Source organism: Micromonospora sp. NPDC023888, from assembly GCF_040639415.1.
Taxonomy (GTDB): Bacteria; Actinomycetota; Actinomycetes; order Mycobacteriales; family Micromonosporaceae; genus Micromonospora.
Genome location: NZ_JBEZZW010000009.1, coordinates 167,694 through 225,364, shown reverse-complemented (window position 1 = coordinate 225,364; position 57,671 = coordinate 167,694). Strand labels below are relative to the sequence as shown.

Annotated in this window: 49 protein-coding genes (2 of these 49 cut by a window edge); 30 read left to right on the top strand and 19 right to left on the bottom strand. The window is 72.3% G+C overall.

Annotated features, from left to right (window positions below; genetic code table 11):
• From AB0F61_RS11390 to AB0F61_RS11380, 3 genes are all read left to right on the top strand, one after another.
• Positions 1–917: the 3' portion of a DUF4118 domain-containing protein gene (locus tag AB0F61_RS11390; RefSeq protein WP_357807116.1), read on the top strand. 1,636 nt of this gene lie to the left of the window's left edge; 917 of the gene's 2,553 nt are visible here — the last part of the coding sequence; its start codon lies beyond the left edge, outside the window; the stop codon is at positions 915–917.
• On the top strand, positions 914–1,594 hold the full coding sequence (locus AB0F61_RS11385) for a response regulator (protein ID WP_357807113.1): 681 nt from the start codon (positions 914–916) through the stop codon (positions 1,592–1,594). Before AB0F61_RS11390 ends, AB0F61_RS11385 begins: the two co-directional genes overlap by 4 nt.
• A 101-nt stretch (positions 1,595–1,695) precedes the next feature.
• Positions 1,696–3,705, top strand: a complete 2,010-nt coding sequence (locus tag AB0F61_RS11380; protein ID WP_357807110.1) for an FAD-dependent oxidoreductase — start codon at positions 1,696–1,698, stop codon at positions 3,703–3,705.
• 23 nt (positions 3,706–3,728) lie between these two features.
• Here the strand turns inward: AB0F61_RS11380 and AB0F61_RS11375 are convergent, their stop codons facing one another.
• Entirely contained in the window at positions 3,729–4,691 is a 963-nt protein-coding gene (locus AB0F61_RS11375) for an SDR family oxidoreductase (protein ID WP_357807108.1), read from the bottom strand.
• 145 nt (positions 4,692–4,836) lie between these two features.
• On the opposite strand from AB0F61_RS11375, the gene AB0F61_RS11370 reads away from it, so the two are divergent.
• Complete coding sequence (locus tag AB0F61_RS11370; RefSeq protein ID WP_357807105.1) at positions 4,837–5,592, top strand: dienelactone hydrolase family protein; 756 nt, start codon at positions 4,837–4,839, stop codon at positions 5,590–5,592.
• Between the two features lie 19 nt (positions 5,593–5,611).
• Here AB0F61_RS11370 and AB0F61_RS11365 read toward each other — a convergent pair whose 3' ends face one another.
• From AB0F61_RS11365 to AB0F61_RS11330, 8 genes are all read right to left on the bottom strand, one after another.
• The gene (locus AB0F61_RS11365; RefSeq protein ID WP_357807102.1) at positions 5,612–6,724 is read right to left on the bottom strand and encodes an L-dopachrome tautomerase-related protein; all 1,113 of its coding nucleotides are present in this window, start codon (positions 6,722–6,724) and stop codon (positions 5,612–5,614) included.
• An 85-nt stretch (positions 6,725–6,809) separates the two neighbouring features.
• Positions 6,810–7,691, bottom strand: a complete 882-nt coding sequence (locus tag AB0F61_RS11360; RefSeq protein ID WP_357807097.1) for an SMP-30/gluconolactonase/LRE family protein — start codon at positions 7,689–7,691, stop codon at positions 6,810–6,812.
• Positions 7,692–7,711: 20 nt separating this feature from the next.
• Complete coding sequence (locus AB0F61_RS11355) at positions 7,712–8,653, bottom strand: sugar kinase (protein WP_357807095.1); 942 nt, start codon at positions 8,651–8,653, stop codon at positions 7,712–7,714.
• Positions 8,650–9,270 carry a bifunctional 4-hydroxy-2-oxoglutarate aldolase/2-dehydro-3-deoxy-phosphogluconate aldolase gene (locus tag AB0F61_RS11350; RefSeq protein ID WP_357807093.1) on the bottom strand — a complete coding sequence of 207 codons (621 nt, stop codon included), beginning with the start codon at positions 9,268–9,270 and terminating at the stop codon, positions 8,650–8,652. Before AB0F61_RS11350 ends, AB0F61_RS11355 begins: the two co-directional genes overlap by 4 nt.
• A gap of 11 nt (positions 9,271–9,281) precedes the next feature.
• Complete coding sequence (locus AB0F61_RS11345) at positions 9,282–10,121, bottom strand: hypothetical protein (RefSeq protein ID WP_357807091.1); 840 nt, start codon at positions 10,119–10,121, stop codon at positions 9,282–9,284.
• Positions 10,115–11,260: a galactonate dehydratase gene (dgoD, locus tag AB0F61_RS11340; protein ID WP_357807088.1), complete on the bottom strand. Its 1,146-nt coding sequence runs from the start codon at positions 11,258–11,260 to the stop codon at positions 10,115–10,117. The genes AB0F61_RS11345 and dgoD overlap by 7 nt, the downstream gene beginning before the upstream one ends.
• Positions 11,257–11,967, bottom strand: coding sequence for an FCD domain-containing protein (locus AB0F61_RS11335; RefSeq protein WP_355027210.1), 711 nt, complete (start codon positions 11,965–11,967; stop codon positions 11,257–11,259). Before AB0F61_RS11335 ends, dgoD begins: the two co-directional genes overlap by 4 nt.
• 34 nt (positions 11,968–12,001) lie before the next feature.
• Positions 12,002–12,748 carry an SDR family oxidoreductase gene (locus AB0F61_RS11330; RefSeq protein WP_357807085.1) on the bottom strand — a complete coding sequence of 249 codons (747 nt, stop codon included), beginning with the start codon at positions 12,746–12,748 and terminating at the stop codon, positions 12,002–12,004.
• Between the two features lie 159 nt (positions 12,749–12,907).
• On the opposite strand from AB0F61_RS11330, the gene AB0F61_RS11325 reads away from it, so the two are divergent.
• Genes AB0F61_RS11325 through AB0F61_RS11305 form a run of 5 tightly spaced genes read left to right on the top strand, consistent with a single transcriptional unit; the run spans position 12,908 to position 20,287 of the window.
• Positions 12,908–14,203: an extracellular solute-binding protein gene (locus AB0F61_RS11325; RefSeq protein WP_357807082.1), complete on the top strand. Its 1,296-nt coding sequence runs from the start codon at positions 12,908–12,910 to the stop codon at positions 14,201–14,203.
• Position 14,204: 1 nt separating this feature from the next.
• Complete coding sequence (locus tag AB0F61_RS11320) at positions 14,205–15,122, top strand: sugar ABC transporter permease (protein WP_357807079.1); 918 nt, start codon at positions 14,205–14,207, stop codon at positions 15,120–15,122.
• Positions 15,122–15,943, top strand: coding sequence for a carbohydrate ABC transporter permease (locus tag AB0F61_RS11315; RefSeq protein WP_357807077.1), 822 nt, complete (start codon positions 15,122–15,124; stop codon positions 15,941–15,943). The genes AB0F61_RS11320 and AB0F61_RS11315 overlap by 1 nt, the downstream gene beginning before the upstream one ends.
• Positions 15,940–18,027 carry an alpha-galactosidase gene (locus AB0F61_RS11310; protein WP_357807074.1) on the top strand — a complete coding sequence of 696 codons (2,088 nt, stop codon included), beginning with the start codon at positions 15,940–15,942 and terminating at the stop codon, positions 18,025–18,027. Before AB0F61_RS11315 ends, AB0F61_RS11310 begins: the two co-directional genes overlap by 4 nt.
• 46 nt (positions 18,028–18,073) lie before the next feature.
• A complete protein-coding gene (locus AB0F61_RS11305) occupies positions 18,074–20,287 on the top strand; it encodes a glycoside hydrolase family 27 protein (RefSeq protein ID WP_357807072.1) in 2,214 nt (737 codons plus the stop codon).
• A 109-nt stretch (positions 20,288–20,396) separates the two neighbouring features.
• Here AB0F61_RS11305 and AB0F61_RS11300 read toward each other — a convergent pair whose 3' ends face one another.
• Both AB0F61_RS11300 and AB0F61_RS11295 read right to left on the bottom strand, forming a co-directional pair.
• Complete coding sequence (locus AB0F61_RS11300; RefSeq protein WP_357807069.1) at positions 20,397–22,826, bottom strand: AAA family ATPase; 2,430 nt, start codon at positions 22,824–22,826, stop codon at positions 20,397–20,399.
• A gap of 98 nt (positions 22,827–22,924) precedes the next feature.
• A complete protein-coding gene (locus tag AB0F61_RS11295; protein WP_357807066.1) occupies positions 22,925–25,939 on the bottom strand; it encodes a S8 family serine peptidase in 3,015 nt (1,004 codons plus the stop codon).
• 234 nt (positions 25,940–26,173) lie between these two features.
• On the opposite strand from AB0F61_RS11295, the gene AB0F61_RS11290 reads away from it, so the two are divergent.
• Positions 26,174–26,965, top strand: a complete 792-nt coding sequence (locus AB0F61_RS11290; RefSeq protein ID WP_357807151.1) for a serine/threonine protein kinase — start codon at positions 26,174–26,176, stop codon at positions 26,963–26,965.
• Positions 26,966–27,262: 297 nt separating this feature from the next.
• Here AB0F61_RS11290 and AB0F61_RS11285 read toward each other — a convergent pair whose 3' ends face one another.
• Both AB0F61_RS11285 and AB0F61_RS11280 read right to left on the bottom strand, forming a co-directional pair.
• The gene (locus AB0F61_RS11285; protein WP_357807062.1) at positions 27,263–28,513 is read right to left on the bottom strand and encodes a DUF222 domain-containing protein; all 1,251 of its coding nucleotides are present in this window, start codon (positions 28,511–28,513) and stop codon (positions 27,263–27,265) included.
• A gap of 491 nt (positions 28,514–29,004) precedes the next feature.
• Positions 29,005–29,484 carry a helix-turn-helix domain-containing protein gene (locus AB0F61_RS11280; RefSeq protein WP_357807059.1) on the bottom strand — a complete coding sequence of 160 codons (480 nt, stop codon included), beginning with the start codon at positions 29,482–29,484 and terminating at the stop codon, positions 29,005–29,007.
• A gap of 105 nt (positions 29,485–29,589) precedes the next feature.
• On the opposite strand from AB0F61_RS11280, the gene AB0F61_RS11275 reads away from it, so the two are divergent.
• Positions 29,590–31,137 (top strand): MFS transporter, encoded by a 1,548-nt coding sequence (locus AB0F61_RS11275; protein ID WP_357807056.1) that lies wholly within the window; start codon positions 29,590–29,592, stop codon positions 31,135–31,137.
• 37 nt (positions 31,138–31,174) lie between these two features.
• Here the strand turns inward: AB0F61_RS11275 and AB0F61_RS11270 are convergent, their stop codons facing one another.
• Positions 31,175–32,041 carry an oxidoreductase gene (locus AB0F61_RS11270; protein WP_357807054.1) on the bottom strand — a complete coding sequence of 289 codons (867 nt, stop codon included), beginning with the start codon at positions 32,039–32,041 and terminating at the stop codon, positions 31,175–31,177.
• A 132-nt stretch (positions 32,042–32,173) separates the two neighbouring features.
• Between AB0F61_RS11270 and AB0F61_RS11265 the strand changes: the two genes are divergently transcribed.
• From AB0F61_RS11265 to AB0F61_RS11255, 3 genes are all read left to right on the top strand, one after another.
• A complete protein-coding gene (locus AB0F61_RS11265; RefSeq protein ID WP_357807051.1) occupies positions 32,174–33,055 on the top strand; it encodes a helix-turn-helix transcriptional regulator in 882 nt (293 codons plus the stop codon).
• Positions 33,056–33,103: 48 nt separating this feature from the next.
• Positions 33,104–33,646: a TetR family transcriptional regulator gene (locus tag AB0F61_RS11260; protein ID WP_357807048.1), complete on the top strand. Its 543-nt coding sequence runs from the start codon at positions 33,104–33,106 to the stop codon at positions 33,644–33,646.
• Between the two features lie 94 nt (positions 33,647–33,740).
• A complete protein-coding gene (locus AB0F61_RS11255; protein ID WP_357807046.1) occupies positions 33,741–34,772 on the top strand; it encodes a zinc-binding dehydrogenase in 1,032 nt (343 codons plus the stop codon).
• Between the two features lie 7 nt (positions 34,773–34,779).
• Here the strand turns inward: AB0F61_RS11255 and AB0F61_RS11250 are convergent, their stop codons facing one another.
• Positions 34,780–35,961, bottom strand: a complete 1,182-nt coding sequence (locus AB0F61_RS11250; RefSeq protein ID WP_357807043.1) for a low temperature requirement protein A — start codon at positions 35,959–35,961, stop codon at positions 34,780–34,782.
• A 439-nt stretch (positions 35,962–36,400) separates the two neighbouring features.
• On the opposite strand from AB0F61_RS11250, the gene AB0F61_RS11245 reads away from it, so the two are divergent.
• The 5 genes from AB0F61_RS11245 (at position 36,401) to AB0F61_RS11225 (ending at position 41,364) form a co-directional block, all read left to right on the top strand.
• Positions 36,401–36,574, top strand: a complete 174-nt coding sequence (locus AB0F61_RS11245) for a hypothetical protein (RefSeq protein WP_172862148.1) — start codon at positions 36,401–36,403, stop codon at positions 36,572–36,574.
• On the top strand, positions 36,571–37,575 hold the full coding sequence (locus AB0F61_RS11240) for a glycosyltransferase family 4 protein (RefSeq protein ID WP_357807039.1): 1,005 nt from the start codon (positions 36,571–36,573) through the stop codon (positions 37,573–37,575). Before AB0F61_RS11245 ends, AB0F61_RS11240 begins: the two co-directional genes overlap by 4 nt.
• Before the next feature lie 116 nt (positions 37,576–37,691).
• On the top strand, positions 37,692–38,828 hold the full coding sequence (locus AB0F61_RS11235) for a glycosyltransferase (RefSeq protein ID WP_357807037.1): 1,137 nt from the start codon (positions 37,692–37,694) through the stop codon (positions 38,826–38,828).
• Positions 38,825–39,877, top strand: a complete 1,053-nt coding sequence (locus tag AB0F61_RS11230; protein WP_357807034.1) for a glycosyltransferase — start codon at positions 38,825–38,827, stop codon at positions 39,875–39,877. The genes AB0F61_RS11235 and AB0F61_RS11230 overlap by 4 nt, the downstream gene beginning before the upstream one ends.
• Positions 39,874–41,364 (top strand): glycoside hydrolase family 130 protein, encoded by a 1,491-nt coding sequence (locus tag AB0F61_RS11225; RefSeq protein ID WP_357807031.1) that lies wholly within the window; start codon positions 39,874–39,876, stop codon positions 41,362–41,364. Before AB0F61_RS11230 ends, AB0F61_RS11225 begins: the two co-directional genes overlap by 4 nt.
• 56 nt (positions 41,365–41,420) lie before the next feature.
• Here AB0F61_RS11225 and AB0F61_RS11220 read toward each other — a convergent pair whose 3' ends face one another.
• On the bottom strand, positions 41,421–42,488 hold the full coding sequence (locus tag AB0F61_RS11220; protein WP_357807028.1) for an ice-binding family protein: 1,068 nt from the start codon (positions 42,486–42,488) through the stop codon (positions 41,421–41,423).
• A 267-nt stretch (positions 42,489–42,755) separates the two neighbouring features.
• Between AB0F61_RS11220 and AB0F61_RS11215 the strand changes: the two genes are divergently transcribed.
• Entirely contained in the window at positions 42,756–43,970 is a 1,215-nt protein-coding gene (locus tag AB0F61_RS11215; protein ID WP_357807026.1) for a PP2C family protein-serine/threonine phosphatase, read from the top strand.
• A gap of 69 nt (positions 43,971–44,039) precedes the next feature.
• The gene (locus AB0F61_RS11210) at positions 44,040–45,101 is read left to right on the top strand and encodes a DUF2855 family protein (protein WP_357807022.1); all 1,062 of its coding nucleotides are present in this window, start codon (positions 44,040–44,042) and stop codon (positions 45,099–45,101) included.
• Between the two features lie 39 nt (positions 45,102–45,140).
• On the opposite strand, the gene AB0F61_RS11205 is transcribed toward AB0F61_RS11210, so the two are convergent.
• Together AB0F61_RS11205 and AB0F61_RS11200 are read right to left on the bottom strand one after the other, a co-directional pair.
• Positions 45,141–45,953, bottom strand: coding sequence for an RNA polymerase sigma factor SigF (locus AB0F61_RS11205; protein ID WP_357807019.1), 813 nt, complete (start codon positions 45,951–45,953; stop codon positions 45,141–45,143).
• A gap of 207 nt (positions 45,954–46,160) precedes the next feature.
• Complete coding sequence (locus tag AB0F61_RS11200; protein WP_357807016.1) at positions 46,161–46,346, bottom strand: hypothetical protein; 186 nt, start codon at positions 46,344–46,346, stop codon at positions 46,161–46,163.
• A 318-nt stretch (positions 46,347–46,664) separates the two neighbouring features.
• On the opposite strand from AB0F61_RS11200, the gene AB0F61_RS11195 reads away from it, so the two are divergent.
• Both AB0F61_RS11195 and AB0F61_RS11190 read left to right on the top strand, forming a co-directional pair.
• The gene (locus AB0F61_RS11195; protein WP_357807013.1) at positions 46,665–48,530 is read left to right on the top strand and encodes a sigma-70 family RNA polymerase sigma factor; all 1,866 of its coding nucleotides are present in this window, start codon (positions 46,665–46,667) and stop codon (positions 48,528–48,530) included.
• Positions 48,531–48,544: 14 nt separating this feature from the next.
• The gene (locus AB0F61_RS11190) at positions 48,545–49,174 is read left to right on the top strand and encodes a DUF305 domain-containing protein (protein ID WP_357807011.1); all 630 of its coding nucleotides are present in this window, start codon (positions 48,545–48,547) and stop codon (positions 49,172–49,174) included.
• Here the strand turns inward: AB0F61_RS11190 and AB0F61_RS11185 are convergent.
• Positions 49,156–49,716, bottom strand: coding sequence for a GNAT family N-acetyltransferase (locus tag AB0F61_RS11185; RefSeq protein ID WP_357807008.1), 561 nt, complete (start codon positions 49,714–49,716; stop codon positions 49,156–49,158). The two genes, AB0F61_RS11190 and AB0F61_RS11185, sit on opposite strands and share 19 nt — an antisense overlap.
• An 81-nt stretch (positions 49,717–49,797) precedes the next feature.
• On the opposite strand from AB0F61_RS11185, the gene AB0F61_RS11180 reads away from it, so the two are divergent.
• The 7 genes from AB0F61_RS11180 to AB0F61_RS11150 form a co-directional block, all read left to right on the top strand.
• A complete protein-coding gene (locus AB0F61_RS11180) occupies positions 49,798–50,508 on the top strand; it encodes a siderophore-interacting protein (RefSeq protein WP_357807005.1) in 711 nt (236 codons plus the stop codon).
• Complete coding sequence (locus AB0F61_RS11175) at positions 50,505–51,764, top strand: MFS transporter (protein WP_357807003.1); 1,260 nt, start codon at positions 50,505–50,507, stop codon at positions 51,762–51,764. The genes AB0F61_RS11180 and AB0F61_RS11175 overlap by 4 nt, the downstream gene beginning before the upstream one ends.
• Positions 51,765–51,789: 25 nt before the next feature.
• Complete coding sequence (locus AB0F61_RS11170) at positions 51,790–52,962, top strand: siderophore biosynthesis protein (protein WP_357807000.1); 1,173 nt, start codon at positions 51,790–51,792, stop codon at positions 52,960–52,962.
• Positions 52,959–54,584 (top strand): IucA/IucC family siderophore biosynthesis protein, encoded by a 1,626-nt coding sequence (locus AB0F61_RS11165; RefSeq protein ID WP_357806998.1) that lies wholly within the window; start codon positions 52,959–52,961, stop codon positions 54,582–54,584. The genes AB0F61_RS11170 and AB0F61_RS11165 overlap by 4 nt, the downstream gene beginning before the upstream one ends.
• Positions 54,581–56,179 (top strand): IucA/IucC family protein, encoded by a 1,599-nt coding sequence (locus AB0F61_RS11160; RefSeq protein WP_357806995.1) that lies wholly within the window; start codon positions 54,581–54,583, stop codon positions 56,177–56,179. The genes AB0F61_RS11165 and AB0F61_RS11160 overlap by 4 nt, the downstream gene beginning before the upstream one ends.
• Entirely contained in the window at positions 56,176–57,327 is a 1,152-nt protein-coding gene (locus AB0F61_RS11155) for an alanine racemase (protein WP_357806991.1), read from the top strand. Before AB0F61_RS11160 ends, AB0F61_RS11155 begins: the two co-directional genes overlap by 4 nt.
• A gap of 121 nt (positions 57,328–57,448) precedes the next feature.
• A protein-coding gene (locus AB0F61_RS11150; protein ID WP_357806988.1) for an STAS domain-containing protein crosses the window boundary here: on the top strand, positions 57,449–57,671 show its 5' portion. It continues 191 nt past the right edge of the window; 223 of the gene's 414 nt are visible here — the first part of the coding sequence; its start codon is at positions 57,449–57,451; its stop codon lies off the right edge, out of view.

Here is a 57,671-nt window from a genome sequence, read left to right as displayed (position 1 = left end):
GTGTGGTGGCCAGCGTCGGTGAGCAGCCGGCCTGCACTCCCGACGGCGGTGAGACGGCGGTGCCGGTCGACGAGCGGATCACCGTCGTGCTCAGCGGCCGGCGGCTGGAGGCCGCCGACCGGCGGATCGTCGAGGCGTTCGCCGCGCAGGCCGCCGTCGCGCTGCGCCAGGAACGACTCGCCGAGGAGGCCGCCACCGCCCGGCCCCTCGCGGCCGCGGACCGGATGCGCACCGCGCTGCTCGCCGCGGTCAGCCACGACCTGCGTACGCCACTGGCGTCGGCGAAGGCCGCCGTGACGAGCCTGCGCAGCCACGACATCGAATTCGACGAGTCCGACCGCGAGGAGTTGCTGGAGACCGCCGAGGAGTCGCTCGACCGGCTCGCCCGGCTGGTCGGCAACCTGCTGGACATGAGCCGACTCCAGGCCGGCGTCCTCGGCATCACGGCCACCGCGATCGGCCTGGAGGACGCCGTACCCCTGGCGTTGGACGAACTTGGCCCGGCGGCCGCGACCGTCGGCACGGACATCCCGGCCGACCTGCCGGCCGCCACCGCCGACCCGGGCCTGCTGGAACGGGTGCTCGTCAACATCGTCGCCAACGCGCTGCGCTACAGCCCGCCCGACCAGCCGCCCACCATCACCGCCAGCGCGCACGCCGGCCAGGTGGAGCTGCGGGTGATCGACCGGGGGCCGGGCATCCCGGAGGACCAGTGGGAGCACGTCTTCCTGCCGTTCCAACGCCTCGGTGACCGGGACAACCAGACCGGTGTCGGTCTCGGGCTCGCCCTGTCCCGGGGGTTGGCCGAGGCGATGGGTGGCAGCATCACCCCGGAGACCACCCCCGGCGGTGGGCTCACCATGGTGTTGCGGCTGCCGGCCGCCGCGCAGACCAGCTCGGAGGGGCCGCAGGAATGACCCGCATCCTGGTCGTCGACGACGAACCGCAGATCCTGCGCGCCCTACGGATCAACCTGCGTGCCCGCCGGTACGACGTGGACGTCGCCGACACCGGGGCCGCCGCGCTGAAGGCCGCCGCCAGCCACCCGCCCGACCTGGTGGTGCTTGACCTGGGCCTGCCCGACATCGACGGGGTGGAGGTGATCCGCGGCCTGCGCGGCTGGACCAGCGTGCCGATCATCGTGCTCTCCGGCCGGGCCGGCAGTGAGGACAAGGTCGCCGCGCTCGACGCCGGTGCCGACGACTACGTCACCAAACCGTTCGGGGTGGAGGAGCTGCTGGCCCGCATCCGCGCGGTGACCCGCCGCCTCGGCGGCCCCAGCGAGGCGGTGCCGGCGCTGCGGATCGGCCAGCACACCGTCGACCTGGCCGACCACAGCGTCCGGCGCGACGACGGCACCGAGGTCAAGCTGACCCCCATCCAGTGGAGCGTGCTGGAGAAACTGCTGCGCCACCCCGGCAAGCTGGTCAGCCAGCGTCAGCTCCTCCAGGACGTGTGGGGGCCGGAATACCAGAACGAGACCAACTACCTGCGGCAGTACCTGGCCCAGTTGCGGCGCAAGCTGGAGGACGACCCGGCCCGCCCCCGCCACCTCATCACCGAGCCGGGAATGGGCTACCGCTACCGCCCCTGACCCGTTGACACCCGCCGGCAGAGATTGAAGAATTTCTGTCTGCAGTGGCAGCGGCGTGCTTCTGTAACCGTCCCTTTCCGGTTACCCCTCGGGAGCCCGCCGTGTCCCTGCCCCTGTCCCGTCGTCGGCTGCTGACCGCCGGCGGCGCCGGCCTCGTCCTGGCCGGCCTCAACGACCCGTTCCGGGCCGGCCCCGCCCGCGCCGCCGTCACCACCGCCGACCTGGTCGTCTACGGCGCCACCTCCGGTGGGTTGGCCGCCGCGATCACCATGCGCCGGCTCGGCCGCACCGCGGTGGTGGTGGAGCCCACCGGCCACGTCGGCGGGCTGAGCACCGCCGGGCTGGGCGCCACCGACACCGGCGTCCAGGCGTCCATCGGCGGGCTCGCCGCCGAGTTCTACCGCCGGGTGTACGTGAAGTACCACGGCGGAACCCTCACGCCGACCTCGCCGCTACGGATGACCTTCGAACCGCACGTCGCCGCCGACGTCTTCGCCGACCTGCTGGCCGAGGCGGGCGTGCCGGTGATCATCGACGCCCGGCTGAGCGGCGTCGGCCGCAGCGGCAATCGGATCACCGAGTTGCGCACCGAGGACGGGTCGATCTACCGGGGTGGGGTGTTCGTCGACGCCACCTACGAGGGTGACCTGCTGGCCATGGCCGGGGTGGGGTTCACCGTCGGGCGGGAGTCCAACGACACGTACGGCGAGACGATCAACGGGGTGCAGTCCGGCAACACCCACCAGTTCGCCTACCCGGTCGACCCGTACGTGACGGCCGGCTCGCCCGCCAGCGGCCTGTTGCCGGGCATCTCCGCCACGCCGCTGGCCCCACGCGGCAGCGCCGACGACCGGATCCAGGCGTACTGCTTCCGGATGTGCCTGACCCAGGCGGCCAACCGGATCCCGTTCGGCAAGCCCTCCGGTTACGACCCGATCCGGTACGAGCTGCTGCTGCGCCACATCCAGGCCGGTTACACCGGGCCGTACTTCACCACCCACTCGGTCGGCGGCGGCAAGACCGACTCCAACAACAACGGCGCGGTCTCCACCGACCACATCGGCTTCAACCACGCGTACCCGACGGCGAGCTGGGCGGCGCGGGAGAGCATCATCGCCGAGCACCGCACCTACCAGCAGGGGCTGATGTGGTTCCTGTCCAACGACCCCCGGCTGCCGGCGTCGGTCCGCGACTCGACCGCCAGGTGGGGGCTGCCGGTCGACGAGTTCACCGGCACCGGCGGCTGGCCGCCGCTGCTCTACATCCGGGAGGCCCGCCGGATGGTCTCCGCTTACGTGGTGACCGAGGCCGACTGCCGGGGCCGGGTACGCGCCACCGACTCGGTGGGCCTGGCCAGCTACACGATGGACTCGCACAACTGCCAGCGGGTGGTGGTCGACGGTCGGGTGCGCAACGAGGGGGACGTGCAGATCGGTGTGCCGGCCCCCTACCCGGTGAGCTACCGGGCGATCGTGCCGCACCAGGCGCAGTGCGCCAACCTGCTGGTGCCGGTCTGCCTCTCGTCGAGCCACATCGCGTACGGCTCGATCCGGATGGAACCGGTGTTCATGATCCTCGGGCAGGCGGCGGCCACCGCGGCGTCGCTGGCCCTCGCCGGGAACCTCCCCGTGCAGGAGGTGCCCGTGCCCACCCTCCAGACCCGGTTGCGGCAGGACGGCGCAGTCCTGGAGTGGGGCTCGACCGACGAGGTGATCCTGGACAACGCGGCGGCCAACGGGATCACCCGGGCCGGGACGTGGCTGCGCAGCACAAGTGTCGGCGGTTTCTACGGCCCGGACTACGAGCACGACGGCAACACCGCCAAGGGCGTCAACCGGCTGCGGTTCCGCCCGACGCTGCCGGCCTCCGGGTCCTGGACTGTGCAGTTGCGCTGGACCGCCAACCCGAACCGGGCGACGAACGTGCCGGTGGACATCGAACACTCCGGTGGGCTGGTCACCCGCACTGTGGACCAGCGGCAGGCCGGCGGCCAGTGGGTGCCGTTGGGGACCTACCCGTTCACGGCGGGCAGCGGCGGGAGCGTGCTGATCCGCACCGAGGACACCGACGGCCACGTGGTCGCCGACGCGGTGCGCTTCGTCCGGGCCTGACCGCCGGCGCGAGCGTACGCCGGTCAGTTGCCCGGGTACTCGACGCCCACCAGCCGCTCGGAGACGGTCCACAGCCGGGCGGCGTCCTCGGTGCTGCGCGCCGAGCGGTAGACGGCCAGCTCTGTCGGTTTGCCGGTGAACTGCCCCAGCCCGTCCGGGCCGTAGAACCGGCCGCCCCGCGCCTGCGGGCTCGTGGCCGCGTAGAGGGCGGGGAGCAGCCCGGCGTCCACCGAGTGCACCAGGATGCCCCAGCGGGCCAGTCGGCTCAGCACCGCGTGGTGCGCCGAGGGTCGGTTGCGGCCCAGGTTGGGGCCGGACGCGTAGAGATTGGTCATGGTGGTGCCCGGATGGGCGACGTTGCTGACGATGCCCCAGCCGCCGGCCCGACTGCGCCTGTCGAGTTCCAGCCCGAAGTGCAGGGTGGCCAGCTTGGAGGTGTTGTACGCCCGGATCGCCGCGTACCGGCGGGTGCTCTGCAGGTCGTCCCAGTCGAGCCGGCCGGAACGGGCGGCGCTGCTCGACATGGTGGTGACCCGGGCGCGGCCGGCCCGCAGCAGCGGCAGCAGCCGCCCGTTCAGCGCGAAGTGGCCGAGGTGGTTGGTACCGAGTTGCAGCTCGAAGCCCTCGGCGGTGGCGTGCCGGGTGGGAGGTGTCATCACGCCCGCATTGTTGATCATGATGTGGATCGGTCGGCCCTCGCCGAGCAGCGTGTCGGCAAGCGCGGCCACCGAGTCCAACGAGGCGAGGTCCAGCTCCCGGGTCGAGACGACGGCACCCGGCGCGGCGGCCCGGACGGTCTCCAGCGCGGCGGCCCCCTTGGCCGGGTTGCGGACCGGCAGCACCACCTCAGCGCCGGCACGCGCCAGCCGGGTGGCCAGGCCGAGGCCCAGTCCGTCGCTGCCGCCGGTCACGACAGCGAGCTTTCCAGTCAGGTCCGGAACGGTCAGATCGAGCACAACAACTCCCAGGTCGGTGGTGTCCGTCATCGGTCACGGCCAAGCGTGGACCGGTCGCCGACCGCCACCCAGGGTCGTCTTGTCCAGGGATCGACAGTCCCCGGGTGTCGGACCGGGCCGGCCGCCTGGCGAGTAGCGTTCCTGACGATCAAGGAATTTCGGACGAGGAGGCACAGTGCGGACGACGACGGTGGACATCCCGACCGACGACGGAGTCGCGGACGCGTCGATGACCCGGCCGGACGGCAACGGCCCCTTCCCGGCGGTGCTGCTCTTCATGGACGCCTTCGGGCCGCGCCCGCGCCTGGTCGAGATGGCGGAACGGATCGCCGCCCGGGGCTACCTGGTGCTGACGCCCCACCTGTTCTACCGGGCCGGGCGGGCACCGCTGTTCGACCTGTCCCGACTCGCTGAGGCAGATCAGCGCGCCGCGCTCTTCGAGAAGATCATGCCGTTGGTCGGAGTGTTGACCCCCGACGTGATCAACCGGGACACCGCCGCGTACCTCGACTTCCTGGCCGCCCGCGACGACGTCCGGCCAGGCCCGGTCGCGATCACCGGCTACTGCATGGGCGGCACGAACGGGCTGCGGGCCATCGAGGCGCACCCGGACCGCATCGCCGCGCTGGCGAGCTTCCACGGCGGTCGGATCGTCACCGACGCGCCGGACAGCCCGCACCTGGGCGTCGGCTCGATCACCGGCGAGCTGTACTTCGGGCACGCCGACGCCGACCAGTCGATGACCCCCGAGCAGATCGCCACGCTGGAGAAGACGCTCGACGCCGCCGGCGTGCGCTACCGCTCCGAGGTCTACGAGGGCGCCCACCACGGCTTCACCATGGCCGACACCCCCGCCTACGACGAGCAGGCCACCGAACGGCACTGGGCGGCCCTGTTCGACCTCCTGGACCGCGCCCTGCCGACGAGCTGACCGCGGACGTCCCGCCTGCTCAGCGGCGCAGCAGCACCGGGCCGGCGTCGATGCGGGTGCGGAACAGCGCGTACGGCTTGCGCCGCAGGTCCTTGCCCCGCTGGTACTGCGCCTGCCGGTGCAGCTGGTTGGCGGTGACGTAGAGGTACCCGTCGGCGGCCACCGACATGGTGTCCGGCCAGAGCAGCCGCGGGTCGTGGACCACTGTCTCGTACTCGCCGTTCGGCAGCCGGCGCAGCACCGCGTTGTGCTCGTACGCGGTGAGGTAGAGCCGCCCCGCGTCGTCGCTCTCCAACCCGTCCGAGGCGCTGCCCCGGTCGCCCTCGTCGACGACTGTCGCGGCGACCGCCTCCTGGGTGACGCCCGGGTCGGCAAGCGCCTCGGTGGAGACGCTGTACAGGCGTCGCGACGCCAGCGGGCAGTAGTACAGTCGGTCGCCGTCGGCCGAGATGGCGATGCTGTCGGAGCCCATGCTCACCGGCTTCGGCGGCCCGTCCGGCGGACGTTGGAGGAACGGCCGGCCCTCGACCACCGGCCGGAACGTCGCCAGTGGCTCCGCCTTGGTGGACGGGTGGTCGTGCAGCCGCCGCCAGGAGGCGCCGCTTGCCAGGTCCACCACGATGATGCCGTTCGGCCCGGAGTCCGCCGAGTCGGTGATGTAAGCGACTCCCGCCTCGCCCCGCCGCAGGTCGAAGCGGACGTCGTTGAGATACGTCGTCGGCAGCGCCACGTCGGTCGGGAAGGTGATCACCTGGGCGACCGTGTCGGTGTCCAGGTCGATCCGGACCAGCTTCGGCCCACCCGGCTTCGTGGGCTGGAACATCGGGCTGCCGGTGTCCAACACCCAGAGCCGGTCGGCCGGGTCCACCACGATGCTCTGCACCGACACGAACGCGCCAGCGTCGTCGTCGCCGGACGGGTCGTTCCACGCCTGGTCGGGGTACGGCACCTCCCGGCCGTCGCGCAGCTCCACGACGGTGGCCGGCACCTCGTCACCCCATTTCGGGAAGTTGACGAAGATCCGGCCCCGGTGCGAGACGCTCACCCCGGTCGGCATCGGGCCGGTGAAGGTGTGCACCAGCTCCAGTTCGCCAACCGGTTCGTCGCCGACCGGCCCGTTCACGACATCCACCCCGTGCTGCTCACCGTTCGCCTCCTGCCGGTCGGTAACGCGCTCCGGTGCGGTTGTTCCCTCCCTGGCGTCCGATATGCCTCCGTCAGCTCAACGGTGCGGCGGCGTACGCGGCGGGCAGGCCGGGGACCTCGACGTCCACCGCGAGCAGCGCGCCGTCCTGCGGACCCGCGGTGTCCAACCCGACCCGTGCCGTGCCGATGAACAGTCGGCGCAGGCCAGGGCCGCCCAGGCAGATGCCGGCGGGCTGCTTCGCCGGCAGCCGGATCTCCCGGTCGAGGGTGCCGTCGGGCCGGTAGCGGCGGACCGCCGAGCCGCCCCAGAACGCGACCCAGAGGTGGCCGGCCGCGTCGACGGTCATGCCGTCGGGACCTCCGTCGTCGGGGGAGAGCCGCAGGAACGGCTCCCGCCCGTGCAGGTCACCGGTGCCCGGGTCGACGGTGAACCTGTCGATCGCGCCAAGCGGTGTGTCGGCCAGGTACATGGTGGTGCCGGTGGCGTCGAACGCCGGCCCGTTCGGGATGGTCAGCCCGGTCACCGCGGGCACCGGTGCCGCGCCCGGGGTGAGCCGGTACAGCGTGCCCCCGCCGGGGACCGCCGCGTACGTCATGCTGCCGGCCCAGAAGTTTCCGTGCGGGTCGGCGACCGCGTCGTTCATCCGGGTCGGCTCGGGCGCGTCACCGACCAGGTCGGCGACCGGTCGGGGGTCGCCACCGGCGGGCAGCACCGTGAGGCCGGTCCCGGCGGCGGCGAGCCAGTCGCCGGGTCGGTCGGCCACCGGGGCGACCGCGCCGAGGGGTACGTCGAGGTGGCGCACCTCCCGCAGCGGACCCGGCGCGTCGCCGCCGGTCTCCAGCAGCCGGCCGGCCAGCAGGTCGACGAGGACCAGACGATCGTCGACCCAGCGCAGGCCCTCGCCCAGCTCCAGCCGGTCGGTGCTCCAGACGGTCGGTTCGGTCAGCTCCATGGTGCTCCTCCAAAGGATCGTCAGCGGACCGTACCGCCCGGGCCGTGGTCGAGCAGCGTCAGCTCGGCCCGGTCGGGCAGGCCCTCCCAGTCGCCCCGGGTGGCCACCGCGAACGCGCCGGTGATGACCGCCCGGTCCAGCCGGGTTGGCGCGTCGGCACCGTCGAGCCAACCGGAGAGCAGCCCGGCCACGAACGCGTCGCCCGCGCCGACGGTGTCCACCACCGGCACGGTACGGGCGGGACGGTGCACCGTGCCGGTCGCGCGGTGGCTGGTCGCCCCGTCGGCGCCGTGCTTGACCACGACCTCGGTCACGCCGGCCGAAAGCAGCGCCGCGACCGGGTCGGACGCGTCGGTCAGCACGGCCAACTCGTCGTCGGAGGCGACCACCAGGTCGATCGAGGGCAGCAGCGGTCGCAGCGCGTCGGCGGCCTCGGCGACCGACCAGAGCCGTTGCCGGTGGTTGACGTCCAGGCAGACGGTGGTGCCGGCGGCCCGGGCGCGCCGCACGGCCGCCACCACCGCCTGGTACGGCTCGACGCCGAGCGCGCAGGTGATGCCTGTGACGTGCAGCAGCCGGGGTGGCGATCCGGGAGCGTCGAAGGCACCTGTCACGTCGGCGGGGCGCAGCCGGGAGCCCGCGGAGCCCGCGCGGTGGTAGGTGACCCGGTTGATGTCGGCGACCCGGTTCTCGAAGAGGATCAGCCCGGTGGGCGCGCTCGGGTCGACCCGGGACCAGGTCAGGTCGACACCCTCGGCGCGCAGCGTACGGCGGACCAGTTCGCCTGGCTCGTCGGCACCGGTGACCCCGACCCAGGCGGCCCGGTGGCCGAGCCGGGCCAGCCCGATGGCCACAGTCGACTCGGCCCCGGCGACGGAGATCCCGGCGGTGCCGCCCAGCCGCAGTGGGCCGCTGCTGCGGAAGGCCGCCATCGTCTCGCCGAGGGTGAGCAGGTCGATCACCGCTGGACCGCCGTGCGGAAGGTGGCCGCGCGCTCCCGTAGCGCCGACAGGTCGCCGCCCCGGACGGCGTCACCGAGCAGCGGCGAGCCGACGCCCACCGCGACCGCGCCCCGGTCGAGGTAACGCCGCGCGCCCTCCGCGTCGACCCCGCCGACCGGCACGAACGCGGTGCCGGGGAACGGGTCCCGCAGCGCGCCGAGGTAGTCGGGCCCACCGAGGGAGGCCGGGAAGAGCTTGACGGCGGTGGCCCCGGCACTGCCGGCCTGCACCACCTCGGTGGGGGTGAGCGCTCCGGCGAGCACCGGCAGCCCGAGCCGGCCACCCTCGGCGAGGCTCGGCGCGAGCGCCGGGGTGACCAGGAAGCCGGCACCCGCGTCGGCGGCGGCCCGGGCGTCGTCGGCGGTGAGCACGGTGCCCGCGCCCAGGGCGTAGTCCGCCCCGAGGGCGGCCCGAGCCCGGCGGATGATGCCGAGCGCGTCGGCACTTGTCAGCGAGACCTCGACCAGGGCGACGCCGCTCTCGGCCAGGGTGAGTACGGCGGTCAGCGCGGCGGCCGGGTCCGGGCCGCGCACGATGGCCAGCAGCCGGTGGGTACGCAGCTCGTGGAGCAGGTTCATCGCGGGTGTCCTCAGTGGATGCGGTGGGCGGAGATGGTGAGTCGCCAGGTGACCTCACCGGTGGGCGGTACGACCGCCGCGTCGGCGGGGCCGGCGTCGGTCAGGTCGAAGGCCGCGCCGAGCATCGGTTCGACGCCGACGCTGCGGTAGGGGCCGTCGGCCGGCCAGCCGCCCAGGTTGCGCCAGAGGGCGGTGCTGCGGGGCTGGCCCGCGCACTCCAGCTCCAGGGTCAGCCGGTCGACGCCGTCGGTCACCTGGACCCGTGGGCAGTCGAGCAGCACCGCGCCGAGCGCGGTCCCGTCGTCCGGGCCGAGAGTGTCGAACGTCAGCCCGGCGGGGGCCGGCCACTCCCCGGTGAGCCACGGGGCGTCGGTGGGCCAGGTGCCCGACGGCAGGAGCGCGGCGGCCTCCGGGTGCAGCCGGGTGGGCGTGCCGGCGGGCGCGTCGAGACGGGCCGCGGGGGAGAGGTCGAGCAGGGCGTGCGCGGCCCAGACGAACCGGTGACCGGGGTCGGCGGACAGTCGGTAGTCGGCCACCACCACGCCGCCGTCGTCGGTGATCCGGCGGGTCAGCACGAACGTCGGGCGCTCGATGACAACGGTGCCGGGGCCGGCGTCGCGCCACGGGCGGGACCACACCTCGCCGTGGTCGGGCCGACCGCGCACGGTAGGTAGGCACTCCTCCAGCCCGCCGGCGTCGACGAACGCGTCGTCGGGGCGTACCTCGTGGCGGCCGGGTTCCGGGCCGCGCCAGAGCCATTCCCGCCCGCCGCCGTGCAGGCTGGTCCACCGGCCGCCGTGCGCGGCGTCGTACGCCACGCGCAGCGGCACCGGAGTCGCGCCGGTCACCATTCGGCGAACGACCCGTCGGCGTGCTGCCAGACCGGGTTGCGCCAGGTGTGCGGTGTCTGCGCGGCCTTGCGGACGGCCGCCTCGTCCACGGTGATGCCCAGGCCGGGTCGGTCGAGGCGGGCGATGTGCCCGTCCACGAACCGGAACGGCTCCGGGTCGACCAGGTAGTCGAGCAACTCGGAGCCGACGTTGTAGTGGATGCCGATGCTCTGCTCCTGGATCAGGAAGTTCGGCGTCGCGAAGGCCACCTGGAGGCTGGCCGCCAGGGAGATCGGGCCGAGTGGGCAGTGCGGGGCGAGCAGCGCGCCGTACGTCTCGGCCAGCGCGGCGATCCGGCGGACCTCGGAGATCCCGCCGGCGTGCGACAGGTCGGGCTGGACCACTGTCACCCCGGCCTGCAACGGGCCGAGGAACTCGGAGCGGCCGTAGAGCCGTTCGCCGGTGGCCACCGGGATCGGTGTGCTGGCGACGATGTCGCGCAGGTGGTGGGCCTGGTCGGGGAGGACCGGCTCCTCCACGAAGAACGGGCGCAGGGGGGCCAGCTCGGGCAGGATCCGGCGTACCGCGGCCAGCCCGGCCCGACCGTGGAAGTCGAGCGCGATGTCCCGGTCGGGGCCGAGTACCTCGCGGGCGGCGGCGACCCGGCCGATCACCTCGTCCACCTCGGCGGAGGTGGGGATGGGGGAGAGTCGCCCGCACGCGTTCATCTTGACGCCGGTGAGACCGGCGGCGATCTGCGCGGCGGCGGCGTCGGCAACCTCGGCGGGCTCGTCCCCGCCGATCCAGGAGTAGATCCGCACCTTCTCGCGCACCGGGCCACCGAGGAGCGCGTGCACCGGCGCGCCGTACGCCTGCCCGGCGATGTCCCAGAGTGCCTGGTCGAGGCCGGCGACCGCGCTGGAGAGGATCGGGCCGCCCCGATAGAAGCCGCCCTTGGTGAGCACCTGCCAGTGCTGCTCGATCCGCAGGGGATCGGCGCCGATCAGGTATTCGGCGAGCACCTCGACGGCGCTGCGCACCACCTCGGCGCGCCCCTCCACCACCGGTTCACCCCAGCCGACCAGCCCGTCGTCGGTCTCCACCCGGCAGAACAACCACCGTGGCGCGACCAGGAAGGTCTCGATGCGCTCGATCTTCACTGACTGCCCCTTCGTCCCCGTGCCTTCTCGACGTCGCGGACGGCCTTGTCCAGCAACTCACGCATGGCGGTCTCGGCCGCCGTCTCGTTCCGCTCGCGCAGCGCGTCGACGACGGCACGGTGGCTGGGCACCGGGTCGTCGTGCGCGGCGCCGCCGTGGACCAGGCGGTCCCGTTCGGCGAGCCCGGTCTCCATCACCACCTCCATCCGTTCCAGCAGCTCGTTGTGCGTGGCGGTGAGCAGCGCGCGGTGGAAGGCGAGGTCGGCGGCGACGGCGGCGGCGGGATCACCGTCGGCCTCGGCCATCTCGGCAAGTGCCTGGTCGAGGGCGGCCAGGTCGTCCTCGGTCGCCCGGGTAGCGGCCAGCCTCGCCGCGGCCGGCTCGATGATCGCCCGCACCTCGTGCAGCTTTTCGAGCAGGCGCTCGTCGGGGCCCTCGGCGAACTGCCAGCGGATCACGTCGCCGTCGAGCAGGTTCCAGTCGGCGCGGGGCCGGACGAACGTGCCGCGTTTCTGCCGGGCGTCGACGATGCCCTTGGCCGAGAGGACCTTCAGCGCCTCGCGGAGCGCGGTCAGGCTGACGTCGAACTCCTCCTGGAGGGCGACGATGTTCAGGGTCGCGCCGGCAGGGATCTCACCGGTGAGGATGCGACGGGCGATCGCTTCGACGGTCTGCCCGTGGACGCCGCGGCGTGCGTACTGTGCCAATGCTCCTGGCCTCTTCGCTTGTCGGGTCGATCTCTCAGGCCGAGGCTTTCACCGCTGTCCATCCACCGTCCACCACGAGGCTCGCGCCGGTGATGTAGGCGGCGTCCGGTGAGACGAGGAAGGCGACGGTCGAGGCCACCTCGTCCGGGGTGCCGAAGCGTTTCGCCACTGTCTCGTTGACGCTGCGTTCGCGGTCCTCTTCGGACACCTCGTCCCAGGCGGCGGTGAGGATCGGGCCGGGCAGCACGGTGTTGACCCGCACCTGTGGGCCGTACTCCACGGCGAGTTGGCGGCCGAGCGCGACCAGGCCACCCTTGGCGGCGGCGTACGCGGGGCGGCCGGGCAACCCGACGAGCGCGTGCACCGAGGAGATCAGCACCACCGCGCCGGAGCGGGCCCGCAGGTCGTCCAGGCAGGCGCGGACGCCGAGGAACGCGCCGGTGAGGCTGACGCCGAGTTGTTGGTCCCAGGACTGCCGACTGGTCTCGTGGGCCGGGGCGACCCGCACGGCGTACGCGGTGTTGACCAGGATGTCGATCGGGCCGAGGCTGGCGCGTACCGCGGAGACCGCGGCCGCCCAGTCGCTCTCCTCGCTGACATCGGCCACTACGGACAGTGCTCGTCCGCCGTTAGCGGTCAGTTCGTCGGCAAGCGGGGTCGGGTCGTGCACGTCGAGCAGCGCGACGGCTGCGCCCTCGGCGGCGAGCCGCCGGGCCGTAGCGGCGCCGATCCCGCCCATCGCACCGGTGACCAGCGCGTTCATGCCTTCAAGCCGGCGCATAAGCTGATCCACCTGACCCTCGTTTTGATCTCAACTAACCATTAATTACGAAGATATCTTGACAGCCGGCGACGTCCGATGCAACCGTCTCGTCACAGCATTCACATGGACGACACACTGCGCGGTGACGCTACGTGTCGTAGAGGAAGGGATACCTCCGTGAGCGACTTCGACCCCGGTCGCCGGCGATTCCTTGGCCATCTCGGGCTCGCCGGCCTGGGTGCCCTCGGCGCCAGCTCGTTCCTCAGCGCATGCGCCAGCTCCGCCAGCGGACCGACGACGAGCGGCGGCTCGGGCGCGGTCACCATCCAGTCCAACCTCTCCTCGCCGCAGGCCAAGGCCGCGATGGAGAAGCTGATCGAGAACTTCAACGCGCAGGGCAAGGGCCGGGCGAGCCTCAACACGATCGCGTCGGAGACCTTCCGGACCCAACTGCCGACGTACCTGACCTCGGCGAACCCGCCGGACCTCTACACCTGGTACGCGGGCTCGGTCGCCAACGACTACGCCAGCAAGAACCTGTTGCTGGACGTCTCCGACGTGTGGAAGTCGCTCGGCGACTACCCCCAGTCGCTGCGCACCCTCTCCACCGACGCCAGCGGCAAGCAGGTCTTCGTGCCGATGAACAACTACTGGTGGGGCTTCTTCTACCGCAAGTCCAACTTCGCCAAGTGGGGCGTGCAGGAGCCCAAGACCTGGACCGAGTTCCTGGCGGTCTGCGAGACGCTGAAGAGCAAGGGCGTTCCGCCGATCGGCATCGGTCTCGGCGACACCCCCTGGGTCGCCTCGGCCTGGTTCGACTACCTCAACATCCGGATCAACGGCGCGCCGTTCCACCGCGAGCTGCTCGCCGGCAAGCAGCGCTTCGACGACCCGAAGGTCAAGGCGGTCTTCACCCGCTGGCGCGAGGCCCTGCCCTACTTCGACCCCAAGGGCAAGGCGTACCCGTTCCAGGAGGCCACCACCGCGCTGCTGGCCGGCAAGACCGGCATGTTCCTGATCGGCACGTTCTTCGCCGACGCCGCACCCAAGGACGCCCTCGGTGACCTGGACTTCTTCCGGTTCCCGATCATCGACCCGGCGGTGCCGTTGGCCGAGGAGGCCCCCACGGACGGCTTCTTCGCCAGCGCGAAGACCGCCAACCCGACCGGCACCCGGGCCCTGCTCAGCTACCTCTCCGGGGTCGAGGCCCAGGAGGCGTACGTCAAGGCCAGCTCCGGCATCGTGCTGCCGGCCAACCCGAAGGCCAAGGCGTCCGACTCGCCGCTCGTGGTCAAGGGCAAGGCGATGCTCGACGAGGCCAAGGAGCTGACCCAGTTCTTCAACCGCGACTCCAGCGACGCGCTCCAGCCGACCGCGGACACCGCGCTCACCAAGTTCATCGACAAGCCGGACCAGATCGACGCGATCCTGCGGGAGTGGCAGGCCGGCGCCGAGAAGGTCTTCAAGGGCTGACGTGACAGCAACGATCTCCACGACTTCGGTCACCCCCACCCGGCGGCGGCGACGGTCGGCTCGACTGTCGCCGCTGCTGGTGGCGTTCGTCCTGGTGCCGTTCGCGGTCGAGAGCATCTGGGTGTTCTGGCCGGCGCTCCAGGGCTTCTGGTTCTCGCTCACCCGCTGGGACGGGATGTCGTCGCCGGCCTTCGTCGGCACCGACAACTACGTCGAGCTGGCCGGTGACGCCACCTTCCGCGGTGCGCTCGTCAACACCGTGATCTGGCTTGTCCTCTTCGGTGGCCTGTCCGTGCTGGGCGGCTTCGGCATGGCGCTGGTCCTGCAGAAGGAGCGGCGGGGGGTCGGCTTCTACCGGGCCGCGCTGTTCACCCCTGTGGTGTTCTCGCTCGTGGTGACGGCACTTGTCTGGCGGGTGTTCTACCAGCCCGACGGCATCGCCGACACGCTGCTGCGGGCCGTCGGGCTGGAGAGCCTGATCCGGCCCTGGCTCGCCGACCCGCAGACCGCCCTGTACGCGGTGATCCTGCCCGCGCTGTGGCGGCAGATCGGCTACGTGATGGTGCTGTTCCTGGCCGGGTTGAAGGCGATCGACCCGGCGCTGCACGAGGCGGCCCGGATGGACGGCGCCAACTCCTGGCAGCGGCTGCGGCACGTCACGATCCCCCAGCTCAAGGGGGTCAACGCCGTGGTGCTGTCGGTCATCGTGATCGACTCGCTGCGCTCGTTCGACATCGTCTGGTCGTTGACCAAGGGCGGGCCGTACCACTCGTCGGAGCTGCTCAGCACCTACATGTACTCGACCGCGTTCCAGAGCCTGCGGCTGGGCTACGCCTCGGCCATCGCCGTCGTGATCTTCGTGCTCGCGCTGGCCGTCATCCTCGGCTACCTGGTCCGCGCGTTCCGGGAGGAAGCCTGATGAACAAGCTCCGTACCGGGGCCTTCCACACCGGCATGATCCTGCTCTCGCTGCTGTGGCTCGGGCCGGTGATCTGGGTCGTGGTGATGTCCACCCGGTCGTTCGACGACATCGCCGCGCACGGCGTGGGCAGCCTGCCCCGGTCGTTCACCCTCGACACCTACCGGCAGGCCTGGACCGACGGCGGCGAACTGCGCGCGCTGATCAACAGCATGCTTGTCACCGTCCCGTCGGTGGCGTTGAGCCTCGGGCTCGCGGCGATGGCCGCGTTCGCGCTGAGCCGCTTCCGGATCCCGGGCCGGCGCACGATCCTGCTGCTGATGCTCGCCGGCAACCTGCTGCCACCGCAGATCCTGCTCATCCCGGTGGCCAAGTTCAGCGAGCTGACCGGCATGTACGACACGCTCTGGGCGTTGATCGCGGTGCAGGTCGGCTTCGGGCTCGGCTTCTACACCTTCGTCCTGCACGGTTTCATGCGGGACCTGCCGGGCGAGATCCAGGAGGCGGCCACCATCGACGGCGCCGGCACGGCGCAGATCTTCACGAAGGTGATGCTGCCGCTGACCCGACCCGCGCTGGCCGCCCTCGGCGCGTTGTCGTTCACCTGGATCTTCAACGATCTGCTCTGGGCGATCACCGTGTTGCGGACCGACGACCACATGCCTGTCACCCCGGCGCTGCTCGGCCTCCAGGGGCAGTTCGTCTCGTCCTGGAACGTCATCGCCGCCGGCACGGTCATCGCGGCCGTCCCCACCGTCGCGGTCTTCCTGCGCTTCCAACGGCACTTCGTCTCCGGCCTGGCGCTCGGAGCGGTCAAGTGACCGCCGGGACGCCGCAGCGCTGGACGCTGCGCGGCACGCACACCGAGTACACGGTGACGGTGCCGGCGCACGGCCGCTGGCTGGAACTTGTCGCGTGGGGGCCGCACGGCGTCTCCGACGGACCGTCGCCGGTCGCCTACGACGGCCCGGTGCCGTTCCTCACCGCCGGGGACGCCGCCCCCATCGAGTACGCCACCGACGCCGACCGTCCGTTCACCGGCGCGGACCTGGTGGTGGAGACCCTGGACGGGAAGCGCCGGGTGGGCTTCGTGCACAGCGAGGCGCGGATCGACGCCGACCAGCGGGAGCTGGCCGTCGACTTCGCCGACCCGGTGACCGGGCTGCGTGCCACGGTGCACTACCGGATGCCCACCGGCACCGACGTGGTGCAACGGTGGGTCGAGCTGAGCAACGACGGCGCCGACCCCCTGCGGGTGGTCCGGGCCGGATCGGGCGGGTTCTGCGTACCGACGCCGCACGGGGCGCTGCTCAGCCACCAGTGGGGGCAGTGGTCGCAGGAGTTCCAACTCGCCCACGTCGAGCTGGGCCACGGCACGTTCGGCATCGGCAGCTCCCAGGGCGTACCCGGGCACCTGCACGTGCCCTGGCTGGCCGTGCGGGACACCGCCGACCCGGCCGGCGCGGCCTGGGGGATGGCGTTGGCCTGGACCGGCTCGTGGGAGATCAGCGCCGAACGGGACACCGGCGGGCTGACCCGGGTGCGGGCCGGCCGCCAACTGGTCGACGGCCCGCTGGACCTGGCCCCCGGCGAGCGGCTGACCCTGCCGACGGTAACCGGCGCGTACAGCCCGGACGGCCTGGACGGGCTGGCCCGGGTCTGGCACACCCACCAGCGGCTGCTCGCCGCCGACCGGCTCACCCCCCGCCCGGTGCTCTACAACTCCTGGGAGGCCACCTACTTCGCCGTCGAGGCGCAGAGTCAGTTGGCGCTCGCCCGGATCGCCGCCGAGCTGGGCGTGGAGACGTTCGTGGTGGACGACGGCTGGTTCGTCGGCCGGAACGACGACACGGCCGGGCTGGGGGACTGGACGCCCGACCCGGCGAAGTTCCCGGCCGGGTTCGACGCGTTCATCGCCGACGTCCGCGCACTCGGGCTGAACTTCGGGCTCTGGGTCGAGCCGGAGTGCGTCAACCCGAAGTCGACCCTGTGCGCCGAGCACCCGGAGTGGGTCTACGCCGTCGACGGGCGGCCGCTCACCCCGGTCCGCAACCAGTACCTGCTGGACCTGGGCCGGCCGGAGGTCGCCGAGTTCGTCCACTCCACTGTGGATGGGCTGCTTCGCCGCTACGACATCGACTACCTGAAGTGGGACTTCAACCGGCCGCGTACCGAACCGGGCCGGCCCGGCGGGGTCGGCCCGCTCGACCTGGACGGCGCGCACGTCGCCAACCTGCACCGGATCTACGAGCGGCTGCGCCGGGACCACCCCGGCGTGCTGATCGAGGCGTGTGCCGGCGGCGGCGGGCGGACCGACCTGGCGATGGCCGCCCGCGCGGACGTCTTCTGGCCCAGCGACAACACCGGCCCACTGGACCGGCTGGCCATCCAGTACGGCTTCCTGCACGCCAACGCCCCACACCTGCTCAGCTCCTGGGTCACCGACGCGCCGGGAATGTTCGACAACCGCCCCCGCTCGCTGGCGTTCCGGTTCGTCCTCGCGATGGCCGGCGTGCTCGGCGTCGGCGCGGACATCCGAGCCTGGACCCCCGCCGAGCGGGCCGAGGCGGCCGACTGGATCGCCCGCTACAAGGAGATCCGGGACGTCGTCACGCACGGCGAGGTGCATCTGATCGGCGGCCCCGACCAGGCCCGCTGCGCGGTGCAGTACACCGCTGCGGACCAGCGCCGGGTGGTCGTCCTGGCCTGGCACACCGGCCGGCTCGACGGGACCGGCCTGCTCCCGTCCCGTCCGGTCCGGCTGCCCCTGCGCGGCCTCGACCCGGCGGCCCGCTACTCCCACGGCGACCGCCACTACTCCGGTAGCCACCTGGGCGCGGTCGGCCTGCCCGTGCAGTGGAGCGCGACCCACGACGCCGACCTCATCGTGCTGACCCGCGACTGAGGGCGGAGCACCACCACCCCCACCCCCGAGGGACAGGAGTACCTCCATGCGCCTGAACCGACCGCTGACCGCGGCCCTGGCCGTGCTCGGCCTGGGCCTGGCCAGCCCCACGCCGGCGATGGCCGGCCCTCCGCTGGCCGGCCCCCCGCAAGCTGGTCACGGTCCCGGTCGCCCCGGCCACACGCCGGCCGGCGCCGGGGCCGAGGACCAGGGCGCGCCCACGTTCTTCGACAGTGGGCTCGCCCCGACGCCCTACCAGGGCTGGAACACCTACTTCGGCCTCGGTGGCGACCCCACCGAGGCCGAAGTCAGGTCCGTCACCGACCACATGGTCAGCAGCGGCCTGCGCGACGCCGGCTACACCTACGTCTGGATCGACGGCAACTGGGCCGCGCCCACCCCGCGTAACGAGGCCGGCCAACTCGTCGCGGACCCGGCCCGTTTTCCGGGCGGAATGGCCGCGCTTGCCGCGTACATCCACAGCAAGGGCATGAAGGCCGGCATCTACACCGACGCCGGCCCGTACCTGCCGGGCCAGTGCGGGTTGGGCAGCAACGGCCACTACCAGGCCGACATCGCCCAGTTCGCCGGCTGGGGCTTCGACGCGCTCAAGGCCGACTGGCTCTGCGGCCGGGCCGCCGGCCTCGACCCGGAAGCCACCTTCCGCGAGCTGGCCGAGGCGGTACGCCAGTCACCCCGGCCGATGCTGCTCAACATCTGCAACCCGGTCAGCTCCGACTGGGGCGGCGGCCCGTACACCCCGGAACAGCTCTCCACCTGGAGCTACACGTACGCGCCGACCATCGCCGACTCGTGGCGGACGTACACCGACGTGGGGCTCACCGACCCCAGCCCGCAGTGGGCGTACCCGTGGGTGCTGCGCAACATGGACGTCAACGCGTACCACCCGGCGGCCGCCGGGCCGGGGCACTACAACGACCCGGACTACCTCCTGCCGATGCGCCCGCTGCCCGACGGCGGGTACGAGCTGAGCCTGGAGGAGTCCAAGACGCAGCTCGGCATGTGGGCCATCATGGCCGCGCCGCTGGTGATCGGCTCCGACCCGCGCGGCCTGCCGAAGGAGATGATCTCGGCGTTGACCAACCCGGAGATCGTCGCGGTGGACCAGGACCCGCTGGTCCGGCAGGGCGTCAAGGTCGCCGACACCGGCACCGACGCGCAGGTGTGGAGCAAGGTGCTCACCGGGCCCGGCAAGCGGGCCGTCGCGCTGCTCAACCGGCACGACACCGCCCAGCAGATCACTGTCACCTTCGCCGACGTCGCGCTCGGCGGGTCGGTACGCGTCCGTGACCTGTGGACCCGCGCCGACGTGGACGCCCAACCCGGCACCGCCGGTATCCAACCGTTCACCGGCTCGTACACCGTCGAGGTGCCGGCGCACGGGGTGGCGATGCTCGGTCTGACCGGCACCGACCAGGTCGCCGGCACCAACCTTGGCGGCACCGCCAGCGCCAGCCCCGCGCTGGTCCGGGTGGACGACACCCACGCCACCGCCTTCGTCCGCAACGCCTCCGGCGCGCTGGCGATGAACACCCGCTCCGGCGCGACCTGGGGCACCGGCTGGACCTCGCTCGGCGGCCCGGTCGGCGGCCGGATCCTCGGCCAACCCTCCGCGTACGCCTCCGCCGGTGGGCGGCTCGACGTCTTCGTGCGCGGCACCGACAACGCGGCCTGGCAGCGCAGTTTCACCGCCGGGAAGTGGGGACCGTGGCGCAGCCTCGGTGGCACGCTCACCGACGCGCCCACCGTGGCCTGGACCAGCCCGACCCAGTGGACCCTGGTGGCGCGCGGCGCCGACGGCAAGCTCTGGTCGCGTACGCCCAGCACCGGCTGGGCGGGTGTCGGCGCGCCCGAGAACCGGCCGTTCTACGGTCGGCCGAGCGCCGTCGTCGACGACGCGGGCGTGTTGCACGTGGCGGTCCGCAGCCGCACCGACGAGGTGTGGTGGAGCAGCCGGACCGGCACCACCTGGTCGGCGTGGACCAACCTGGGCGGCACCACGAGCGGCAGCCCGACGTTGCTCGCCACGGCGGGGCGCGTCTACCTGTTCTCGCTGGCCGCCGACAACCGCCTCTGGCAGCGCAACCTGACCGATGGCGCCTGGGGCGGCTGGTTCCAGCGGGGTGAGTTCGCCACCGACGCGTTCCGAGGCGCACCGGGGGCCGCCGCCGGCGCCAACGGCAGCGCCTGGCTGGCGGTACGCGGCGTGGACGACCGGGTGCACCAGATCGTCCTCTGATCCACGGTGGCGGGCCGTCGTCGGGCGGCCCGCCACCCCGCACCATCCCCGGCCTGCTCGGGCCGCGTCGACTCCCGCATCTTCGGCGGATCGGTCGGGTCGGGCCGGGTCAGCAGGCTGGGACGAGTTCCCGGCATCGGCGCAGGGCGGCCAGGGCGAGCGGCGCGTCGCGGCCTGCGATACCGGCCTCCAACTCGGCGACCGCTCCCGCCGCCCGGGCCGGGTCATCCGCCGTGGCGGCCGCCTCGGCCAGCACCAGCACCGCCTCGGCGGCCCACGGCAGGATGCCCTTGCCGCGTACCAGTGACAGCGCCTCCGTCGCGTGCCGCACCGCCTCGTCCGGCCGCCCGGCCACTGTCAGCCGGGCCAGCGCCGAGAGCGCCTGCACCAGCGGCCAGATCGCGCCGACCCGCCGAGCGTCGGCCACCACCTCACGCAGCGCCCGTTCGGCCGTCTCCATTTCGTCGGCGTCGACGGCGGTACGGGCCCGCACGCTCGCCAGCTCGACCCGCGCGTCGAGCAGGATCACCGGCATCCGCTCGGCGGTCACGACCAGCCGGGCGAGCCGCTCGGCCAGCCCGTCGAGCCGTCCGGCAGCCCGGTCCAGCGACAACTCGGTGACCTCCACCAGGGTCGTCAGCCGCTCGTACCCGGTCTCGTCGACAAGCGCCCGACCCGCCGCCAGCAGCGCCTCGGCCTGCTCCGGATGGCCGGCGTGCAACGCGCCCTGCGCCCAGTTCAGGCAGGCTCGGGCATGCTCTCGCGGCCGGTCGGCCAACTCGGCGGACGCCCGCAGCTCCGCGATGATCACCCAGGCGGCCGGGTCGCCCAGCTCCAGCAGCAGCGAGGCGCGGGCGATGCGGACCGCGAGGTGCGCCCCCGGATCCCCGCTGGCCGCCGCGGCGGCCTCCGCCTCCGCACAGCGGGCCAGGTGGTCGTCGACGTGCCGGCCGACGACGGTGTCCGGGGCCGCCAGCACCGCGAGCGCCGGGGCCTTCCGGCGTGGTGCGCGCAGGTACGGCACGGCGCGTTCGATCTCGGTGTACCCGCGTAGCGCCTCGCCCTGCTGGCGCAGCATCCGCCCGAGCACCAGACCCAGCTCGCCGCGGGCTCCGGGCGGCAGCCGTCGGTCGGCGAGCAGCCGTTCCAGCACCGGTATCGCTTCGGCCTGGCTGAGCCCGTCGATGGCCGACCGGCCCAGCTTGGCGGCGAGCCGCACCCGTACCGGTCGGGGCAGCTCGGCGACGTCCATGGTCTGGAGCAGGAAGCTGGCGGCGGTCGCGTCGTCGCCACGTTCGGTGGCCAGGTCGGCGGCCGCTTCGGCGTTGCGGACGAAGTCCGCGCCGCTGCCCGCCCGGCGGTAGTGGTGCGCGAGTTGGGCGACCGGCCGGGGCAGCTCCTGCTCCAGCACCCGTGCGACGCGCAGGTGCAGCCACTCCCGGGTCTCCCGGGGCACCAGGTCGTACACCACCTGTCGGGCCAGGTCGTGGCGGAATCGCCTGCCGTCTCCGGCGTCGTGCAGCAGGCCGGCCCGATGGGCCGCGGTCAGTGCCGTGTCGACCGCCATCCGGTCCAGGCTGAGCACCGAGGCGAGGATGCGCTGGTCCGGTGCCAGCCCCAGCACGGCGGCGGCCCCGAGCACCTCCCGGGTGGCCTCGTCGAGCGCACGCAGCCGCCAGAGCAGCACGTCCCGCAGGACGAACGGGACGCTGTCGTCTGCCAACGGGTCGCCGCCCCGCTCCGCGAGCGTCCGCAGCACCTCCTCGACGACGAACGGGATGCCGGCGGTGCGGTCGAGCAGGGTGGCGACCAACTGCTGCGGCGGGTCGTCGAGCCGCAGGGTCCGGGCGGCGAGCCGGCGTACGTCAGTGGCGTCCAGCGGGCCGAGCGCGACGCGCGTGACGCTCCACGGTGGAGTCCGCGCCAGCGCGTCGTGGATCGGCGTGCTGCCGCCCGGCGTCACCGTGCGGGTGGTCAGCACGACCGCCAGCCCGTCGACCGGGTGCGTGCTCAGGTAGCCGAGGAACTCGCAGGTCGCCGGGTCGGCCCAGTGCAGGTCCTCGAGGAGCAGCGTGACGGGGCTCAACGCGGCCAGCACCGCGCCGAGGGCCCGCAGCAGCCGGTGCCGCTCGGCTGCCGGGTCGGTCAGCGGGGGTGGCGGATCGGGCAGGGCGTCGGCCAGTTCGGGCAGCAGCGGCGCGAGGGCGCCGGCCACCGGACTGAGCGCGCCGAGCCGGTCGGCGCTGCCCCGGATCGCGTCGAGCAGGACGCCGAGCGGGAAGGGCTCCGGCACGTCGTCGCACTCGCCGACCAGGTGGTGCCCGGGAAGGTCGGCGAGCAACTCGGTGACCAGCCGGCTCTTGCCGATCCCGGGCTCACCCTCCACCAGGATCAGGCACGGCGGTGCTTCGACGAGCCGGCGCAGCCGGGCCAACTCCGCCGTTCGTCCGACGAACTCGACGGGTCCGCGCAGACGTTCGGGGCGGACGGGAGTTGGGTCCCCGCCGCCCCGCGTCGTGTGCTCGTTGCCGTCGATCACCGTGGGGCCGAGCAGATCACCCCCACCGGTGTGGACGGCCGGCCGGCGGACCGACGGTGACCTGGGTCACACGCCGGTCCGTCGGCCGGTTGCCACCGTCAGGACTGGACGGTGACCGGCACGGTCTTCAGCGAGCCGTCACCGTTGCGGAACTCAAGCACTCCGAGGTAGCGCTGACCCGGGGCGAGGCCGAACCAGCGCACTGTCAGGTTCGCCGTCGCACCCGGCCGCACGCTGCGCTGCTTCGGGTCGATGGTGAACCGGCCGGTCGAGGTGCCCGGCGCGCCCGGCAGGTAGCTGGTGATGGTGTACGCGTTCGCACCCGACGGAATGTTCTCGGTGAACTCCTGCTCGACGACGACGATGTAGTCCCCGGCACCGTCCGGCAACGTCACCTTGGCGCCGTCCCGACCGCTGGCCGTGGCGGTGACGAACTTCCCGTCCTTGTCGTAGACGTTGAGGCTGAACTCGGTGCACTCCATCACCCCCTCCTCGTCGTCCCAGTCGATGTGGGAGCAGGTGGGCCGCTCGGACGTCACCTGGACGAGCGGGCTACGGGTGCCGGCCGGCACGTGCAGGGTGGTCCGGCTGATGGACGCGGGCAGTGGCACCGGCAGGTTGTTCGACGTGCTCCAGTCCCAGCTCGGCCCGTCGCCCGTCAGGGTGGCCACGCTGCTGGTGCCCGAGGTCAGGCCGGAGAGCTGGGAGATCAGTTGACCCTGGTAGCCGACCTCGGCGGCGATCCGGACGCTGCCGAAGGTGCCCTTGCCGGTGATCGCGTCGGGTGCGACAAGCCCGGAGTTGTGCACGACCAGCGGGCTGCGTACCTCGTGCCTGAACTGGTCGCGCCAGGTCAGCGAGCCGTCGGCCCAGGTGTCGAACGCGCCGCCGGTGTTGGTGACCTCCACGGTGAAGCGGGCGCTCCGGCCCGCAGGGATCTGCATCTTCTTCGGGGTGACCTTGACCTGGTAGCCCGGCGGGGCCTGCACCGACGACGTGTAGGTGCTGGTCTTGTCGCTGACGTTGGTGACCGTGCGGGTCACTGTCTGCTTGCCCACCATCCGGCCCAGCGAGATCGACGGGTAGTTGAGCTGGGCCGTGTCGATCGCACCGATGGTGTCGCAGCCGTCCAGGTCGGAGAGCCCGTAGTCACTGCCGCGATCGGCGGACACCCCGCACAGGTACTGGATCCAGTCCTGCTGGTTGGAGTCGTAGACCAGGCCCGGGTCGAAGGCGCTGCCCGGCTTCACCTGGCCGGCGCCGTAGTTGAGCGGGGTGGCGTCGTACGTGCCGATCTTGATCGGGTTGCCCTTGTCGGTCTTGTCCACGGCGCTCGTCATGAGCGCCGAGCGGACCGCCGCCGGCGACCAGTCGGGGTGCTTGGCCAGCAGGAGGGCGGCGATACCGGCGATGTGCGGCGCGGCCATCGAGGTGCCCGACTCCAGGGCGAAGTCGTTCCCGCCGATGGACGGGGAGAACGCCGCGACGATGTCCTGACCGGGCGCGCTGATGTCCGGCTTGAGCAGCTCGCCGGCGTTCAGGTTGGACGGACCGGCCGAGGAGAACGCGGCGACCGCGGGCGCCTCGACGGTCTCCATCGCGCTCGGCGAGATGGTGGCCGTGGCGTTGCCCTTGGCGACGTACGCGGTGACCGTGGCCAGGTCGACCTCGTTGATGTGCACGGTCGGCACGGTCTGCACGTCGGCGTTGAGGGAGTTCAGCTCCTCGTTGTACAGCACCATGCCGACGCCACCGGCCCGTGCCACCTCGATGCTCTTGTCGGTACGCGGGATCTCGCCGCGCAGGCAGAGCACGATCGCGCCCTTTACCTTGGCCGGGTCCAACGTGTCGTCGGCGCAGAGGCCCGCACCGTACGCGCCGTCCGGGTCGATGGCGCTGTCCTTCGCGAAGACCAGCGGGGCCGGCCCGACGCCGGTCTCGCCCATGCCCACACCGGCGATGGTGGTGCCGTCGCCGAGGGTGAGCTTGCGGGTGTTCTGCCGGTCGGTGGTGCTCGCGGCCACCGTGGTCAACCACGGCGTCGAGTTGTCGACGGTGTTGGCGAACGGACCGGAGTTGCCGGCGGCCGCGGCGACGAACACGCCGGCGGCGGCGGCGTTGAAGAACGTCGCGTCGACCGCCCCGAACCGCTCGGTGTCGTCACCGATCGAGTAGTTGATCACGTCGACACCGTCGGCGACCGCGTCGTCGATGGCGTGCACGATGTCGATGTCGGTACCGGTCGCGCCGCCGGCGCCGTTGTCGTACAGCGCCTTGTAGATCGCCAGCCGCGCGGCCGGCGCCATCCCGGAGATCATGCCCAGGTCCTGCGTGCCCGACGTCGCCCGTACGCCGTGGAGGCCGGCAGCGGTGCTGGCCGTGTGGGTGCCGTGGCCGTTGCGGTCACGCGGCGAGGAGTAGTCGTCCGGGAACGCGTCGGCGATGCCGCTGTCGTTGTACCAGCGGGCGCCGATCACCTTGTTGTTGCAGGTGACAGGGGCCTCGATGCCGACGTCGCAGGTGCCCTTCCACTTGGCGTCGATGACGGCCTGGTCCGGGCGGGGGCTGGGCAGCGGCGCGAAGCTCGCGCTCTCCGGCCAGTAGCCGCTGTCGATGATCCCGACGATGACACCCTCGCCCGCGTGGGGGTCCCCACCGAACTCCTTGTCCCACACCCCGCCCTTGCCGGTCAGGCCCAGGTAGTCGGGCGTGTGCGAGGTGGCCGCGTGCACCTTCTGGCTCTCGTAGACCGCCCGCACGCCGCGGGTGGCGCGCAGCCGGGCGGCCTGCGGCCCGGTCAGGTCGGCGGCGAAGCCGTTGAACGCGGTCTCCATCGTGACGCGGGTACGGTCGGCCGGCACACCGACGCGGTCCAGCACGGACGTGCGCTGCTGGCGCAGGTGGTCGCGGTACGCCCTGGCGCTGCCCGACGTGCGGTTCAGCTTGGCGCCGTCGGCCGGCTTGGTCGCCGCGATCCCGGGAACCCCGCCGGTGTACGTGGCGAGCGGCTCCTCGTCGAGCTGCACAAGGTAGCGGGCGGTCGGTCCACTGCTGGTCGGCGCGGCGGTGGCGCTGCCGGGCAGGCTGGTCAGGCCGGCCGCGGTCAGTGCCACGGCGGCCAGCATGCTGACCCCGCGCCTGGCCCGTCCGGTCCGATGTGTGTTCGGTTGTGGCACGTCGTTGCCTCCACGTTCGGTGCCGGCCGCCACGACTGATGACGGTGGCCGAAACCTAGGATCGCCACCGATCATCGAGAAGCACTCGTAACCTGGCTGTCATCTTGGAAACAAGCTCGTAACACAACGGGTACTTTGCGCGTCATTTACGCTGCCCGCTCGGGGGTGTCCATGCCATTTCGGCAGTTTTCGGTGCCGTCGATCGATTCGGCCTTCGCGGTCTTCGACGAGCAGGACTCCGGGTGCCTGTCCTACGGGGTCGAGGAGGCGGGCCGGCGTTGGTTCGTCAAGACGGCCGTCACGGCCGAGGGCAGAGCTTCCCTCGACCGGGCCTGCGTAGTGCACGCCGCAGTCCGCCATCCCGTGATCGTCCGTCCGGCGTGGACAGTTCACGGACCGGCCGGGCCAACGCTCGTCTACCCCTGGTGCGACGGCGACCCGCTGAACCACGCCACCGTGCACGGCGCAGACCGCAGCGGGCTCACCCGGTTCCAGCAACTGCCGGTGCCGCAGGTCGAGGCGGCCCTCGACGCGATCCTCGACGCCCATCTCGCCGTCAGCGCCGCCGGCCTGGTCGCGGTAGACCTCTACGACGGCTGCTTCCTGTACGACTTCTCCGCCGGCCGGATGCGGCTGATCGACCTGGACGAGTACCGGCCTGGGCCCTTCCTGCTCGACACCGAAAGGCTCCCCGGCTCGCGGCGCTACATGGCACCGGAGGAGTTCGTCCGTGGCGCGGTGATCGACGAGCGGACCACCGTGCACCTGCTCGGCCGCACCCTGCACCACCTGCTTGACGCACCCGAGGGCTGGCGGGGCAACGACGACAAGCGTCGCGTCGTGGACCAAGCGACAAGGGCTGCCCCTACCGCCCGTTACTCCGACGTGCCAGCGCTGGTCCGCGCATGGCGGCAGGCTGGTAGCGGCCCGGGATGCTCATGTCGTCGGTCCGCGGCACCCTGACCCTCACGCTGGTGGCCTGGTGGCCTGGTGGCCTGGTGGCCTGGTGGCCTGGTGGCCTGGTGGCCTGGTGGCCTGGTGGCCTGGTGGCGTGATTGTCCGCGGGCGGGAATGCGGCCCGCCGTCCGCCCAGCTCACGCCCAGCACCGGCCTGCGCCGTCGCACCAACATGGCGGCGTGGTGGCGCGGCGGCGCGCGGGGGCATCCAGGATCTCGGCCGTGGAGGGCGGAGCCGTCGCGTAGGAGACCGCCTGGATCCGGCTGCACGGCGACAGCGCGCTCAGCGCCGGCAGGTCGTATCTATGTTCGTCGGCGGTAGTGGTTGCGGCGGGGGATCTGGTCGGGGTCGAGCCAGGCGGGTGGGATGAATTCGGGGTGGCCGTCGCCTGCCAACCGCACTGTCCAGTCGTTGTGGTGGAGGTGTCGGTGGTGGTGGCCGCAGAGCAGGACCGCATTGTTGAGGCTGGTGTCGCCGCCGTCGGACCAGTGCCGGATGTGGTGGGCGTCGCACCAGCGCGGCGGGCGGTCGCAGCCGGGAAAGGCGCAGCCGCGGTCGCGCAGGACGAGAGCGCGGCGCAGCGGGCCGGTGACGAGTCGCCGTTGTCGTCCGACGTCGAGTGGTTGGCCTGTGCTGTTGAGGACGGTGGGGAGTATCGCGGCGTCGCAGGCGAGTCGGCGCACCGTTTCCGGGGTGAGGTGGAAGCCGGTGTCCAGGGCGCCTGAGCCGAGTTGCCTCGCGAGGGCGTCGAAGCTGGTGGTGATGACGATCTGCGCGGGGTCGCCGCCGTGGTCGGGTAGGTCGCCGGTGCGCAGGGTGAGGCGGCAGATGTCGGCCAGGGCGTCGTGGCGGCGTTGCCCGGGGGAGCGTTGGTCGTCGGGGCCGGAGGGTGCGCTGAGTGGGTCGATCGCCGCGCGGAGCAGGCCGGCGGTTTCGCTGTCGAGGATGCCGGTGAGTCGGAGGCGGCCGTCGCTCAGCTCGGAGAGGGTGACGTGGCGGTCGCGGGTGGCTCGGCGGGCCTCGGCTTCCAGTGCGGCCTGGGCGGCGGCGTCGGCGATGTCGGGGGCGACGTGGTCGAGGATGCGGGTGCCGAGTTTGCGTAGGAGGGTGGGGTCGAACTGGCCGGCCCAGTCGGTGAGCACACCGACGGCCTTGTCGGCTGCCTCCGCGCCGGCCGACGTGTGCACGGTGGCGACGGTGTCAGCGATGACCCGGGCCTGGTCCACTGTGATGTCCCCGTTTGCCAGAGCGGCGCGTACCCCGGGGTTGCCGGTGTCCAGGGCGGCGGCGAGGTCGACGAGCCGGCGGGCGGTGGGGACGGTGAGGCGGAGTCGCTCGCGCAGCCAGACCGCCGTGCTGGACGCGCCCTGAGCTTGGGCGGTGCCGCGACCGTCGATCTCGCGGACCAAGGCGAGTTTGACGGCGGCGAGGCGTTGCTCCAGGCGGTGCGCGGCGTCGAGTGCCGCGATCAGCTCATCGTCGGCGAGGGCCCAGGCGGCGTCGTCAACGCAGGCGGCGACCGCGTCGTCTGCCTGCGCCAACTCCTCGACCATGACCAGACACTAGAACAGGTGTACGACAATCTCAGTGACCAAGATCGATTGGTCGGCGGTGCCCCGCTGGCAACTGCCAAGGCCTCAGGCAGGCCGCATGCGTGCCATTTCGCGAAGTATCACGCGTGGCTTTCGGCCGCATGTCAGGCCGCGTCGGATCGGTTATGGCCCGGTGGTCCGGATGTCAGGCCGCGTCGGATCGGTTATGGCCCGGTGGTCCGGATGTCAGGCCGCGTCGGATCGTTCCTGGCCCGGTGGCCCGCATTCCAGGCCGCGCCGGATCGTTCCTTGCCCGGCGGCCCGGATGTCAGGCCGCGTCGGATCGAGCCGGCCGGCGCCCCGGCCGTCAAGCCGGTAGACCCGGTCCCGGCCTCGCCCGCCGGTCCGGGCCAATCGGCTCGAGCCTGGCCCGCGGCCCCTGGGTTTCCGCGTCCGGATCGGGCCGGTTCCGGCCGAGGGTAGGCCTCGTCGGGCCAGGCGTGCCTCGGCCGTCAGCCGCGCCGGATCAGGCCCGGGCCGGCGGCGATGTCGATGTCGCCGTCCGCCATCTCGTGGCCCGCGGCGCAGCGGAGCACCGCGCGGACCGGCTCGCCGCAGTCGTGGTGGGTGGCGACGATGGACGGGCCGGCGTCGTCGGCGGCCCAGGTGTCGCCCCAGTTGCGCAGGGCGGTGATGACGGGCAGGAGTTCGCGGCCCTTGCGGGTGAGCTGGTACTCGTGGCGGGTGCGCTGCCCCGGTTCCCGGTACGGGATTCGTTCGAGCAGGCCGGCGGCGACCATCTCCTTGAGTCGGGCGGCCATGGCGGGTTCGCCGACGCCGACGCGGCGGACGAAGTCGTCGAAGCGGCGCGTGCCGAGCAGGGCCTCGCGCATGATCAGGACCGTTGACCTGCTGCCCACGATGTCCATCGCGCGGGCCACCGAGCAGTTCTCACTCGACCAGGAGTCGCGGTCGTCCCGTAGGTCCTCCATGCCGTCAAGCGTACCTGACTTGCGTAAAAGCTAGCCAGGTGGTTCACTGGGCTGTCGCTGGCTTATGCAAACGCAAGTCAGCCCCGACCAGCATCGAGGACGCCAGTGACCACCGACACCACGGCCCCGACCGCATCCGCACCCGGACCGGCCATCGCCGGGTCCTTCCGCGGCTCCCGCCCGGTGACCCTGATCGCGATGTGCCTGGGCGCGATGATCACGTTCCTCCAGATCACCGCGACGGTCTCCGCGCTGACCACGATCCAGCAGGACCTGCGGGTCGACCCGACCACCCTGATCTGGGTACCCAGCGCCTACACGCTGATGGTGGCGAGCGTGGTGCTGTCCGCCGCCACCCTCGGCAACCGTTACGGGCGCAGGCGCATGTTCGGTGCCGGAGTCCTCGCGATGATCGTTGGTGCCGCCGTCGTGGCCGGTGCCCCGACCGTGGCCTGGGTGATCGTCGGGCAGTTGGTCGCCGGCCTCGGCGGAGCCCTGATCCTGCCGAACAGCCTGGCGATCCTCGGCGCCACCTTCACCGACCCGCACCGGCGTACCGAGGTCATCACCGCGTGGTCGGCGGCCTCCGGCATCGGGCTCGCGATCGGTCCGCTCATCGCCGGCGCGCTGCTCCAGCACTACCGGTGGCACAGCGTCTACCTGTCGACGATCGTGCTCGGCGTGATCACCCTCGTCGTCGCCGCCCTCGGGGTGGCCGAGTCCCGGCCGAGCGCTGCCCGACTCGACGTGCGGGGCCTGTTGCTGGGCACCGTCGCCATCGCCGCCGCCGTCTACGCGATGATCCAGGGTGGCAGGGACGGCTACGCCAGCCCGGTGGTGCTGGCAGCCTGGATCATCGCGCTTGTCGCACTTGTCGGGTTCGTGCTTGTCGAGCTGCGGGCCAGCGCGCCGATGCTCGACGTACGGCTGTTCCGGTCCGCGTCGTTCAGCGCTGTCATGGTGGTTGCCGCGGTGTCGCTGTTCGGCTTCACCGGCGTGGCGATCCTGCTTGTCCTCTTCCACGAACGTGCCCAGGCGCTCAGCCCGCTGGACACCGGCTGGCGGATGCTCGTGCTCTTCGGTGCCTACGTGCTCGCCGCCTTCGGGGCCGGGCGGGTGATCCGTCGTACCGGCTTCAAGGCGCCGATCGCCCTCGGCCTGGTCCTGGGTGCGGTGGCCAGCTTCGCCCTGGCGACCCAGGGCCCCACCGCGGCGTTCGGTAGTCGCTGGGCGCTGTTCGCGTTGTTCGGCGCCGCCAGCGCTCTGGTGGTGGCCCCGGCGACGGCGGCGGCCCTGGCCAGCGTTGCGCCCGCTCAGGCCGGCATGGCCGCCGGAGCGGTGAACGCCGCCCGCCAGGTCGGCTCCGTGCTCGGCTCGTCCCTGCTGGGCACGCTCCTGACCACCACGATGCTGGCTGACCTGCCTGACCGGCTGGCCGCGCACCAGGTCGGCGAACCCACCCGGGCCGCCGTGCAGGCAGCGGTGGCCGCCGGTGCCACCGGCGACCAACCACTGCCCGATCCGGTACGCGCGGCGCTGGCCGAGGCGCTGACCTCCGGCGTCCAGGCCGGATTGCGCATCAACGGCATCGTCTTCCTCCTCACCGCCGTGCTCACCCTCGCCCTCGTCCGCAACCGTCCGCACCAGCACTAGGGTTCGACCGCCCTTATGAAACACGCCCTGGCGGGCATCAGGAACCGATGGCGTCCAACTCCTCGATCGCGTCGGCCGGCAGCTTCAGGTCCGCCGCCGCGAGGTTCTCCCGCAGGTGTGCCAGCGTCGAGGTGCCGGGGATCAGGACGGTGGTGGGGGAGCGCTGGAGCAGCCAGGCGAGGGCGACCTGCTGCGGCGTGGCACCCACCCGGGCGGCCACGTCGTCGAGTGTGTCGGACTGCAACGGCGTGAAGCCGCCGAGCGGGAAGAACGCGGCGAACGCGATGTTCTCCGCCGCGCACCGGTCCACCAGTGCGTCGTCCTGCCGGTTGGCGACGTTGTAGAGGTTCTGCACGGTGACCACCGGGGCGATGGCCTGGGCCTCGGTGAGCTGGTCGAGCGTGACGTTGCTGAGCCCGAGGTGCCGGATCAGCCCCTCCTGCCGCAGTTCGGCGAGGGCGCCGAACTGCTCGGCGAGGGGATCGTCGCCGGTGCCCTCCGCCACACCGACGCGCAGGTTGACCACGTCGAGGACGTCCAGGCCGAGGTGCTGGAGGTTGTCCCGGACCTGGGCCTTCAGTTCGTCCGGCTCCAGGGCCGGGATCCAGGAGCGGTCGGCGCCGCGTCGCGCGCCGACCTTGGTGACCAGGTGCAGATCCTCGGGGTACGGGTGCAGCGCCTCGCGGATCAGCTCGTTCACCACGACCGGGCCGTAGAAGTCGCTCGTGTCGATGTGCCGGACACCCAGGTCGACGGCCTCGCGGAGCACGGCGAGCGCCTGCTCACGGTCGCGGGGCGGGCCGAAGACACCCGGGCCGGCCAACTGCATCGCCCCGTAGCCCATCCGGCTCAGGGTGAGGCCGTCAGCCAGGGTCAGGGATCCGCCGGGAAGGTTCTCGATCATGTCGTCCTCTATCCGTAATCACAGCGGGTATGCGTCTACTGTGCGCCGATGGGCGGCCGGCCAGCAGGGCGAGCTGTTCCTGGTAGTGACACAGCCAGTCACTGTGCCGCCGGGCGATCTACCGTCGGTGCCATGGACGCGACGAACCCGCTCGGCGACTTTCTGCGTGCCCGTCGGGAGCAGACCCGGCCCGAGGACGTCGGGCTCGGTCCGGGCGTGGGCCTGCGCCGGGTGCCGGGGCTGCGGCGCGAGGAGGTGGCGATGCTGGCCGGCATCAGCGCCGACTACTACCTGCGGTTGGAGCAGGGGCGCGAACGGCATCCCTCGGTGCAGGTCCTCGACGCTCTCGCCGGGGTGCTGCGGTTGGACCCGGAGGCGACCGCGTACCTGATCGGGCTGAGCCGGGCGCGGTCGCGCCGGGCGGTCCGACCGGCCGTCGAGCGGGTGCCGGCCAGCATCCTGCACCTGCTGCGGCAGCTCGACATGCCGGCCTTCGTGCAGAACCGCTACCTGGACATCCTGGCCTCCAACCCGATGGCGAGGGCCCTGTCGCCGAATCTCGCGCCGGGCGCGAACCGACTCCGCGCGGTGTTCCTGGACCCGGCCGAGCGGGAGCTGTTCCGCGACTGGCGGCAGGCGATGCAGAGCGTAGTGGCGCAGATGCGCGCCGACTCGGGCGGGGCCACCGACGACCCCCGGTTGACGGCGCTGGTGGGGGAGTTGTCCCTGAAGAGCGACTGTTTCCGCCAGTTGTGGGCGCGTCACGAGGTGCGTCGGCGGGAGGGTGTGGTCAGCCGACTGCGTCATCCGGAGGTGGGTGACCTCGACCTGTACTGCGACAAGCTCGCGGTCGCGGGCGCCGACGGGCAACTGCTGGTGATCTACCACGCCGAGCCGGGTACGGAGTCCGCACGGTCCCTGGCGCTGCTCGGCTCGATCGCCGCCAGCACCCGGGACGACACCCCGGACAGCCTCCGACCCGGTGACCCGGCCCGGCTCTACCCCCTGGAGTGAGGCGGGTTGGGCTTGACGCCTCTTGTTTGTGAGTGCACACTTACAAACATGCGATCGACAGCCGAAGCCCGCCGGGTCACCGTGCTGAACGCCGCCGTGTCGGCGTTCGCGCGCACCGGCTTCCACGCCACCCCGGTCACCGCCGTGGCCGCCGCCGCCGGCATCTCCGAGGCGTACGTCTTCCGGCTCTTCTCCGGCAAGCTCGGGTTGTTCGTGGCGGCGGCCGGAGCCTGTTTCGACCGGATCGCCGCGGCGATCGAGGCGGGAGCGGAGCAGGCCACGGGCAGCAGCCCGGAGGAGGTCCTCGACGCCATGGGCGCCGCCTACGCGGAGTTGATCGCCGACCGTGATCTGCTCCTGTTCCAGGTGCAGGCGCAGGCCGTCACGGACATCCCCGAGATCGCCGAGGCGGTGCGGGCCGGTTACCGGCGGGTCGCGACCTTCGTGCAGGACCGGGCCGGCGCCACCGACGCGCAGGTGCAGCAGTTCTTCGCGTACGGCCAGCTCTGCCACCTGATCGTCACCGCCGGCCTGGAGCAGGTTTCCGAGCCGTGGGCCCGCGCGCTGACCGCCGGCATCCGTCACCCCTGACCCCCGAGACCACCGACCCCTGGGCCGCGACAGCGGCCCACTTTTTTCACGCCAATAAGTGTGTGAGTGCACACTTACAAACTAGGAGGATCCGATGACAACCGAAGCGATGATCACCGAAGTGGTGCTGCCCGGCGTGGTGGAGCCCGACGGACTCCACCTGCGCCGGCGCGCCATGCCCGTCCCCGCCCGGGGGCAGGCGCTCGTCCAGGTCGAGGCCACCGGCATCTCGTTCGCCGAACAGCAGATGCGCCACGACCGCTACCCCGGCCAGCCGAGGTTCCCGTTCGTGCCCGGCTACGACCTCGTCGGCACGGTCCGGGCGGTCGGCCCCGGCGCGGACGACTCGCTCGTCGGCACCCGGGTCGCGGCGGTCACCAAGACCGGCGGCTGGGCCTCCCACGCGGTTGTCGACATCGACGCCCTGACCCCCGTACCCGCGGAGCTGGACCCCGCCGCCGCCGAGACCGTCGTCGTCAACGGCGTGACCGCCTGGCAACTGCTGCAAAGTGCCGGCCTGCGGGCCGGGCAGACGATCCTCGTGCACGGCGCGAACGGTGGCGTCGGAACGGTGCTCGTCCAACTCGGACGCCACCTGGGCCTGCGGGTCATCGGCACCGCCGCCGCACGGCATCACGCGGCGCTGCGCGAACTGGGCGTCGAACCGCTTGACTACCGGGACCCGGACCTGGCCGCGCGCGTGCGTGAGCTGTCGCCGGGCGGTGTCGACGCCGTCCTCGACCCGGTGGGCGGCCCGGGTGTCCGCACCTCGTACGGCCTGCTCGCCCCCGGCGGCACGCTCGTCGTCTACGGCAACGCCGCCGCCGTGGACTCCGGCCAGTCGGTCGTCTGGGTCTTCGTGAAGCTGCTGTCCCGCCTCTACACCTGGAACGCGCTGCCGAACGGCCACCGGGCCGGCTTCTACAACTTCTGGGCCGGTCACCTCACCCGCCGTACCGCGTTCCGGCGTCGCCTGCGCACCGACCTGGGCATCGTGCTCGACCTCCTGCGGCAAGGGGTGATCGTGCCGCAGATCGCCGCCCGCTACCCGCTCAGCGAGGTCTCCACCGCGCTCGTGTTCGCCGAGACCCGCAGCCGGCCCGGCAAGGTGGTGTTGGAGCCCTGACCTTCGACTACGTCGACGGCATGGGTGGTTCGGGTGGCTTCCCGTGGGCCCGGATGCTGTCGCTCACGGCAACTCCGGCGAGCACCAGGGTCGCGGCGAGGCCGGTCACCAGTGCGGGGGCGCGCACCAGAACGAGGCCCTCGACCGCCAACGCGAGCAGCGCGAGCAGTCGAGACGGCGAGACGCGGCTGAACACCTCGAACTCGAACCGGGCCCGTCCAAGCAGGAACAACGCTGGCCCGCTGAGAAGGACGCCAACCAACCACGGCGACGCCTCCTCGGCGGGGTGCGCGATGACGACTTCGAAGCCGGCGGAGGTGGTCACGATGCCGGCCACCATGAGTAGGTGGGTGTTGGGTGCGGACCGCACGAACCCGCCCGGGTCCCGGGAGGCCTCGATGGCGGCTTTCAGCAGTGCCCCGGCGCGGTGGACGTAGATCTGCCACAGCAGCACGGCTGAGGCGAACCCGACCAGGAGGGCCGCCGTCCGGTAGATGGTCAGGTCGTGGGCGGCGTAGGTCAGGGTGATGATGAGGATGAGGTCGCCGAGGGCGAGGGTGAAGATCTGCTGGTAGCGCTCCGCCAGATGGTCGGCCGCCACCGCATAGCGGGGTGAGGGTAGACGACCGATCCTCGGTGTGGGGTAACGAAGCCAGGCGACCGCGTAATCGACAGCGAGCGCGGAGGTCCACAGCACGCCCCGTACCGGGCCGCTCACGAAGGCGCCGACGAGCCACGGTATCGCGGAAACAGCGAACCAGAACATGAACCGTCCGGAGCGTTGCTGCTCCGGGCGGCCGCCCAGCGCGGCGACGAGGAAGGTGCCACGTCCCACCTGGATCGCCACGTACGCGCCCGCGAAGATCAGGCCGTGCTCGGCGAACGCTCCGGGCAGCGCCCCCGCCATCAGGATCGTTCCGAACATGACCCAGAGCGTCACGGCGAAGATCGGAGGTCGGCCGGGGTGTTGGAGTTCGGTTGCCAGCGCGCTGGCTGCCCAGATCCACCAGATGGCCATCAACAGCACCGCGGTCTGGAAGACCCCGACCCAGTCGAGACGCTGCGCCAGGGTTTGTGACGTCAGGGCGAGTGCGGCAACGAAGACCAGGTCGAGGAAGAGTTCCAGCAGGGTCGCCCGCTGGGGCCCTTCATCCTCGCGGGTCAGCCCTACCGCTTGGTCGGTCGTCATCAAGTGCCCGCCTACGCTGCTCCGGACCCTCATGCTAGTGAGATTCCGGCTGCAACTCGGGCAAAGTTGCTGGCTGGCCCTCTTCGGCCGATTCGGCCAGCGCGGCGGCCCAGGATGTCGTGTGCAGGCGCCCGAGGTTTGTCGGTCCGCCGGCGGCGCGTGTGCAGCAGCACGTCACGGGGCGTACGGTGGACACGTCGCCCGGGATCCCGGTGGCCGCCAGACGCCGTCGCCACCAGCCCACCAGGGGCGTTACCGATCGTCATCCCCATCACCGCGACTCGCAGGTCGTGTCGGCCGATCGCCGACCAAGGCCCGAGCCGTCGGGTTTCGCCCGTTCTCGCGGTCGGAACAGTTGGTGGTCCGGATCCGACGCACGCATGCACACGACTGTCCGTGCGAATGATCGTTTTGAACACCTCAACCAGGGGAGCACCAGATGAGGATCGCCAGGGACAGGATCGTCACAGCACTTCGCGACCGGGGCCAGCAGGCCCGGGCCGACTGGGTCGAGCGCGAGCTGCCGGAGCGGGTGGACCCGGCGAAGCACTCCGGGCTGCTCGCCACCCTGCACCTCAACCCAGCTGATCTTGTCGACGCGTCCTCCCCTTGAGGGTTGCGCTGCTCGGACCGGTCGCCTGGCGTACGCCTCCACACCACTACGGCCCGTGGGAGCAGGTGACCGGTCTGCTGGCGGAGGGGCTGGTCAGCCGCGGCGTCGACGTGACGCTCTTCGCGACACTCGACTCCGTCACCTCCGCCCAACTCGACGGCGTCTGCCCCCGGGGGTACGCGGACGACCCGGACCTGGACGGCCGGGTGTGGGAGGCGATGCACGTCTCCCACGCGCTTGCCCGCTCGGCCGAGTTCGATCTGGTGCACAGTCACCTCGACTGGCTTCCGTTGGCGTTCGCGGAGCACTGCCACGCTCCGCTGCTGACCACTGTGCACGGTTTCTCCGGCGCGGAGATCGTGCCCGCCTACGCCCGAGCCCGCTCGTCGTACGTGTCGATCTCCGACGCGGACCGGGCACCGGAACTCGACTACGTCGCCACGGTCCACCACGGCGTCGACGTCGGCGGGCTGCCGTTCACCCGCGACGCCGGTCCGGGACTGGCCGCCTTCGGCCGGATCCATCCCGACAAGGGCACCCACACCGCGATCGAGATCGCCCGCCGCGCCGGCCGACCCCTGACCATCTGCGGCATCGTGCAGGACGAGCGGTACTTCGCCGAACAGGTGGCCCCGCACATCGACGGTGACCAGGTCGTGTTCCTCGGGTCGGTGGGCCCGAAACAGCGAGCCGAGGTGCTGGGGGACAGCACCGCACTGCTGCACCCGATCGCCTTCGACGAGCCATTCGGACTGTCGGTGGTGGAGTCGATGGTCTGTGGCACTCCGGTCGTCGCGTACCAGCGGGGGTCCATGCCGGAGGTCGTCGACGACGGCGTGACTGGCTTCCTCGTCCACACCGTCGACCAGGCCGTCGAGGCGATCACCCGGGCCGTGGACCTCGATCGGGTGGAGTGTCGGGCGCAGGCTCTGAAGCGTTTCGGCGCGGAGCGGATGGTCGCCGACTATCTCGCCGTCTACGACCAGCTCATTCGTAACTGACTGAACCGCACACCTCTCCGTTCCGTCGGTCACACACGCTGACCGGCGTGCGCCGTTCCCGCGTGAGGCCCGCCCGTACCCAGGCGAGGGCCGACAACCGGAAAGGCCCCATGTTCATGCCCAGCTACGGATTCCTCAGCACCCACCCACCGACCCGGTGTGGGCTGGCCACCTTCAACTCGGCCCTCGCCGCCCAGTTGACCGCCGACGGCACTCGCGGTGGCATCGTCCGGGTCACCGATCACGGCGACGACCAGCGGCCGGTACCCGGGGTCGTGCACACCTGGTCGGCGCTCGATCCGACCGGCTGGCGGGACGCGGCGGCCGCCCTGAACACCTTCGACGTGGCGATCGTCCAGCACGAGTACGGCATCTACCCCGGCACCGACGGCGAGGACGTCCTGCCGCTGCTGCGGCGGCTGACCGTGCCGAGCATCGTGGTCCTGCACACCGTGCTCAGCCAGCCCACCGCCCGGCAGAAGTCGCTGTTGGAGCGGATCGTGGCCACCGCCGGCGCGGTCGTCACGATGACCGACACCGCCCGGGACCGGCTGCTCGTCGGGTACGCCGTCACCGCGGGCAAGGTGACTGTCATCCCGCACGGCGCCGCCGAGCTCGCCGGCGTACCCGTCGAGCGGCGTGCCCGCCCGCACCTGCTCACCTGGGGTTTGCTCGGCCCCGGCAAGGGCGTCGAGTGGTCGTTGCGTGCCCTCGCCCGGTTGCAGGACCTGGAACCGACACCTACCTACACGGTGGCGGGCCGGACCCACCCGAAGGTGGTCGAGCACCACGGTGAGGCGTACCGGGCGGGGCTGCACCAGCTCGGCGCCCAGTTGGGCATCGCGCACGCCGTCGACTACCAGGACATCTACCACGACCAGGAGGCGCTGGGCCGGTTGATCCGCTCCGCCGACGTGGTGGTCCTGCCCTACGACTCCCGCGAACAGGTCACCTCCGGCGTACTCATCGAGGCGGTGGCCGCCGGGGTGCCCGTGGTCGCCACGGCGTTCCCGCACGCCGTGGAGCTGCTGACCGGTGGGCCGGGTCTGGTCGTACCCCATCAGAACCCGGCGGCGCTGGCCGCGGCGATCCGGCGGATCCTGACCGAGCCGGGCCTGACCGCGCGGCTCGCCGGCCGGGTCCGGCCGCTGGCCGCGCACCTGCGCTGGCCGGCGGTGGCGGCCCGCTACGAAACGCTCGCGGAGCAGCTCAGCGAGGCCCGCCCGCCGGCGGTCAGTGCGGTGCCGGCATGACCGCGACCACCGGCCGGCCCCGGACATCCACGCGTGGGCGCTGGGCGACGGCGCCCGCGCCGAGCTTCGCGCACCTGATCCGGATGAGCGACGACACGGGTCTCTTCGAGCACGCCCGGCACGCCATCGTCCGTCGCGAGCACGGCTACTGCACCGACGACGTGGCCCGTGGCCTGGTCGTCGTCAGCCGCGAGCCGGACCCGGGCGAGGAGTTGCTGCGGCTCGCGGAGCGTTACCTCGCGTTCCTGACCCACGCGCAGGACGCCGACGGCGCCTTCCACAACCGGCTCGGGCACGACCGGCACTGGGCCGACGAACCGGGGCTCGGCGACTGGTGGGGTCGGGCGCTGTGGGGTCTGGGCACGGCCGTCGCCCGCAGCCCCGCATCCTGGGTACGGGAGGAGGCGCTTGTCGCCTTCAGCCGGGGCGCCGGCCGGCGTACCCGGGCACCGCACGCGATGGCCTTCGCCGGTCTGGGCGCGGCCGAGGTCCTCCGCCGCCACCCGGGTCACGTCGCCGCGGCGTCCCTGCTGGCGGACGCGGCCAGCACGGTCGGCCCGCCGGGCCCCGACCCGCGCTGGCCGTGGCCACGGCAGGAGCTGACCTACGCCAACCCCGTCCTCGCCGAGGTGGTCATCACCGCCAGCCAACTGCGCGAGGGCGGTCCACCCCTGGACGACGGCCTGCGGATGTTGGCCTGGTTGCGCGACGTCCAGTTGCGCGACGGACGGCTGTCGGTCGTACCGGCCGGAGGGTGGCGGCACGGCGGCGTGCGGCTGCACCACGACCAGCAGCCGATCGAGGTCGCCGCGCTCGCCGACGCCTGCGCCACGGCGGCCACGGTCACCGGTGACCCCGAGTGGGACACCGGGGTACGACAGGCGGTCGGGTGGTTCCTCGGCGACAACGACCTCGGCACGCCGATGTGGGATCCGGCGACCGGCGGCGGCTACGACGGGCTGACCGCGCACGGACCCAACCTCAACCAGGGCGCGGAATCCACGCTCGCGCTCCTCTCCACCCTCCAGCACGCCCGGCGGTGGTCGTGACCCGGAGTCTGGCCGTCCGGCAGGGCGCCACTCTCACCCCGGATCCACGGCGGGTCATCGTCAAGCTCTTCGTCCCGGGGGAGGACGCCGCGGTGGTACGCACCCGCGCGCGGGCACTCATCGACCGGGTCGCACGCCTCGACGACGAGGAGACCGGCCGGCTGCTGCGGGACACCTTCGACCGCTTCGGTGCCCGGCACCGCGACCTGGCCGGCACGTTCCACCACCACTACGACCTGGTCCGGCACCGCGCCGCCCGGGCTCGGGATCTCTCGCCGACCAGCCGGCTGCTGGTCGGCGCGTACTTCAGTCACGAGTACGCAGTGGAGGCCGCCGCCCTCTGCAACCCGTCCATGGTGGCCCACCCGGACCAGACCGGTCTGGGCGCCGGGCAGTTGCGCGTCGCGGTGAGCCTGCGTCAGATCGGCGAGGGTCATCTGTCGTCCATCGGGTTCGCCACAGCGGTCCTCGGACCAGGGCGTCAGCTCACCGTCGCCGATCGGGCCGGCCCGCTGGCCGTCGGGCAGCGGATGGGCGTACGGCACCGCCGGGACCTGCTCGTCGCCGGCCTCGCCGAGGAGGACTGCGACAACGAGGTCACCGCCACGGTGCTGGACGCCCTGCCCGAGCGGTACGACGAGGCCACCTTCGAGCGGGTGCTCGCCAACCTGCCACCCGATCTGCTCTCCCGTAGCACCGGGTTGGGCACCCTCGAACAACTGCGTCGCACCAACGCCGGGAGCTACGCCACTGCCTTCCCCGCCGACACGGCTCTGCACCAACGGGTGCTCTGGCCGGCAACCCCCGCCGAGAGCAACGGCATGGAGGACGCGCGGTTCGTCCGGTTCGTCGATGAGTCCGGGCCGGTCTACCGGGCCACCTACACCGCCTACGACGGCCGGAGCATCGCCACCCGCTCCCTGGTCAGCAGCGACCTGCGCCGCTTCGAGACGACCCCGATGCGGGGGCCGGGCGCTCGGAACAAGGGGCTCGCGCTGTTTCCGCGTACGGTCGGCGGCCGGCACCTGGCGCTGTGTCGGGCCGACGGCGAGACCATCGGCCTGACCAGCCTGGACGGCGACAACCGGTGGCAGGCGCCGACCCCGCTGCACGCTCCGCGGGACAGTTGGGAGTTGATCCAGGTCGGCAACTGCGGATCTCCGATCGAGACCGACGCCGGCTGGCTCGTGCTCACCCACGGCGTCGGACCGATGCGCCGGTACGCGATCGGTGCGCTCCTGCTGGACCTGGACCGACCGGAGCGGGTCATCGCGCACCTTCCGGGTGCGCTCCTGTCACCCGACGAGGACGACCGGGACGGGTACGTCCCCAACGTCATCTACTCCTGTGGAGCGCTCATCCACGACGGTGAGTTGTGGCTGCCGTACGGGGCGAGTGACGCCCGGGTGGGTTTCGCCACGGTGCCGGTGGCCGCGCTCCGGGCCGCGATGGTGGAATCCCCACCATCGCGCGAGCGGAACGGATGACAGGTGGTGGTGCTGCCCCGGCGGCCGGGTGGTTACCGGCCGCCGGGGCACCTCGGTCAGGAGTCGGTCGTCCGACGCCGGTAGAGGAGCAGTAGGGCTGCGCCTCCGGCAATGGCGACGCCGCCGATCGCGCTCAGGACGGGCACCAGCGAACCGCCGCCGCTACCGCCGGTGACGGGCAGCTTCGTGCGGGTCGGTGTCGCCGTGGGCTGGCCGGTGGGCTGGCCGGTGGGCGTGCCCGTGGGCTGGCCGGTCGGTGTGCCCGTGGGTTGCCCGGTCGGTGTGCCGGTGGGCGTGCCCGTGGGTGTGCCGGTCGGGGTCCCGGTCGGTGTGCTCGTCGGCGTGCCGGTGGGCTGGCCGGTCGAGGTCTGGGTGGGCGATGCCGTCGGTTGGAGGCAGACGGGGGCGTTGATGGTGTTGGTGTCGAGGGTGACCGCGCCGGTCCGGGCCAGGGCGCGGCCCTGGAGGGTGGCGCCGGTGGTCATGGTGATCGATTCCTGGGCCAGGATGTTGCCCATGAACCGGGTGCCCGTGCCGATGGTGGCCGAGCTGCCCACCTGCCAGTAGACGTTGCAGGGCGAGGACCCGTTGATGAACACGACGCTGCTGCCCGACGCGGTGACGAGGGTGGAGTCGATCTGGAAGATGAACACCGCCGCCGGGTCACCCTGGCTGTCGAGCGTCAGGGTGCCGGTCAGCTGCGCGGCGCCGAGCCGGTAGACCCCGGGCAGCAGCGTGGTGCCGCCCAGCTCAGCCGGAAGGTTGGTGAACGGGGTCCGGCCGGCCGCGTCGTTGTAGGCAGTGGTCAGGTCGTTCTGTGCCTGTAGCGCGACGGCGTCGGCGAGGTGCGTCTCGCCGCCCACGAGGCCGGGCGGGAAGCCGGTCGCGGCGCTGCCGGGGCTGACGCCGAGGTTCTGGGCGAGGAAGGTCGGGCCGGTGTTGGTGACCCTGGCGCCGGCCAGCACGGAGAAGTTCGCCGCCGTGCCGAGGTCGACCGGTGCCACGGCGGCGCTCGCGCCGGTGCCGCTCAAGATGAGTACGACGACGGCTGTGCCGCTGGCGGCGACGGCCGCCAGTGCGGACCTGGCCGCGCGTCGTGGATGGCTGAATAGTTTGGTTGTCACGACGTGCCCTTTCGCGAAGGCATCTCACCAGACGCCGGTCGTGCGGCGGTCGGAGTCACACCACACACGGTTTTGCTCAATCGGACTTTTGCACACCTAATACGCAATAGTTGCGAAATGGCTGAGATCCGTGAGGCTGCTGGGACGAAAGGCGCCTGACCGGCCGGGAACGGGCGATTGGCACGTGCGGAACGCCGCGGAGCGCGGTGGCCTAACCGCTTGAGCTGCTGTGGCCGTAGGGTCTGGGGAGGACGGGGGAGGTGCAGCGTGGGCGACGTCGGCGAGATGGTGCGTTGGCTGCAGCTCAACGCACCCCGAGGCGGCCCGGACGAGCTGTCGCAACTCGTCGCCCGGGCGGCGCCCGCCATCGACGCCACCGAGATCGTGATCTATCTGGCCGACTACACGCAGTCCCTGCTCGTGCCGCTGCTCGGCGCGGGTCTCGTCCGGGACGAGCTGTCGATCGAGACGACCCTCGCCGGGCGGGCCTTCACCAACCTCGACATCCAGCGCGCGCCCGACAACCCGGACCGGGTCTGGGTGCCACTGCTGCTCGGGTGCGAACGGATGGGCGTGCTGGAGATCGTCTCGCCGGCGGCCGCCGACGCGGCCATGGACGGGCCCGCCTGGGAGGTGGCGGTCAACATCGCCCAGATCCTGGTCAACCGGCGGCTCTACGGTGACGTGGTCGAGCGGATGCGACGGCGTCTGCCGATGCAGGTCGCGGCCGAGATCGTGTGGGGGCTGCTGCCGCCGCTGACCTTCGCCACCGACGACCTGGTGATCACCGCCATCCTCGAACCCTGTTACGACGTCGGCGGCGACATCTTCGACTACGCGCTGAACGGCGACGTGCTCAGTGTCGGGCTCTTCGACACGTGTGGGCACGGCATCAAGGCGAGCACGCTGGCCTCACTCGTGGTCAGCGCGTACCGCAACGCGCGCCGGTGTGGCCTCGACCTGGTCGACACGGCGATCAGCATCGACAGGTGGGTGCGTTCCGAGCACCCGAACTTCTTCGCGACCGGGCTGCTCATCGAGTTGGACCATCGGACCGGCCGACTGAGCATGATCAACGCGGGCCACCCCGGTGCCATGCTGCTGCGCGACGGCAAGGCCATCCGGGAGCTGCCGGGGCCGACCGCGTTGCCGCTCGGGCTGGGCCACCTGTCGGCCCGCCGCCCGAGGCTGCACGTGGAGGAGTTGCACCCGGGTGACCGCATCCTCGCCTACACCGACGGCATCACCGACGCGCGGAGCGCGGACGGGGAACAGTTCGGGCTGGACCGGCTCGTCGACTTCGTCAACCGTGCCCTCAACGACGGGTTGCCCAGCCCGGAGACGATGCGTCGCCTGGTGCGCGCCGTCGTCGGCTACCAGGACGACCGGCTTGAGGACGACGCGACGGCCCTCTTCCTGGAGTGGCGACCGCCGCACCTGCCGCTCGCGCACCTTCGCGACCTCGCCGCGTCCCGGTCCTGACCGGACACAGTGGGATTTTGCACTCCCAGTGCACTTGTCTGTGTCGGGAGGGGTGTCTAGCGTCACCTCATGGCCGACTCATGGACCTTCGCCGTGGCACGTGACGACCTCGGGCAGACGACGCTCGTCGATGGCGCCCCGCCCCCGGTGGCCGACGGCGAGGCGCTGCTGCGGGTGGACCGGGTCGGCCTCACCGCCAACAACGTGACCTACGCGGTGCTCGGCGACGCCATGCGGTACTGGGAGTTCTTCCCGCCGGTCGGGCTCGGGCCACAGTGGGGCCTGCCGCCACTCTGGGGTTTCGCCGAGGTGGTCACCTCGACGGTCGCGGGCGTCGAGGCGGGGCAGCGGATCTACGGCTATCTCCCGCCCGCGGGCCACCTGCTGGTGCGGCCGGACCGGGTGGACACGTCCGGGTTCCGGGACGCGAGCCCGCACCGGGCCGACCTGCCGTCACCGTACAACGCGTACCGGTCGACCACCGGCGACCCGGCGTACCGGCCCGACCAGGAGGATCTGCTGATCCTGTTCCGGCCGCTCTTCTTCACCTCGTTCATGCTGGCCGACCGGATTGTCGACAACGACTTCCACGGCGCCGAGTCGCTGCTGCTGTCGTCGGCGTCGAGCAAGACCGCGTACGCCGCCGCGTTCGAGCTGCACGGTCGCGGACCACGCCTGGTCGGGCTCACCTCGCCCGGCAACCTGGCCTTCACCCGTTCGCTCGGCTGCTACGACGAGGTCGTCTCGTACGACGACATCGACTCTCTGGACGCCGTGGCGTCGGTCTACCTCGACCTGTCCGGCGCGCCCTCGACCCGTGCCGCCCTGCGTCGGCACCTCGGCGACCGGCTCGTCCGGGACATCGCGGTCGGCCTCACCAACCAGACGCCGAACGCCGACGCCGCCGAAGAGGTGTTCTTCGCGCCGGTCCAGATGCGCAAGCGCAGCCAGGACTGGGGCCGTGCCGGGCTCGACGAGCGGTTCGCGGCGGCCTGGCAACGCTTCACCGCCGTCGTGGGCGAATGGCTCGACGTCCAGGTCGGCACCGGGCCGGAGGCCCTCCAACGCGCCTGGCTCGACGTCCTCGCCGGTCGTACACCGCCACGGGTGGGTCACGTCGTCCAGTTGTGAGCGGTTGACGGCACCCGCCGCAGATCGACGGCGCCCGCCTCAGAACGCGCTGTGGTCGAGGTCGACGAGGTGGTGGCGCAGGGCCGTCAACGACCGGGCGATCAGTCGGGAGACGTGCATCTGCGAGACGCCGATCCGGTCGGCGATCTGAGCCTGGGTCAGGTTGCCGTAGAAGCGCAGGATCAGGATCTGGCGTTCGCGTTCCGGCAGCGTGGCGAGTGCCGGGTCCAGGGCGACACGGATCTCGACGAGGTCGAATTCGTTGTCGTCGCCGCCGAGAGTGTCCCCGAGTTCCCGGCTGCCGTCGGCCCCGACCGGGGTGGACAGCGACGTGGCCCGGTAGGCGCGTGCGCCCTCCAACCCCTCCAGGACGGTCTCCTCGGACAGGTCGAGGTGCGACGCGATGTCGGCCACGGTCGGCGAACGACCGAGGGTCTGGGTCAGCGCGCTGTTCGCCGCGCTTATCGACAGGCGCAACTCCTGGAGGCGGCGGGGCACGCGCACCGCCCAGGTGCGATCCCGGAAGTACCGCTTGATCTCGCCGATGATCGTGGGAATGGCGTACCCGCTGAAGTCGACACCCCGACTGTGGTCGAAGTTGTCCACGGCCTTGATGAGACCGACCGAGGCGGTCTGGGTCAGGTCCTCGTCGGGTGCGCCCCGCCCCGAGTAGCGGCGGGCCAGATGCCGGGCCAGCGGCAGCCACGCCTCGATGGCGCGGTCGCGCAGTGCGGGGCGGTTCGGGTCGTTCGCATCGGTCGCCGCCAAGGCGGTCAGGAGCTCATCGGGGCTCTGGTCGCTGTGCTGCTGGCCGACACGAATGCTGGTGGCTGTTCCGACGGTGCTGGACATGGGGATGGTCCTTCCCACAGATGCCCGTCGATCGGATCGACCGGAAGATCTCCGAACCGGCTGCCGCCGGAGCGCACGTACGGGCGAAGATGCGCTGTCGCAAGGCCACGATCACGGGCCTCACCACCGCGTCATGTCGTTCACTTGATGACCCGCACCCTACCCGAAAGTCGTACCCATTACTACCCGAAAGTATGAGTGGCCGGATCAGCCGCGCCGATCGCGGTCGTCGCCAGCGGTCGGGCTCTGCGGGGCCGGCTGCACCGCGAACGGATGGCGCAGCCGACGCATGGCCTCCGCGCTGCCGTCGACGGTCACCGCCGACCCTTCCGGCCCGTCCGCGTTCGACGTGGCGAGGAACAGGGCGGATCGGCCGTTGTCGTTCGATGTCATGCAGGATCCTGTCTTCGGTGGAGGAGGGCCGTCCGGGCCACGCGGAGTCTCGCCGGGTGAGCTCGTGACGGGTCGGCGCCGCACAGGGGCGCCCGATCAGGGTGTCTCGTGCACAGGCGAACGCCCGGCGACACCGACACCCCGCACCCTACCCGGCGCCGTCGATCCGCACGCGCCGCCGACCGGCCCCGGTCGCGCCCGGCTCGCCGCCGACGGAGAATTCCGTAATCCAACCTGCCGGTGTCAGTCTCCGAACGTGAGGGCGGTCAGCGCACACAGCGCGGGTCCGCGCGGATCAGCACCCGAGGAGTGACAGCCATGCCGTCAGCCGGTCGAGCACTACCCGATGTCGGGTTGGTCGTCGCGGCCCGACAGGGCGACCAGCGCGCCCTCGACGACGTCGTCGCGGCCTCGCTCCCGCTCGTCTACAACATCGTCGGGCGTGCGCTGCGCGGTCACGCCGACGTCGACGACGTCGTCCAGGAGACGCTGGTACGGGTGATCCGGCACCTGCCCGCGCTCAACGACCCGGCGGCGTACCGGTCCTGGCTGGTGGCGATCGCCATCCGCCAGGTGCGCGACTGGGAACAGCGCCGACGGGTCGCCCTCAACCGTGACGCCGGGCTCGACGCGATCCACAACGTGCCCGACCCCGCCTCCGACTTCGCCGGCATGACCATCCTCCGGCTCGGCCTCACCGACCAACGACGCGAGGTCGCCGAGGCGACCCGTTGGCTCGACCCGGACGACCAGGAGTTGCTCTCGCTGTGGTGGCTTGAGGAGACCGGCGAGATCACCCGCAACGAGGTCGCCGACGCGCTCAGCCTGTCGCCCGGGCACGTCGCGGTGCGGATCCACCGGATGAAGGAACAGATCCAGAGCGCCCGTGGCGTCGTCCGCGCACTGCGCGCCCGCCCCGGTTGCCCGGACCTGGAGGCCGTGATCGCCGACTGGGACGGCACTCCCAGCCCGCTGTGGCGCAAGCGACTGGCCCGGCACGTCCGCGACTGCGCGTTCTGTGGGCGGTTGGGCTCCACGCTCCTGCCTATCGACCGGCTGCTCGCCGGCCTGCCGATGCTGCCGTTGCCGGCGGGTCTGAGCGCCCACTTTCCGGGTGCGGCGGTGCCGGCCGGCGCGCAGGCCGCCACGGCAGGGCACACCGCCGGGCAGAGCCCACCCGGTGGGGCGCCCACCGATGGGGGCGGCGGCCCGAGCGCTGCCGACCTCGCGGTGAGCCGCCCTCGTGGCCTGCTCCCATCCCTCGCCGCCGGGGTGGCCGCGGCCGTACTCGCCATCACCACGGCGGTGGTGATCCTGCCGGAGGATCCACCCGCACCCTCGTGGGCCTCGCCGCCGTCCGCCGCGCCCACCGCCGTGGCCTCGCCGAGCGGCGCGCCGTCGCCGAGCGCACGACAGTCGTCGAAGGCTCCGGTCGCCCCGGCGGTCAGCTCCGCCCGCAAGGGCGTCGGGGTGTGGAACTTCGCCGGAGCCAGTCAGGCCCTGGCGAACTCGAAGGCCGGCTGGTACTACACGTGGGGCACCCGGCACCCGGGGATCAGCACGCCGCGGGGTGTGACGTTCGTGCCCATGATCCGGGGCGCGGAGAACGTCACCGCCGCCGAGTTGGCCCGGGCGAAGGCGGCGGGGCCGGATCTGCTCACCTTCAACGAACCGGACCTGCCCGAGCAGGCGAACATGACAGTCGAGCAGGCGCTGGACCTGTGGCCGCAGCTCATGGCGACGGGCAGCCGGCTGGGTAGCCCGGCGGTCGCCTGGGGCGGGCCGGATCCGCAGGGTTGGCTGGACCGGTTCATGACCGGCGCCCAGGCCCGGGGCCACCGGGTGGACTTCATCACGCTGCACTGGTTCGGGGCCGACTTCACCAGCGCGACCGCTGTCGACCAGCTCCGGCAGTATCTGCAGGCTGTCCACCAGCGGTACCGGAAACCGATCTGGCTCACCGAGTTCGCCCTGATCCGCTTCGACGGGGGCCGTCAACAGTTCCCGAGTCAGGAGCAGCAGGCGGCCTTCCTCACCGCCGCCACCGCCATGCTCGGCCGGCTGTCCTACGTGCAGCGGTACGCCTGGTTCGGCCTGCCCGCCACCGACCAGGACCGATCCGGGTTGTTCAGCGACGGCACCCAGGCGACAGTGATCGGCCGCGCGTTCCAAGCCGCCCGGTGAGCGGCGGCGGACGGATGGACGAGCACCAGACCAGCGCCGAGCGCAGAGCGTCCGGTACCCGCCCCGGGCCGATCGTCGGCGTCGCCGTGACCCTGGTCGCGACGGCGCTGGCCGTCGGTCTCACCCAGGCTGGGGGCAGACCCGACCACCCGCCCGCCCCGCCGCCCGCCCCGGTGGCGACCGCGCCCGTGCTGCTCAACGGCACCGACGACGCCTTCATCCAACTGCTGATCCCGATGAACGAGGGCGCGCTCGCGTTGATCGACCACCTGGCCGGCCGACCGGCGGACGAGGAGCTGCGGGCCCTTCTCGGCGACGTCCGGGAGGCTCATCAGGGGGAGTTGCGGGACCTCCGTGGGCTGCTGGCCGCGGGCAACGTTCCGGAGCTGAACATCCACGAGGGGCATCAGATGCCGGGCATGGTCACCGACGCCAGTCTCGCCGAGTTGCGCGGCGTGCCCGACGCCGAGGTGGCGTCCCGGGCGGCTGCTCTGCTGCGGGCGCACCTCGCGCAGACCGTGGTGCTGTGCCGGGGTGAGCAGACCGCCGGTGGGAGCCCGGAGCTGAGGGCGCTCGCCGGCCGGATCCAGCAGGCGCGGGCCGCCGAGCTGAACGCGCTGGACCGTCAGACCGGCGCGGGGTGACGCGCCTCGAAGCGGGCGCGGGTGAGGAACGCGAGTTGGGCCCGCTTGTCGGGCATGTCGATCTCCGAGTCGAAGGTGAAGCCCTCGATCTCCAGCCGGCGCAGGGCGAGGTGGTTGCGGACGTCCGGCTCGACGACGATCCGTTCGGCGGCCGGGTCGCGGAACAGGAAACGGGCCAGGGCCGGCCCGACGGCGTTGGTGAGGCCGCGGGCGATCCGCCGGTCGGGACTGAGTAGCAGGTGCATCCCGACGTCGCCGGGCCGCACGCGGTAGCGCTCGCCGACCGGGTCCGCCTCGGGCTGGTAGGTCTGGAAGATGCCGACCGGCTCCGCGTCCACCCTGATCAGGTACGCGTGGTGCGTCGGCAGGCCGTCCACGAAGGCGTAGACGTCGCGGACCTCGTCGAGGGTGTGTGCGCCCATGCCCCAGAAGGAGTTGCGGGGCCGGGTGACCCAGTCGTGCAGGAGGGCGGCGTGCCGGTCGGGGTCCACGGTCAACAACGACAACTCACCGAGACCGGCGACTTTCTCCAGGTGCGTCATCGGGCGCGGTCCTCTGTTCCATCCGGGGCGTTACTTAGGTTAACCTCCCCTAACCAAGGATGACCTTACCTGGAGGGGTGCGTGAAACGGAACTGGGAGGCCCTGGTCCTCAAGGCCATGGGCGGCCGGGACTTTCGGTTGACCGTGCTGGGCACCGAGTCGATCGATGGGCACTACCAGCGGCTGCTCCTCGACGGAGGCGGCCTGCTGGAGGCGTGCGGGGTGCACCCCACGATGTGGATCCGGCTGTGGTTCGACAACGACGGGCGGGCGCACCAGCGCGCGTACACGCTTGTCGACCCCGACCCGGCCACCGGTCGGTTCACTCTCGAATTCGCCATCCACGACGGCTGCGCCGCCCGCTGGGCCACCTCGGCCCAGGTCGGCGACACCATTCCCGCGACCGTCCAGGGCAGCGCGTTCGAACTGCCCGACCCCGCGCCCGACCACCTCTACCTCGTCGGCGACGCCGCGTCCCTGCCCGCTGTGAACAGCCTGCTCGACGCCGGCGCCGACATCCCGGCCACGGTCTGGCTCGAGTACGCCCACGAGGGTGAGAAGGCGCTCGCGCTGCGCACCCGCGAGCACCACGACGTCACCTGGGTGCCTCGGCGCGACGATGGTCGACACCTCGTCGACACGGTGTGCGCGGCCCTGCCGGCCAGCGGCGCGGCCCACTACTGGGTGGCCTGCGAGGCCGCCAGCACCCGTGGCATCACCCGGCACATCCGGCGGACGCTGGGTGTCGACAAGGACCGGTTGACCTCTCTCGGCTACTGGAAAGCCGCATGAAGGGTCGGCTCGGCACGCTTACCGGGCTGTACGTCACCCAGTACCTGGGCGTCGGCTTCATCACTGTCGGGTTGACCGCCATCCTGCGTGACGGCGGCACCTCACTCGACACCCTGGCGCTGTTGCAGATCGTCGGTCTGATCTGGCCCATCAAGTTCCTCTGGGCGCCGATCCTCGACCGGTACGGTTCGCGGCACCGCGGCCACTACCGATCCTGGTTGCTCGTGCTCCAGAGCGCCCTGGTGCTCGCCCTGCTGGCGCTGCTGCCGTTCGCCGACCCGGCCGACGCGCTCGGGCCGGTCATCGCGATCTGCGCCGCGTACGTCTTCTTCTCCGCCACCCAGGACATCGCCGTGGACGCTGTGGCCGTCCGGATGCTCGCCGAGTCGGCCCGGGGCACCGGCAACGGCATCCAGGTCGCGGCCAGCTACCTCGGCAACCTGCTCGGCGGCGGCGCCTGCGTCCTGGTCTACGACCAGTTCGGCTGGGCGTCGGCGATCGGCCTGCTGGCCGCGATGACGGCGGTCGGCCTGCTTGTGGTGTGGCGGTTCCGGGAACCTCCGCGTACCGACCGGGTGGCCCGGGTGGGCACTGCCTACCGGGCGCTGCTGTCGGTGTTCGGCCAGCCGGGCTGCCGGTGGTGGACCTTCGGTGTGGTGCCGCTTGTCTACGTCGGCGCGGGAATGGCGTACTCCCTGGTGACGCCGGCCCTGGTCGACGCGGGCTGGTCGTTGGGTCGGATCGGCGTCGTCACGGGTGTCGTGACGAGCGCTCCGGCCATCGTGGCGGGCCTGGTCGCGGGGCTCGGCGTCAGTCGCTTCGGGCGCAGCGGCGTGCTCGTGGTCGGCGGTGTGACCCTCACGGTGTCGACGCTGCTGCTGTTGCCGCTGATGAACGGCCGTGCGCCGCTGGCGGCGACGGTCGCCGCGCTCTGCTGCTTCATGGTGGCCTACACCGTCGCCAACGTCGTGCTCTACACGGTCAACATGGACTACTCGCGCCCCGACACCGGCGGCACCGACTTCACCGTCCTGTCGTCGTTCGGCCTGGTCTGCTCGTTCGTGGCGGGGTCCGTCGGTCTCGCGGCGGCCGACCGGGTCGGCTACCCGGCGGTCGCGGTCGCGGCCATCGTGCTGGTGGCCGCCGGCGTCGTCCTCGGGCTCGCGCACCAGCGGCGGTTCCCGCACCAGCCCGGTCCCGTCGCCGATCCGGTGGCGGAGCGGCCGGCGGCGGACGGCGTGCGAGCGGTGGCGTGACCGCAGGGTAGTCGACGGAGGCGGCATGAAGATCTACCTGACCGCGCTCAACCCCACCGACGCCGTCCTGGAAGGGTTCCTCCCGGCGGCGGCGTCGCTGGGGCTGTCGGCCACCGTGCTGACCGACCGGCCCACGGAATGGCCGGCGGACGTCCCGGTGACGCACTGCGCGGTCCGGGACGCGGCCGCTGTGGTCGCGGCGACGGCACCGAACCGGCCGGTGGCGCTACTGTCCAACAGCGACCACCTCCAGGAGGCCACCGCGATCGCCGCCCGAAAGCTCGGCCTGCCCGGTAAGGACCCGGACGCCGCCCGTCTCTGCAAGGACAAGGCCGCGACCCGGCGGGCGGTCGCGGCTGCCGGCCTCGACCTGGTACGCACCGTCACCGTCGACCCCGGGGCCGCGCCGGAGGTGCCGGACGGGATGTTCCCGGCGGTGGTCAAACCCCGTGCGGGGGTGGCCAGCGAGGACGCGTACCTGGTGGTCGACCGGACCGAGCTGGCCGCCCGGGTCGCCGAGATCCGGGGTCGGCGGCCGGAGGTGGCCCTGGTGGTGGAGGAGTACCTCGCCGGGGAGCTGCGGACCTTCGAAACCCTCGGCGACGGCACGGATCTCGCCTCCCTCGGCGGGTGGCGCACCGGCCTCGGGCCGCCACCGACCTTCACCGAGGAGAGCCTCGCCTGGTCGCCCCCGACCGAGCCGGCCAGCACCCACCTGCGGGCGTGCCTCGACGCGCTCGGGGTCGGCTTCGGCGCCTGCCACACCGAGTACGTGGTCTCCGACGACGGCCGGGTCCGGCTCATCGAGGTGAACTACCGCCTCATCGGCGACCGGATGGACCTGATCCTCGCCGAACTGCTCGGCGTGCCCCTGTTCGAACACGTCCTCCGGCTGCACCTCGGCGAGCCGCTGGCCGCGCTCGGCCTGCCCACCACCGTCGACAGGTACGCCCAGGTCGAGTACGTCTGCGCGGACCGGTCGGGCCGGCTCACCACCGCACCCGGCCCGCTGGACACCGGGCACGGGGAGGTCCGGCTGGGCTGCCGTCCGCTGCGCGCGGTGGGCCGCTTCGCCGAGCACACCGGCACCAACCGCGACTACCTGGCCGTGCTGCACGCGATCGGCCCGGACCAGGACAGCGTCCGGACGTCGCTTGCCGCCTTCCGCGGTGACCTCACCTGGACCATCGTCGAGTGAGCGACGACTGCGAGCGGGAGGTGTTCACCCGGGTGCTCGACGCGCTGCTGCGCGAGGATCACCTCGGTCTGCTCAGCACCGGCCGCCCGGACGGGCCGGACTGGTGGCAGGTGCCGCACCCCGCCGGCCTGCTACGCATCCCGGTGCGGGTGGACGGCTTCCAGCAGGCCCTGCGCAGCGCCGCGCCGACCGTGCTGGTGCTGGCCGGCGGCGCCACCCACCGGACGGACACCCTGGCCGGGCTGTTGACGCTGCTGGCCCCACGGGACGACGCCGAGGCGGCGGCCGGCTGGCGGGACTTCGGCGCCGAGTGCCGCGCCGATCTCCGGGCCCGGCGGCTCGCGGCCCGGCACCGACCGCGGGTCCTCGCCGAGGTGGCCGCCGCCCGCGCGAACACCCCGACCGGTCTGCCGGCGGCACTCCTGGACGACGTGCTCGCCGCCCACCACGGCCACCCCGTCTACCCCACCGACCGGTGCCGGCACGGTCTCACCGACGACGAACTGCTCCGGTACGCCCCGGAGCACGCCCCGCGTCTCACGCTGCGCTGGCACGCTGCACCCGCCCAGGACGTCCGGCTCACCGGTGAGCTGCCCTCCTGGTGGCCGCGCTCACCGCTACCGGATCACCTGCTGCTGCCGGTGCATCCGATCGCCGCCGCCCGCGACGCGCTACCGGTGACCGACCGGCCGGTGATCTCCGTGCGGCCCACCCTCTCCATGCGGACGGTGGCGCTCGACCACGACCCGTACCTGCACCTCAAGCTGCCGCTACCAACCGCGAGCCTCGGCGCCCGCAACCGGCGCACCCTGCACCCGGGCTCGCTCGCCGACGGCGCGACGGTCGCCGCGCTGCTCGACCGGATCGCCACCGCCGAACCCACCTTCGCCGGCCGGATCCGGCACGCCGACGAGAGCACCTGGGCGCACGTCGACGGCGACGAGCGGCGCAGCTTCCTGCTGCGCCGGTTTCCGCGCGACCTGGCCGGGGTCCAGGTGGTGCCGGTAGCGGCCCTCGCCGCCACCGACCCGGTCGCGGGCACCGTCCTGGAACGGATCAGCCCTCAACGGCCCGAAGCGCTGTTGGATTCCTATTTGGACCTCCTGCTCGACTGGCACGTCTTCCTGTGGCTACGCCACGGCATCGCCCTCGAGGCACATCCGCAGAACATCCACCTGCTGGTGCGTCCCGACGGCACGGTCGGCCTGCTCTACAAGGACAACGACGGCGCTCGACTCGACACGCGGTACGGTGGCCCGAGCGGGCTCGCCCTGCACGACGACCGGATGTGGGCGCGCGATCCGCGGGAGCTGGCCGACGTGTTCATCACCATCACCCTGCACCTGGCCGCCGCCGCGCCGCTGATCGCCCTGGCCGCCCAAGGGCTGCCCGTGCCGTCCCCCGCCGAGGCGCTGACGCCCCGGCTCGCCGCCGCCCGGGACCGGTGGGGCGACGGGCGGGCGGCGCGGATCCTGACCGAACAGGTCCTGCGCGCCGCCCAGTTGCCCATCAAGGCGATGCTCACCGCCGGCACCCTGCTGCCCAAGCAGCGGCTGGGCTGCACCGACATCAACAAGTACTACCGGCGTACCGGCCCGAACTACCTGCGGGAGACACGATGACGAGCGCGCGGTTGCGCTCCCGGCCGGCCACCGCCACCGGTCAGCTCGCCGACCTGGCCGCCGCCCACGCCGTCTTCGGTTGCCTGATCCGCGAACTCGCCCCGCCGGACGCCGCCCCGGTCGTGGTCGACGGCGCCGCCCAGGTGCTGCTGCGGCACCTGCACGTCACGCTGCGCTGCGCCGTCGCGCGGGCCGCACCGCTCGGCGCGCACCGCTACGCCGGCCCGGTGCAGCGGATGACCGACACCGGGCGCTGGGACGACCTGGACGCCGACGGGCTCGCCGCTCTGGTCGCGGCGGAACTCACCACCCGTACCGGACTGGCGAACGACGAGTTCGTCGAGCAGGTCCGGGCCAGCCGGGACACAGTGGCCCGGCTGCTCGCCGAACGACCGACCGAGGATCCCGCCCCCACCGGTGAGCCCGCCATCGACGCGTACGTCGACTCGGAGCAGTCACTTGTCTTCGGTCACCCGCACCACCCCACCCCGAAGTGGCGCAGCGGCGACCCGGAGCGCTGGCGGGCGTACGCGCCGGAGCTGCGCACCTCGTTCCGGCTGCGCTGGCTCGCCGTACCGGAAGACCTGGTCGCCGGCGCCGGGCCGTTCGACCCGCTCGTGGCGGCCCTCGACCCGCCCCGGCCGCCGCGCGGGCACCGCGTCCTGCCGGTGCACCCCTGGCAGCTCGCACTGCTCCCGCCCACCCACCCACGGCTGCGTGACCTGGGGGAGGCCGGCGTACCGGTGCGGCCGACGGCGAGCGTCCGCACCCTCTACGCCCCGGCGGCCGACCTGTTCGTCAAGACCAGCCTGCACGTGCGGATCACCAACTGCCTGCGCAAGAACGCCAGGTACGAACTGGTCGGCGCGGTCGCCCTGACCGACCTGCTGGCCCGGGTGCCGCTGCCGGACGGGGTCGGGCTGCTCGCCGAGCCCGCCTACCGCACTGTCGACGTTCCCGGCCCGGACGAGGCGTACGGGACGATCCTGCGTACCGGCCTGCGCCCGCACCTGCGGCCCGGGGACACCCCGATCCTGGCGGCGGCGCTGGCCGCCGAGCCGCTGGTGACACCGGACCCGGTGGCCTGGTGGCGGGCGTACGTCGAGCTGCTGGTGCCGGCGGTGCTGCGCTGCTGGCTCGGCCACGGCGTGGTGCACGAGCCGCACCTGCAGAACGTGGTCGTCGTGCTCGACCGCGACCGCCGCCCGGTACGCATGCTGCTGCGTGACCTGGAGGGGGTGAAGCTCGCCGCCGACCGGTGGGCCACCTGGCCGGACGGCGTCCCGGCGCAGACCCGCTACGCCCCCCGGGACGCCCGCCGCCGGATCGTCTACTGCCTGTTCGTCAACCACCTCGGTGGTATCTGCGGGGCCCTCTCCGACGCGCGGCCGGGCATCGAACGGCGGCTGTGGCAGGAGCTGCGGGCCGTCGTCGAGGCGGTCGCCGTGGACCTCGACGATCCGCCCGAGCTGCGCGCGCTGCTCGACGGCGAGCCGCTCGTGGCCAAGGCCAACCTCCTGGTCCGGTGGCGGCGCGACGCGGACCGGGCCGCGCCGTTCGTGCCGGTGCCCAACCCGATGGGCCGGCCACGGTGACCCGACCGGTCTACGTCCACGACCTCGACGCGCTTGCCGCACACGCCGGAGCCGTCCGGGCGGCCCTGCCCCGGCCGGTCGAGCTGCTCTACGCGGTCAAGGCCAACCCGGACCCCGGCGTCCTGCGGACCCTCGCCCCGGTCGTCGACGGATTCGAGGCCGCGAGCCGGGGCGAGCTGCGGAGACTGGCCGAGGTGCTGCCGGGCAGCGCCCCGGCCGCGTACGCCGGTCCGGGTAAGACCGACGCGGACCTCGCCGCCGCCCTGGCCGCCGGGGTGCGCCGCATCCACGTCGAATCGCCCGCCGAGCTTCGGCGACTCGGCGCGCTGGCCGCCGCCTCCGGCCGGTCCGCCCAGGTGCTGCTGCGGGTTAACCTGCCTGTCGACGCGCCCGGCGCGAGCCTGCTCATGGGTGGTGGGCCCAGCCCGTTCGGCATGGACCCGGCCGACGCGGTGCGGTGCGCCCGCAACCCGCCCGCCGGCATCGACGTGCGCGGAGTCCACGCTCATCTCGCCAGCGGGCTGGACGCCCCGCTCGCCGCCACGGTCGCCGCCACGGTGGTCCGTTGGGCGACAGCCGAGGTCGGTGCCGTCGAGGTCGACGTCGGCGGGGGCATGGCCGTCGACTACGCCGATCCGGCCGCGCGATTCGACTGGGTCGGCTACGGCCGGGCACTCGCCGACGTCCTCGACGCGTACCCGGGGGTGCGGCTGCGTATCGAGCCGGGCCGGTCGGTCACCGCCTACTGCGGGGCGTACCTCACCGAGGTGATCGACGTGAAGCGCTCCTACGGCGAGTGGTTCGTGGTGGTGGCCGGCGGCACGCACCACCTGCGCACACCGGCGGCGAAGGGACACCCGCAGCCGTTCACCGTGCACCGGCGGAGCGGCGTCGACGGCCCCCGCACCGACGGTGGGCCGGTCACCGTGGTCGGGCAGCTCTGCACCCCGAAGGACGTGCTGTCCTCCTCGGCCACCGCCGGGCCGGTCGGCGTGGGTGACGTGCTGGCCTTCGCCATGGCCGGCGCGTACGCCTGGAACATCAGCCACCGCGACTTCCTGCTGCACGAACCGCCGCTCTTCCGCACCGGTGACCCGCTCCGGGTGGCCGCCGAATGGGCTGCCCGACCCGACGCGGTCGTGCTGTGAAGTCCGTGGCGTCCGCCGACGGGGGCATGACTCGACGAGCGGTCACGGCCCGCTTCTGGCACGGTGGGTGTGGCGCGACGCGTCGCCGAGGTGTCGGTGACGGCCGTATCAAGGGGGTTATGTGGACTTCAGGCTGTCGACGCGGCAGGGGCGGATCGGCACGGTGGTGGAGGTCGCCGGCGACCTGGACATGAGCACCACGCCCGAGCTGAGGGACCGACTGCGCCTGCTGGTGGAAAGTGGCGTCCAGGCGGTGGTGGTCGACCTGACCGGCGTCGGTTTCATGGACTCCAGCGGCCTGGGCGCGCTCGTGGTCGCCTACAAGGACCTGCGGGAGCGGGGCG

Bases quoted from the DNA above. Each gene is read 5' to 3' on its own strand.
- AB0F61_RS11385 (WP_357807113.1), top strand. From the start codon at position 914: ATGACCCGCATCCTGGTCGTCGACGACGAACCGCAGATCCTGCGCGCC.
- AB0F61_RS11375 (WP_357807108.1), bottom strand. From the start codon at position 4,691: ATGACGGACACCACCGACCTGGGAGTTGTTGTGCTCGATCTGACCGTT.
- AB0F61_RS11360 (WP_357807097.1), bottom strand. From the start codon at position 7,691: ATGGAGCTGACCGAACCGACCGTCTGGAGCACCGACCGGCTGGAGCTG.
- AB0F61_RS11350 (WP_357807093.1), bottom strand. From the start codon at position 9,270: ATGAACCTGCTCCACGAGCTGCGTACCCACCGGCTGCTGGCCATCGTG.
- AB0F61_RS11345 (WP_357807091.1), bottom strand. From the start codon at position 10,121: ATGGTGACCGGCGCGACTCCGGTGCCGCTGCGCGTGGCGTACGACGCC.
- AB0F61_RS11330 (WP_357807085.1), bottom strand. From the start codon at position 12,748: ATGCGCCGGCTTGAAGGCATGAACGCGCTGGTCACCGGTGCGATGGGC.
- AB0F61_RS11315 (WP_357807077.1), top strand. From the start codon at position 15,122: ATGAACAAGCTCCGTACCGGGGCCTTCCACACCGGCATGATCCTGCTC.
- AB0F61_RS11305 (WP_357807072.1), top strand. From the start codon at position 18,074: ATGCGCCTGAACCGACCGCTGACCGCGGCCCTGGCCGTGCTCGGCCTG.
- AB0F61_RS11290 (WP_357807151.1), top strand. From the start codon at position 26,174: ATGCCATTTCGGCAGTTTTCGGTGCCGTCGATCGATTCGGCCTTCGCG.
- AB0F61_RS11285 (WP_357807062.1), bottom strand. From the start codon at position 28,513: ATGGTCGAGGAGTTGGCGCAGGCAGACGACGCGGTCGCCGCCTGCGTT.
- AB0F61_RS11280 (WP_357807059.1), bottom strand. From the start codon at position 29,484: ATGGAGGACCTACGGGACGACCGCGACTCCTGGTCGAGTGAGAACTGC.
- AB0F61_RS11270 (WP_357807054.1), bottom strand. From the start codon at position 32,041: ATGATCGAGAACCTTCCCGGCGGATCCCTGACCCTGGCTGACGGCCTC.
- AB0F61_RS11265 (WP_357807051.1), top strand. From the start codon at position 32,174: ATGGACGCGACGAACCCGCTCGGCGACTTTCTGCGTGCCCGTCGGGAG.
- AB0F61_RS11260 (WP_357807048.1), top strand. From the start codon at position 33,104: ATGCGATCGACAGCCGAAGCCCGCCGGGTCACCGTGCTGAACGCCGCC.
- AB0F61_RS11255 (WP_357807046.1), top strand. From the start codon at position 33,741: ATGACAACCGAAGCGATGATCACCGAAGTGGTGCTGCCCGGCGTGGTG.
- AB0F61_RS11250 (WP_357807043.1), bottom strand. From the start codon at position 35,961: ATGACGACCGACCAAGCGGTAGGGCTGACCCGCGAGGATGAAGGGCCC.
- AB0F61_RS11245 (WP_172862148.1), top strand. From the start codon at position 36,401: ATGAGGATCGCCAGGGACAGGATCGTCACAGCACTTCGCGACCGGGGC.
- AB0F61_RS11235 (WP_357807037.1), top strand. From the start codon at position 37,692: ATGCCCAGCTACGGATTCCTCAGCACCCACCCACCGACCCGGTGTGGG.
- AB0F61_RS11230 (WP_357807034.1), top strand. From the start codon at position 38,825: ATGACCGCGACCACCGGCCGGCCCCGGACATCCACGCGTGGGCGCTGG.
- AB0F61_RS11210 (WP_357807022.1), top strand. From the start codon at position 44,040: ATGGCCGACTCATGGACCTTCGCCGTGGCACGTGACGACCTCGGGCAG.
- AB0F61_RS11205 (WP_357807019.1), bottom strand. From the start codon at position 45,953: ATGTCCAGCACCGTCGGAACAGCCACCAGCATTCGTGTCGGCCAGCAG.
- AB0F61_RS11200 (WP_357807016.1), bottom strand. From the start codon at position 46,346: ATGACATCGAACGACAACGGCCGATCCGCCCTGTTCCTCGCCACGTCG.
- AB0F61_RS11195 (WP_357807013.1), top strand. From the start codon at position 46,665: ATGCCGTCAGCCGGTCGAGCACTACCCGATGTCGGGTTGGTCGTCGCG.
- AB0F61_RS11190 (WP_357807011.1), top strand. From the start codon at position 48,545: ATGGACGAGCACCAGACCAGCGCCGAGCGCAGAGCGTCCGGTACCCGC.
- AB0F61_RS11185 (WP_357807008.1), bottom strand. From the start codon at position 49,716: ATGACGCACCTGGAGAAAGTCGCCGGTCTCGGTGAGTTGTCGTTGTTG.
- AB0F61_RS11175 (WP_357807003.1), top strand. From the start codon at position 50,505: ATGAAGGGTCGGCTCGGCACGCTTACCGGGCTGTACGTCACCCAGTAC.
- AB0F61_RS11170 (WP_357807000.1), top strand. From the start codon at position 51,790: ATGAAGATCTACCTGACCGCGCTCAACCCCACCGACGCCGTCCTGGAA.
- AB0F61_RS11160 (WP_357806995.1), top strand. From the start codon at position 54,581: ATGACGAGCGCGCGGTTGCGCTCCCGGCCGGCCACCGCCACCGGTCAG.